At 54.2% G+C, this 57,244-nt stretch carries 56 protein-coding genes, 2 tRNA genes, 2 pseudogenes and 1 riboswitch (1 of these 61 cut by a window edge); of the genes and pseudogenes, 9 read left to right on the forward strand and 51 right to left on the reverse strand.

Translation table 11 applies throughout. The features are described 5' to 3' along the window. From C772_RS06365 to C772_RS06400, 8 genes are all read right to left on the reverse strand, one after another. On the reverse strand, positions 1–621 hold the start of the coding sequence (locus tag C772_RS06365; protein WP_008298390.1) for a lmo1851 family serine protease. The gene continues 870 nt to the left of window position 1, outside the view; 621 of the gene's 1,491 nt are visible here — the first part of the coding sequence; the start codon lies at positions 619–621; the stop codon falls past the left edge of the window. 93 nt (positions 622–714) lie between these two features. Beyond that, a complete protein-coding gene (gene deoD / locus C772_RS06370; RefSeq protein WP_035001687.1) occupies positions 715–1,419 on the reverse strand; it encodes a purine-nucleoside phosphorylase in 705 nt (234 codons plus the stop codon). A 100-nt stretch (positions 1,420–1,519) separates the two neighbouring features. Further along, positions 1,520–1,738 (reverse strand): YozE family protein, encoded by a 219-nt coding sequence (locus C772_RS06375; RefSeq protein WP_008298392.1) that lies wholly within the window; start codon positions 1,736–1,738, stop codon positions 1,520–1,522. Positions 1,739–1,784: 46 nt separating this feature from the next. Further along, positions 1,785–2,216 carry a peptide-methionine (R)-S-oxide reductase MsrB gene (msrB, locus tag C772_RS06380; RefSeq protein ID WP_008298393.1) on the reverse strand — a complete coding sequence of 144 codons (432 nt, stop codon included), beginning with the start codon at positions 2,214–2,216 and terminating at the stop codon, positions 1,785–1,787. A 4-nt stretch (positions 2,217–2,220) separates the two neighbouring features. Beyond that, a complete protein-coding gene (gene msrA, locus C772_RS06385; protein ID WP_008298394.1) occupies positions 2,221–2,745 on the reverse strand; it encodes a peptide-methionine (S)-S-oxide reductase MsrA in 525 nt (174 codons plus the stop codon). 10 nt (positions 2,746–2,755) lie between these two features. Continuing rightward, positions 2,756–3,331, reverse strand: a complete 576-nt coding sequence (locus tag C772_RS06390; RefSeq protein ID WP_008298395.1) for a YpmS family protein — start codon at positions 3,329–3,331, stop codon at positions 2,756–2,758. A gap of 14 nt (positions 3,332–3,345) precedes the next feature. After that, positions 3,346–4,152 carry an SGNH/GDSL hydrolase family protein gene (locus C772_RS06395; RefSeq protein ID WP_035001658.1) on the reverse strand — a complete coding sequence of 269 codons (807 nt, stop codon included), beginning with the start codon at positions 4,150–4,152 and terminating at the stop codon, positions 3,346–3,348. Positions 4,153–4,212: 60 nt separating this feature from the next. After that, entirely contained in the window at positions 4,213–5,052 is an 840-nt protein-coding gene (locus C772_RS06400) for a DegV family protein (RefSeq protein ID WP_008298397.1), read from the reverse strand. A 102-nt stretch (positions 5,053–5,154) separates the two neighbouring features. Here C772_RS06400 and trhA point away from each other — a divergent pair, with 102 nt between their 5' ends. Next, positions 5,155–5,784, forward strand: a complete 630-nt coding sequence (gene trhA, locus C772_RS06405; RefSeq protein WP_008298398.1) for a PAQR family membrane homeostasis protein TrhA — start codon at positions 5,155–5,157, stop codon at positions 5,782–5,784. Between the two features lie 41 nt (positions 5,785–5,825). On the opposite strand, the gene C772_RS06410 is transcribed toward trhA, so the two are convergent. The 10 genes from C772_RS06410 to C772_RS06455 form a co-directional block, all read right to left on the reverse strand. Continuing rightward, positions 5,826–6,581, reverse strand: coding sequence for a lysophospholipid acyltransferase family protein (locus tag C772_RS06410; protein ID WP_035001688.1), 756 nt, complete (start codon positions 6,579–6,581; stop codon positions 5,826–5,828). Positions 6,582–6,586: 5 nt separating this feature from the next. Then, positions 6,587–7,075, reverse strand: a complete 489-nt coding sequence (locus C772_RS06415) for a dihydrofolate reductase (RefSeq protein ID WP_008298400.1) — start codon at positions 7,073–7,075, stop codon at positions 6,587–6,589. Positions 7,076–7,093: 18 nt separating this feature from the next. Then, on the reverse strand, positions 7,094–8,038 hold the full coding sequence (locus C772_RS06420; protein WP_008298401.1) for a thymidylate synthase: 945 nt from the start codon (positions 8,036–8,038) through the stop codon (positions 7,094–7,096). Positions 8,039–8,200: 162 nt separating this feature from the next. Next, the gene (locus tag C772_RS06425; protein WP_008298408.1) at positions 8,201–8,785 is read right to left on the reverse strand and encodes a YpjP family protein; all 585 of its coding nucleotides are present in this window, start codon (positions 8,783–8,785) and stop codon (positions 8,201–8,203) included. A gap of 270 nt (positions 8,786–9,055) precedes the next feature. Further along, positions 9,056–9,322 carry a hypothetical protein gene (locus C772_RS06430; protein WP_008298409.1) on the reverse strand — a complete coding sequence of 89 codons (267 nt, stop codon included), beginning with the start codon at positions 9,320–9,322 and terminating at the stop codon, positions 9,056–9,058. A 137-nt stretch (positions 9,323–9,459) separates the two neighbouring features. Next, positions 9,460–9,900: a small multi-drug export protein gene (locus C772_RS06435; protein WP_326929636.1), complete on the reverse strand. Its 441-nt coding sequence runs from the start codon at positions 9,898–9,900 to the stop codon at positions 9,460–9,462. A 192-nt stretch (positions 9,901–10,092) separates the two neighbouring features. Next, positions 10,093–10,875: a class I SAM-dependent methyltransferase gene (locus tag C772_RS06440; RefSeq protein WP_008298411.1), complete on the reverse strand. Its 783-nt coding sequence runs from the start codon at positions 10,873–10,875 to the stop codon at positions 10,093–10,095. Continuing rightward, on the reverse strand, positions 10,872–11,306 hold the full coding sequence (locus tag C772_RS06445) for a BrxA/BrxB family bacilliredoxin (RefSeq protein ID WP_008298412.1): 435 nt from the start codon (positions 11,304–11,306) through the stop codon (positions 10,872–10,874). Before C772_RS06445 ends, C772_RS06440 begins: the two co-directional genes overlap by 4 nt. 3 nt (positions 11,307–11,309) lie before the next feature. After that, on the reverse strand, positions 11,310–12,446 hold the full coding sequence (locus C772_RS06450) for a conserved virulence factor C family protein (protein WP_008298413.1): 1,137 nt from the start codon (positions 12,444–12,446) through the stop codon (positions 11,310–11,312). A gap of 22 nt (positions 12,447–12,468) precedes the next feature. After that, positions 12,469–14,358, reverse strand: coding sequence for an ABC-F family ATP-binding cassette domain-containing protein (locus C772_RS06455; protein WP_008298414.1), 1,890 nt, complete (start codon positions 14,356–14,358; stop codon positions 12,469–12,471). A gap of 178 nt (positions 14,359–14,536) precedes the next feature. Between C772_RS06455 and C772_RS06460 the strand changes: the two genes are divergently transcribed. After that, positions 14,537–15,808, forward strand: coding sequence for an MFS transporter (locus C772_RS06460; protein WP_008298415.1), 1,272 nt, complete (start codon positions 14,537–14,539; stop codon positions 15,806–15,808). Between the two features lie 304 nt (positions 15,809–16,112). On the opposite strand, the pseudogene C772_RS16070 reads toward C772_RS06460, so the two are convergent. From C772_RS16070 to C772_RS06520, 12 genes and pseudogenes are all read right to left on the reverse strand, one after another. Next, positions 16,113–17,412, reverse strand: a pseudogene (locus C772_RS16070) (serine hydrolase domain-containing protein). 102 nt (positions 17,413–17,514) lie between these two features. Beyond that, positions 17,515–20,598 (reverse strand): AAA family ATPase, encoded by a 3,084-nt coding sequence (locus C772_RS06470; RefSeq protein WP_008298420.1) that lies wholly within the window; start codon positions 20,596–20,598, stop codon positions 17,515–17,517. Next, the gene (locus tag C772_RS06475; RefSeq protein ID WP_008298421.1) at positions 20,595–21,767 is read right to left on the reverse strand and encodes an exonuclease SbcCD subunit D; all 1,173 of its coding nucleotides are present in this window, start codon (positions 21,765–21,767) and stop codon (positions 20,595–20,597) included. The genes C772_RS06470 and C772_RS06475 overlap by 4 nt, the downstream gene beginning before the upstream one ends. 85 nt (positions 21,768–21,852) lie before the next feature. Then, complete coding sequence (locus C772_RS06480) at positions 21,853–22,311, reverse strand: OsmC family protein (RefSeq protein ID WP_008298424.1); 459 nt, start codon at positions 22,309–22,311, stop codon at positions 21,853–21,855. 298 nt (positions 22,312–22,609) lie between these two features. Next, on the reverse strand, positions 22,610–22,852 hold the full coding sequence (locus tag C772_RS06485; protein ID WP_008298425.1) for a hypothetical protein: 243 nt from the start codon (positions 22,850–22,852) through the stop codon (positions 22,610–22,612). Positions 22,853–23,028: 176 nt separating this feature from the next. Continuing rightward, complete coding sequence (locus C772_RS06490) at positions 23,029–23,289, reverse strand: hypothetical protein (protein ID WP_008298429.1); 261 nt, start codon at positions 23,287–23,289, stop codon at positions 23,029–23,031. A gap of 468 nt (positions 23,290–23,757) precedes the next feature. Continuing rightward, positions 23,758–24,114, reverse strand: a complete 357-nt coding sequence (locus C772_RS06495) for a DUF779 domain-containing protein (RefSeq protein ID WP_008298430.1) — start codon at positions 24,112–24,114, stop codon at positions 23,758–23,760. A gap of 19 nt (positions 24,115–24,133) precedes the next feature. Next, positions 24,134–25,675: an aldehyde dehydrogenase gene (gene adh, locus C772_RS06500; protein WP_008298432.1), complete on the reverse strand. Its 1,542-nt coding sequence runs from the start codon at positions 25,673–25,675 to the stop codon at positions 24,134–24,136. A 204-nt stretch (positions 25,676–25,879) separates the two neighbouring features. After that, on the reverse strand, positions 25,880–26,617 hold the full coding sequence (locus C772_RS06505; protein WP_008298434.1) for a hypothetical protein: 738 nt from the start codon (positions 26,615–26,617) through the stop codon (positions 25,880–25,882). Continuing rightward, positions 26,614–27,099 carry a GNAT family N-acetyltransferase gene (locus tag C772_RS06510; protein ID WP_008298436.1) on the reverse strand — a complete coding sequence of 162 codons (486 nt, stop codon included), beginning with the start codon at positions 27,097–27,099 and terminating at the stop codon, positions 26,614–26,616. Before C772_RS06510 ends, C772_RS06505 begins: the two co-directional genes overlap by 4 nt. Positions 27,100–27,382: 283 nt before the next feature. Next, positions 27,383–28,444: a 23S rRNA (adenine(2503)-C(2))-methyltransferase RlmN gene (rlmN, locus tag C772_RS06515; protein ID WP_008298438.1), complete on the reverse strand. Its 1,062-nt coding sequence runs from the start codon at positions 28,442–28,444 to the stop codon at positions 27,383–27,385. A 70-nt stretch (positions 28,445–28,514) separates the two neighbouring features. Then, entirely contained in the window at positions 28,515–29,156 is a 642-nt protein-coding gene (locus tag C772_RS06520; protein ID WP_008298440.1) for a GGDEF domain-containing protein, read from the reverse strand. A gap of 164 nt (positions 29,157–29,320) precedes the next feature. On the opposite strand from C772_RS06520, the gene C772_RS06525 reads away from it, so the two are divergent. After that, positions 29,321–31,063, forward strand: coding sequence for an ABC transporter ATP-binding protein (locus C772_RS06525; protein WP_008298441.1), 1,743 nt, complete (start codon positions 29,321–29,323; stop codon positions 31,061–31,063). Between the two features lie 330 nt (positions 31,064–31,393). On the opposite strand, the gene C772_RS06530 is transcribed toward C772_RS06525, so the two are convergent. The 6 genes from C772_RS06530 to C772_RS06555 all read right to left on the reverse strand — a co-directional run bounded on the left by C772_RS06530 (position 31,394) and on the right by C772_RS06555 (position 38,511). After that, a complete protein-coding gene (locus C772_RS06530; RefSeq protein WP_008298442.1) occupies positions 31,394–32,608 on the reverse strand; it encodes a NupC/NupG family nucleoside CNT transporter in 1,215 nt (404 codons plus the stop codon). Between the two features lie 260 nt (positions 32,609–32,868). Continuing rightward, positions 32,869–33,723 (reverse strand): YitT family protein, encoded by an 855-nt coding sequence (locus C772_RS06535; RefSeq protein WP_008298443.1) that lies wholly within the window; start codon positions 33,721–33,723, stop codon positions 32,869–32,871. Between the two features lie 152 nt (positions 33,724–33,875). After that, the gene (locus tag C772_RS06540) at positions 33,876–35,204 is read right to left on the reverse strand and encodes a nucleobase:cation symporter-2 family protein (RefSeq protein WP_008298444.1); all 1,329 of its coding nucleotides are present in this window, start codon (positions 35,202–35,204) and stop codon (positions 33,876–33,878) included. After that, positions 35,201–35,788 (reverse strand): xanthine phosphoribosyltransferase, encoded by a 588-nt coding sequence (locus C772_RS06545; protein ID WP_008298445.1) that lies wholly within the window; start codon positions 35,786–35,788, stop codon positions 35,201–35,203. Before C772_RS06545 ends, C772_RS06540 begins: the two co-directional genes overlap by 4 nt. Positions 35,789–35,924: 136 nt before the next feature. Then, positions 35,925–36,026, reverse strand: a riboswitch (purine riboswitch). A gap of 131 nt (positions 36,027–36,157) precedes the next feature. Next, entirely contained in the window at positions 36,158–37,375 is a 1,218-nt protein-coding gene (locus tag C772_RS06550) for an MFS transporter (protein WP_008298446.1), read from the reverse strand. A gap of 14 nt (positions 37,376–37,389) precedes the next feature. Beyond that, on the reverse strand, positions 37,390–38,511 hold the full coding sequence (locus tag C772_RS06555) for an NAD(P)/FAD-dependent oxidoreductase (RefSeq protein WP_008298448.1): 1,122 nt from the start codon (positions 38,509–38,511) through the stop codon (positions 37,390–37,392). A gap of 153 nt (positions 38,512–38,664) precedes the next feature. On the opposite strand from C772_RS06555, the gene C772_RS06560 reads away from it, so the two are divergent. Together C772_RS06560 and C772_RS06565 are read left to right on the forward strand one after the other, a co-directional pair. After that, positions 38,665–39,486: an EcsC family protein gene (locus C772_RS06560; protein WP_008298450.1), complete on the forward strand. Its 822-nt coding sequence runs from the start codon at positions 38,665–38,667 to the stop codon at positions 39,484–39,486. Between the two features lie 477 nt (positions 39,487–39,963). After that, positions 39,964–40,263: pseudogene (locus C772_RS06565) on the forward strand (IS1182 family transposase); the annotation flags it as partial. 299 nt (positions 40,264–40,562) lie between these two features. Here C772_RS06565 and C772_RS06570 read toward each other — a convergent pair. Then, positions 40,563–40,880, reverse strand: a complete 318-nt coding sequence (locus C772_RS06570; protein WP_008298453.1) for a thioredoxin family protein — start codon at positions 40,878–40,880, stop codon at positions 40,563–40,565. A 20-nt stretch (positions 40,881–40,900) separates the two neighbouring features. Continuing rightward, positions 40,901–42,358, reverse strand: coding sequence for a S1C family serine protease (locus tag C772_RS06575; RefSeq protein ID WP_008298455.1), 1,458 nt, complete (start codon positions 42,356–42,358; stop codon positions 40,901–40,903). A 180-nt stretch (positions 42,359–42,538) separates the two neighbouring features. Here C772_RS06575 and C772_RS06580 point away from each other — a divergent pair, with 180 nt between their 5' ends. Then, positions 42,539–43,315 carry an NRDE family protein gene (locus C772_RS06580; protein WP_008298457.1) on the forward strand — a complete coding sequence of 259 codons (777 nt, stop codon included), beginning with the start codon at positions 42,539–42,541 and terminating at the stop codon, positions 43,313–43,315. 52 nt (positions 43,316–43,367) lie between these two features. On the opposite strand, the gene C772_RS16925 is transcribed toward C772_RS06580, so the two are convergent. From C772_RS16925 to C772_RS06620, 9 genes are all read right to left on the reverse strand, one after another. Continuing rightward, the gene (locus tag C772_RS16925) at positions 43,368–43,490 is read right to left on the reverse strand and encodes a hypothetical protein (RefSeq protein ID WP_008298458.1); all 123 of its coding nucleotides are present in this window, start codon (positions 43,488–43,490) and stop codon (positions 43,368–43,370) included. A gap of 93 nt (positions 43,491–43,583) precedes the next feature. Next, the gene (locus C772_RS06585) at positions 43,584–44,348 is read right to left on the reverse strand and encodes a 3-hydroxybutyrate dehydrogenase (RefSeq protein WP_008298459.1); all 765 of its coding nucleotides are present in this window, start codon (positions 44,346–44,348) and stop codon (positions 43,584–43,586) included. 13 nt (positions 44,349–44,361) lie between these two features. After that, positions 44,362–45,003 (reverse strand): FusB/FusC family EF-G-binding protein, encoded by a 642-nt coding sequence (locus C772_RS06590; RefSeq protein ID WP_051059413.1) that lies wholly within the window; start codon positions 45,001–45,003, stop codon positions 44,362–44,364. 54 nt (positions 45,004–45,057) lie between these two features. Beyond that, positions 45,058–45,822 (reverse strand): SDR family NAD(P)-dependent oxidoreductase, encoded by a 765-nt coding sequence (locus C772_RS06595; protein WP_008298461.1) that lies wholly within the window; start codon positions 45,820–45,822, stop codon positions 45,058–45,060. A 5-nt stretch (positions 45,823–45,827) separates the two neighbouring features. Next, complete coding sequence (locus C772_RS06600; protein ID WP_035001661.1) at positions 45,828–46,763, reverse strand: 3-hydroxyacyl-CoA dehydrogenase family protein; 936 nt, start codon at positions 46,761–46,763, stop codon at positions 45,828–45,830. A gap of 69 nt (positions 46,764–46,832) precedes the next feature. Next, on the reverse strand, positions 46,833–48,152 hold the full coding sequence (locus C772_RS06605; protein WP_008298463.1) for a GntP family permease: 1,320 nt from the start codon (positions 48,150–48,152) through the stop codon (positions 46,833–46,835). 69 nt (positions 48,153–48,221) lie between these two features. Beyond that, a complete protein-coding gene (gene hisD, locus C772_RS06610; protein WP_008298464.1) occupies positions 48,222–49,505 on the reverse strand; it encodes a histidinol dehydrogenase in 1,284 nt (427 codons plus the stop codon). 125 nt (positions 49,506–49,630) lie between these two features. Then, positions 49,631–50,614, reverse strand: a complete 984-nt coding sequence (locus C772_RS06615; RefSeq protein ID WP_008298465.1) for a LacI family DNA-binding transcriptional regulator — start codon at positions 50,612–50,614, stop codon at positions 49,631–49,633. A gap of 205 nt (positions 50,615–50,819) precedes the next feature. Next, the gene (locus tag C772_RS06620) at positions 50,820–52,220 is read right to left on the reverse strand and encodes a M20/M25/M40 family metallo-hydrolase (protein WP_008298467.1); all 1,401 of its coding nucleotides are present in this window, start codon (positions 52,218–52,220) and stop codon (positions 50,820–50,822) included. 233 nt (positions 52,221–52,453) lie between these two features. On the opposite strand from C772_RS06620, the gene C772_RS06625 reads away from it, so the two are divergent. Beyond that, positions 52,454–52,541: transfer RNA gene (locus tag C772_RS06625), tRNA-Ser, on the forward strand. Positions 52,542–52,642: 101 nt separating this feature from the next. After that, complete coding sequence (locus C772_RS06630; RefSeq protein ID WP_008298468.1) at positions 52,643–53,344, forward strand: YetF domain-containing protein; 702 nt, start codon at positions 52,643–52,645, stop codon at positions 53,342–53,344. A gap of 18 nt (positions 53,345–53,362) precedes the next feature. Here the strand turns inward: C772_RS06630 and C772_RS06635 are convergent, their stop codons facing one another. After that, on the reverse strand, positions 53,363–53,821 hold the full coding sequence (locus C772_RS06635) for a hypothetical protein (protein WP_008298469.1): 459 nt from the start codon (positions 53,819–53,821) through the stop codon (positions 53,363–53,365). Between the two features lie 298 nt (positions 53,822–54,119). Continuing rightward, on the reverse strand, positions 54,120–55,505 hold the full coding sequence (nhaC, locus tag C772_RS06645; RefSeq protein ID WP_051059416.1) for a Na+/H+ antiporter NhaC: 1,386 nt from the start codon (positions 55,503–55,505) through the stop codon (positions 54,120–54,122). A gap of 336 nt (positions 55,506–55,841) precedes the next feature. Between nhaC and C772_RS06650 the strand changes: the two genes are divergently transcribed. Further along, a tRNA-Arg gene (locus C772_RS06650) sits at positions 55,842–55,915 on the forward strand. Between the two features lie 250 nt (positions 55,916–56,165). Here C772_RS06650 and C772_RS16335 read toward each other — a convergent pair. Beyond that, positions 56,166–56,339 (reverse strand): aspartyl-phosphate phosphatase Spo0E family protein, encoded by a 174-nt coding sequence (locus C772_RS16335; RefSeq protein WP_081607128.1) that lies wholly within the window; start codon positions 56,337–56,339, stop codon positions 56,166–56,168. A gap of 260 nt (positions 56,340–56,599) precedes the next feature. Then, entirely contained in the window at positions 56,600–57,157 is a 558-nt protein-coding gene (locus C772_RS06655) for a YhcN/YlaJ family sporulation lipoprotein (protein ID WP_008298472.1), read from the reverse strand. Positions 57,158–57,244 lie beyond the last annotated feature (87 nt).

Here is a 57,244-nt window from a genome sequence, read left to right on the forward strand (position 1 = left end):
AATCGGTTCTTCCAGTCCCGCACGCTCAATCTGGAGGGTGACGTCCGTTCCTTTCTCGCCGCGGATCAGCGTCACCGCCTCGGTCGAGGACTTGCCCTGGAGGCTCTCGCCGTCCACGGACAGGATCACGTCATCCGGCTGCAGATGCGCTTTTTCCGCAGGGGAATTCTTGATCGGCGAAACGATCATGATCTTGCCGTTCCGCTCCTGGATTTCCGCACCGATGCCCTCAAAGCTTGAGGAGATGCTTTCGTTCAGGTGCTGGGCTTCCGTCTGGTCCAGATAATCGGAATAAGGATCGCCCAATGCATCGACCATGCCGTTGATCGCGCCGTTCACGAGCTCTTCGTCTGTTACATCCTCAAAATACTGCTCTTTCACTGCGTCATATGCATCATAAAGCTTGTCGAACTCGCCCCGGTCGGATTTCGGCGAGACCACCTCGACCACTTTGTCCTCTCCGACCGTCAGTGCGAAGAATGTCACGCCTGCCGTCAGGAGGACGAGGCCGAACATGAGCATCAGAAGGAAAAACGGCTTGATGCGCAGGTAACGCCCCGCGGGTGCCTGCTGTTTTTCCTCCGGACTGTCACTGTTCCGGCTGTTATTGTTTTCATCCATGTTGTTTCACCACTTTCAACCGAAGGCCCGCTGCCGATGCGGCAGGCCGATATGCGGAAAAGACTGCCACCGTCCGATGGCAGTCAGTCCGGGTCATTCCTGGATGGCCGCATCGAGGGCGACTTCGATCATGTCGTTGAATGTCGTCTGCCGCTCCTCGGAGGATGTTGCTTCGCCAGTCAGGATATGGTCGCTCACCGTCAGGACGGAAAGCGCCTGGCGGCCGAACTTCGCAGCGAGCGTATAAAGTGCTGCCGATTCCATTTCCACTGCCAGCACGCCGTAGTCCGCATATTTTTTGTGATCGGAATCCTCACTGTAGAAGAGATCTTCCGTAAAGACATTGCCGACTTTCAGGTTCAGCCCTTTTTCACGGCCTGTTTCGTAAGCTTTCAGCAGGAGATCGAAATCTGCCGTCGGTGCATAATCCATTCCCTTAAAGGTGATCTCGTTAAATTTGGAGTTCGTGGACGCGCTTTGGGCGATGATGACGTCACGGACCTTTACGTCCTTCTGGATCGCGCCGCATGTGCCGACACGGATCAGCTTCTGTACATCATACTCCTGCATCAGTTCAGTGATGTAGATGGAGATTGACGGTATGCCCATCCCTGTACCCATTACGGAAACCCGCTTTCCTTTATAGGTTCCCGTATAGCCGAACATGTTCCGGACTTCATTGAACTGCACGACATCTTCCAGGAATGTTTCTGCAATGTACTTCGCACGGAGCGGATCGCCCGGCAGTAGGATTGTGTCGGCAATTTCGCCTTTTTTTGCATTAATGTGGATACTCATCTGACTAAACCCCGCTTTCACAAATTCTTTTCCATCATATCGTGTTTTGGGACCGCCCGCAATCACAACACCGGCGCCCGTCATAAACGGACGCCAGTTCTCAGTCGCTCTCCATGTATTCTTCCCACAATTCATCAAAAACACGCGATGGCATGTCCGGGTCCGCCCGCTCTTCAAGATAGCGGGACAGCGGGTCGAATCCGGTTTCCGTCTTCGGGAACTCATGGTCCAGAAAAGCCGCTTCCGCGAATAACGCACGCGGATCGCTTTTCTGGCCTCCCCTGTGGGACATGAGGTATTGATAGAATGTCCGCCTCACCGGAACACCGCCTTCCAAATAGGTTCATAAACTGCCGGATACAGGCTTACTCACCGAACAGCTTCAGATAATCACCGTAGCCTTCCTCTTCCAGCTTGTCCTTCGGCACGAATCGGAGGGCTGCGGAATTGATGCAGTAACGCAGCCCGCCCGCTTCTCTCGGGCCGTCAGGAAAGACGTGGCCGAGGTGGGAGTCTGCAGTTTTGCTCCGGACTTCCGTGCGGCGCATTCCATAGCTCGTATCAAAGTGTTCCGTGACTTCAGTGTCCTCGATCGGTTTCGTAAAGCTCGGCCACCCGCACCCCGCATCGTACTTGTCTTTTGATGAGAAGAGCGGCTTGCCCGAGACGATGTCGACATAAATCCCTTCATCGAAATGGGCATCGTATTCATTCTGGAACGGCGGCTCGGTGCCGTTTTCCTGGGTGACTTTATACTGCATCGGCGTCAGTTTCTGCTTCAGATCTTCTTTGTTCATCCTGTCACTCCTCCCACATGGTTTCCTGGAATGCTTTTCTTCCCGAACCCGCAAAATAGCGGTTGTAATGGGCCGGGTTCTTCATGTAGTAATCCTGGTGTTCTTCTTCTGCCGGATAAAATTCTTTGGCCGGGAGAATCCTGACTGCAATCGGTCCGTCAAACCGCCCCGAAGCCTCCAGCTCTTCCTTGGACTGCTCGGCGGCTGCCTTCTGTTCGTCATCGTGATAGAAGATCGCGGTCCTGTACGAATCCCCGCGGTCGAAAAACTGGCCGCCTGGATCGGTCGGATCGATCTGCCGCCAAAAAATCCCCAGCAGCTCACGATACGAAATGATGTCCGGGTCAAACGTGATTTCGACCGCCTCATAGTGGCCCGTCGTCTCCGAACAAACCTGCCTGTAGGTCGGATTCGGCACATGCCCGCCGGTGTAGCCCGACACGACCGATTCCACGCCCTCATATTTATGGAACGGCTTCACCATACACCAGAAGCAGCCCCCTGCAAATGTCGCTTTTTCGGTTGCCATGCGATGCCTCCTATTTCCGCGGGATAAGGATCTCGAGTTCAATTTCATCCTGCGGAAGATTGATTTCCTTCGCCCTCACCTGGATGCCCCCAGATACGGGCAGCCTGGAAAGGTCAATAAACAGTTCTTCCTCCTTCGGCCTGACGACCATCCAGGCCGGCAGACCGACCGTATCGCCAAGAAGCTTCAGGATCGTGGATGGCGGAATCGTCAGGTTGCCGACTTCCACCGATTTCTGCTTGAGTGACAGGTTGCCGTCTTCAAGCACTACCGGCTCAAAATGCATCATGACCGGCAATTGGACGGCAAACACCGTCAGCTCGGATACGAGGAGCACATCATCCTCAAATTCAAGCGTAACCGGAATCCGGTCGTTGTTGATCGCCTGACGGATATACGTATTGGCGATTCCCTCCAGGTCATCCCGGGTCGCCGTCACGGTCAGCCTGTCCACTTCACTGCCGGCCGGGGCGGCCTCAGGGAGCGGGGTCCCATCGACCGGCCGGCTGATCCAGAACACGAACACCAGGACGCCGGTTACGATCAGCGCTGCCAAAAGAAAAAACGCGATTTTCCACTTGTTCACCCGGCATCCACCTCTCAAAATTCCAATTCCCCACCGGATAGTCGGTTCAAACCGCAACGGGACAGGGATTCCATAATCCTGTCCGTCATACGGCTGTACCCCTTACTGTTCGGATGGAAAAAGTCAGTGTGATAGACAAGATCCCGGTTGGAGACGAACAGGTCGTCTACCGGGACAAAACACGCCCGCCCGTCCGCAACCGCCGCATCCTCGAGGACGGCGTTCCATTCTGAAAGGATCCCGTCAAATTCGCTTTCTTCATCGGTTACGACCGTCAGCGGGTTATACAGCCCGAGGATGATGAGCACCGCATCCGGATTGGCTCTCCGTACCTGGAAGAGCGAGGTCGAGAGCCGGTCCATGAACGGTTCAAGCTTCCCTTCAAACGCTTTCGCGTCCAGGTTAAACAAATCCTGCTTTACAACCTTCATCAGGTCGTTGCCGCCGATTGTCAGAGTCAGGATATCGGCTTCCGCAACGGCCTCGCGGACCCTGGGATCAGAAAGCTGCTGTTCGAGCTGATCGCTGCGGCGTCCCCTTTTTGCCAGGTTTTGGATTTCTACGTCTTTGACGCCTTTCCACTCCTCCATCCTAACCGCGAGACGCCCGACGTATCCTTCCCGTTTTCGTTCATCGCCGACTCCCTGGGTAAGGGAGTCACCGAGCCCGACCAGCACGACGGTTCTCGGTGCAAAGGTCGGCGGCACCTCGTATTCTCCGAAGCCGCTTTCTTCAATCTCTCCGAAACCGCCCGGCTCGCCCCTCTGGATGCATCCGGACAGGAAAAGGACCGCGGCAAGCATCCAAATCCATTTTTTCATCTCTCTATTCCCCTTTTCCAAACAAAAAACGGGGAACCTCCGGCTCCCCGCCTTCCATGCTCAATCCCAGTAATACATGAATCCGATTGCACCGGGACCAGTATGGGTACTGATGACGGGTGAGGTGAACATCAGCTTGACGTCATTGAAACCGTCTTCTTCGATCAATTGCTTGAGCGGGGCCGCCATTGCCAGGCCGTTAGCATGGGAGATGCCGACCGCCCGGAGCTTTTTGCCGACCGTCTGCTCCTTGAAATCTTTGAACAGCTGGCGGACGACCTGCTTATGGCTTCTGGCCTTCCCGACAGGCGTGTAGACACCGTCTTTCAGGGCTGCAATCGGCTTGATGTTCATCAGGGAACCGATCATTGCTTTCCCTTTTCCGATCCTGCCGCCCTTGACGAGGTTTTCAAGCGTATCCACCACCACATAAAGTGCAGTGTTTTTCCGGATGGTGTCAACACGTTCCAGGATTTCCCCGAAGTCTTTTCCTTCCTTCGCCATTTTGGCGGCTTCAAGCACCTGGAACGAAAGGCCGAAGGAGATAAACTCCGAATCAACGACTGTGACATCGGCATCGGACAGTTCGGCCGCGGTACGTGCCGATTCAACGGTGCCGCTCATGCCGCCGGTCATATGAATGGAGAGGATCTTCCCGCCATCCTTTCCGAGACGCTCATACAGTTCCTTGAATATGCCGACGGGAGGCTGTGAGCTTTTCGGCAGCTCCTCGCTTTTTTCCATCATGTCCAGGAACTTTTCCGCAGTCATGTCGACCTGATCGACATACGTCTTTCCGCCGATCTGGATGGAAAGCGGCACGACATGGATGCCGAGTTCGCGGACGGTCTCTTTGCTGATATCTGCTGTTGAGTCTGTTACGATATGGATAGTTGTCATCTTGTCGCCCCTTAGATTGCGCTGATTCGCTTGCTGGTATTGGTGGTAAGAGAAGAATAGAATCCGGCGGACGGCAAAGTCAAGGAAAGAGAGGTGGAGGCATTGGCCTTCGACTACAAGAATAAGAGGGAAGAATTGTGGAATGCCATCACGCACGGTCTGGGTTTCGTGCTGAGCATTCCGGCACTGATCTTCCTCATCCTGAAGGGCAGCGAGCACGGTTCGGCGCTCCACATTACCGCCTACACCATTTTCGGTGTCTCGATGCTCGTACTGTACCTCATGTCAACATTGCTTCATAGTATGCCGGCCAAATATAAGCGATTCTTTTCGATTCTCGACCATTCGTCCATTTATGTGCTGATTGCAGGAACGTACACCCCGCTGGTCCTGACCTCGCTCGGCGGGTCGCTCGGCTGGACCCTGTTCGGAATCGTATGGGGACTCGCGGTACTGGGCATCCTGTTCAAGGTATTTTTTATTCACCGGTACGAAGCAGTTTCCCTCATCTTCTACATTGCGATGGGCTGGCTGATCATCTTCGCGATCCGGCCTCTCCATGCGGTGATTGGCACCGAAGGGATCGCTTTGCTTGTCATCGGCGGGCTGCTGTATACCGTCGGCTCCATTTTTTATGCATGGCGCAAGATTCCCTACAACCATGCCATCTGGCATCTGTTTGTGATCGGCGGCAGCGCCGCGATGTATTTCTCCATCTTGCTTTATGCCTGATCGGCAGCCGGATTTCCGGCTGCTTTTTCATTTTGCCGGATTTACGCCGTCCTGCCTGGCTCCTGCTGCCGTTTCCGGGCGGCTCTCGCAGCTGTTGCTTCATGGATCCGTCCCTGAACAAGTCCGGTGATTTCAGTCGCGGAACGGTCAAGAATCTCCTGATGACTGACCGCTTCCAGGACATCGACCGTAACATGCGCCGGCCGGATCCTGTTGTTGTTCTGCTCCATGATTTCGGAGGTGCCGTGGATGGCGACCGGAACAATCGGTACGCCACCCTCCGTCGCAATGCGGACAAAACCGGTCTTAAAATCTCCAGGAATCCCACCGCGGCTCCTCGTCCCCTCCGGGAAGATAAGCATGGAATGCCCCGAGCGGAGCTTTCCCGCCATTTCACGTATGGAACGGACAGCGCTGCGCCTGTTCGAACGGTCAATGAACACACAATTCATTTCTTCCATCCAATCCCGGATGACCGGCAGCTTCCTGACTTCCTCTTTCGACATGAATCCGAACGGCTTGGGGAGATGCGCGATCAGGACAGGGATATCGAAGTTCCCTTCGTGGTTGCTGACGAACAGCACCGGCCCGTCCGGCAATGTTCCCCGGATTGTCATCCGGATCTCACTGTTTGTCCTCCGCAAAATGCCGGACGCCCACTTTCTCGGCTCCCTGCTGATTGTGTCGGCAAGATTTTGAGCAGAAGCATTTCCCTTCATCCGGCGGACCTGCCTGAGGGCAGGAATGGAAAATGGCAGGTAGCCGAACAGGTACCCATATGTCCGGATGGATCGCATGACGTTCAAAGCGTCTGCTTCCTTTCATATACCCGGTAGTCATATGCAATGCCGTCGTCGGACTGATGTTCCTCGGACCGGGAAACGAGGACCCAGTCTTCCCTGTATTCAGGGAAATACGTATCCCCCTCGAACGGCTGTTTCACGAGTGTGACATAGAGCCGGTCGGCCTGGTCCATCAGTTCATTGAACAGGCCTGCGCCTCCGATCACCATCACTTCCGGCGCGTATTCCCTTGCCCGGTTAACCGCGTCACCAACAGTGTTCACGACGACCGCCCCATCGGCCTGGTAGTCGGAATTGCGCGTGACGACGATATTCAGGCGCCCGGGGAGCGGACGGCCGATCGATTCGAACGTTTTGCGCCCCATGACCATCGCCTTGCCCATCGTCTGTTTTTTAAAATAAGCCAGGTCACCCGGCAGATGCCATGGCAGCTGATTGTCTTTTCCGATCACGAGATTCGGATCGTGTGCCACAATATAGGAAATCATCATTTATCCTCCTTTAGGTCAGACCGCGATCGGCGCTTTGATTTTCGGATGCGGATCGTATCCTTCCACGCGGATATCCGAAGTTTCCAGCTCGAAAATGGATTTGCCGTCAGCATCAATGGCAAGTGACGGCAACTGTCTGGGTTCGCGGGAAAGCTGCTCGTTCACCTGGTCGAAGTGGTTGGAGTAGATATGCGCATCACCGAGTGTATGGACGAACTCACCCAGCTGGAGGCCTGTCTCACGGGCGATCAGATGGGTCAGAAGCGCATAGGAAGCAATGTTGAATGGCACACCAAGGAAAACATCCGCACTCCGCTGGTAAAGCTGGCAGGAGAGCCTGCCGTCTGCAACATAGAACTGGAACAGGGTGTGGCATGGCGGCAGGGCCATGTCCTCCACCTCCGCCGGGTTCCAGGCGCTCACGATATGGCGCCGGGAATCGGGGGTGGTTTGGATGGACTCTATGACGTTCTTGAGCTGGTCGATCGTTCCGCCCCGGCCGTCCGGCCAGGAGCGCCACTGCCTTCCGTATACCGGCCCAAGGTCCCCGTAGGCTTCCGCGAACCGGTCATCGGACAGAATCTTTCCACGGAACTTGTCCATTTCATGATCAAGGACTTCTTTAAATGCCGGATCCTTTGCTGCCCTCCGGCCGAAATCAGCCATGTCAGGACCGCTGTATTCACCGCTTTTCACGAATTTCTCAAATGCCCAATCATCCCAAATGGGGTTTTTCTCTTCAATCAGTGTACGGACGTTCGTGTCCCCCTTGATAAACCAGAGGAGTTCCGAAACGATCAGGCGGAAAGCCGTTTTTTTCGTCGTCATGAGGGGGAACCCATCGCTCAGGTCGAACCGCATCTGATGGCCGAAAATGCTCCGTGTCCCGGTGCCCGTGCGGTCCCCTTTGTCTGTTCCGTTCTCCATGATCGTTCTGCAAAGCTGCAGGTATTGTTCCATTGTTCTAACCTCCCATGGCCCGTGTCCGGACCGTACTTAATGCAGGATTTATATGTAGGTCATCTTTCCCGGAAAAGCCTGTTTCCTCACATCTTATTGTACGGGAGAACGGGACGGGAATAAAGAAAAGACCCGACCGGGAATCAAGTCCCAATCGGATCTTTATGACAGCCATTTAGGGGGTGTGTTCTTTGACCAGAAGATATCGCCAAGCTCAATATGGCGGCTGTAGCCGTCTTCTGAGGTGTGGTAATGGAAGTTGAAATAGTAACCGTCAAGCGGACGCTTGTCCGTGCGCACGTGGAAGCGGATCAGGTCCTTCCCGCTTTCTGTGTCGAAAATGTGAAAGATTTTTTCAGAGTAACCGCCGGCAGGCTGCTCGCTGATGGAAAGTGAGCGGACCGCATCATCATCAATTGATGCAAGCGTCATCTCGATCGCTTCCTCGATTTTCGGGAAGATGACCTGGTCGAATTCATCGGAGATGGCCGGGCCGATTTTCGAACCGAACTTCTCGTATGACTGATTCCGCGCCGCTGCTTTTGCCTTTTCGGCAAACGGCTCTTCATCCGCTTCTGTGATTGTTGACGGCAGTTCGGCCGCAACAGCGGTCCCGGTACTGCCCGCGATTTCTTTCTGGCCCCGTTCATCCAGCAGCTGATCCCAGATTTCATGGCTCGGTGTGATAAAGCCGAATGTAACGAGCGCCACGGCAGCCATCAAAGACTTCTGAATCCACTTCTTCATGGTCATCCCCCTGTTTTTTCTAATAACCGGCAGCCTTAAGCAGCTGTTATGTATAGTGGTTTCCTTCTCGCTGTTTTCATTGTACAATAGACGAGGACTGAATATAAATAGTTCCCAAGCTCCAAAGGAGGTACAATGATGGACGCAAGCATCTGGATCGGAATCGGCTTCCTCGGGCTTCTTGCCTATCTGAGCTACTTCAACTTTACTCACTGATCAGCAATCAAATGCCCCCTTTCCGGGGAACAAGAAACTCCCTGAGCACATCGCTCAGGGAGTTTCTTCATGTTTCTCCTCGGTCTCCGCTGCTTTCCCGATCAGCCGGTTATAGGCCCCTTCTTCTTCCGACATTGCGGCGGACAGGATCTTATGCGTTGCAGACAGGTAAATGGCTGCGGCCTCAGAATTTCCGGACTCGGCCTCTTCGATTCCCTTCGGTATCTGTTCAAGAAGCAGTCTGATTTTTGCCCTCGTCCGCTCCCGTGCATCATGGATCTGATTCAGCCGTTCAAGTTCTTGTTCCAGGTGGTCACTCATATCGGATCTCTCCTTCGGGAGGGGGCGCCGTCTGTAATGGCTGCGGCAACTCTCCAAAATTAGATGATTCAATTATACAAAAACAAACCGGTTTACTGGCACTTGTAAGTTTTAATTTTCGTAGTATTCATCTTTACTCAGGAATTCTTGAACATATCTGTAAGGGGACCGTTGTCTACATTCGGCATGAAGTAGCTGATTCCTGCTCCGGCAGCGACTGCCATGACGAGTGTCCAGACACCTACACTGAACAGCATCCAGGCCGTAACTCTCTTCCGATCTGAACCGAACGACATGGCTGCAAGCGCAGACAGATGCGACCCTACAAAAAACGGACCGATGAGAGCTAGGCCCGGCAGACCGTACCTGTCAAACAGACGTTTTGCCCGTTTGCTGCGCTTTGATTCCGTTTCTCTCCCGGTCTTCGAAGCCCGCCACTTTTTAACTTTGTCTACGAACACCACAAGAAGAACGACTGTAATCGCATTGCCGACAAAAGCCGTGATGGCCACTGGCACGGGGGATAGCCCGCCAATGATGCCAAGCGGCACCACGGTGAAAGTCTCAAAAAACGGCACGGCAGCTGCAATGAAAATGATGAGATAAGGTAACAGATTCAGGCTCTCCTTTCTTTCGTTTGTTGTTATTGAATCGGCTGATCGGCTTCAACGATTCGGGAACGGCACCTCTCACTCCTTACTTATACATCACGGACCTGTCCCGTTACCAAAACTGCCGCACGGATTTCCGTGCGGCAGTTAAACCTATCATCATATTTCAATATAACCGTAATGGAACTTTGTGTTGGGACGCTCGACCCTCGTGAATCCGTGCCGATCGAAGAGTTTAGACCGGTAATGGGCTTTCAGCACGACCCGCCTGCGGGCGACCCGGGCGGCCTCCCGGAAAAAACGGTCATCCGGCATATCGTGGACACCGGCAGAGCGCAGCGGCGCGAATGCGGCAGCTTCCTCGATGGCTTCCTCGAACATCGGATCAAGGTACACGATATCGTAGCTGTCTGTCTTACAGCTTTTCAGAAAATCGGCCGCACGGATATTCCGCACATCGATCCGGCGCATGGCATCCAGCACTTGATCCGGCGAATCGCTGTAAGTTGCGAGGCCCTGCCCGACAATATAGGAGACAATCGGATCGGCTTCACAGGCGGTCACATGACCGGAGGGGCCTGTGACAAACGAGGCGACGGTGCAGTCGGATGCAAGGCCCATCGTACAATCGAGGAAAGCATCTCCGGGCCTCAGACCGCACACATCGGCCATGGCATCATTTCCTCCGCCCTGGAGCCGCTTGATGCGGATCGCGGCAAGTCCCGGGTGGAAGAATAATGGCTTCACGTCCGGGTCTGTGTGGTACTCATACCGTTCCTTGCCGGCAACAATAACCGGCCTTCCGAATTCTGAGATCAGCTTCCTGACAGAGCGTTTCTTACGCGGCACAAAGTCGGTGCCAAGTTCCCCGGCCACCTGCTCCGCAAGCCGGGCGCTCTCCGCGTCCGGGTGCTGGCCGGTTGTCACGACTGGCAGGTTCACTTCACCATCTGCCGGAGCACGCCGGAAATATGTGACTGGACCTGCTCCAGATCATGGTCCTCGATCTGTTCCCGAGGAATAAAGTACTTCAGCTCAGGCCCCTCAAGTACGGCAATGGATGGCGAACTCGGCGGCACTTCCTCAAAGTAGCCGCGCATTTTTTCCGTTGCTTCCCGGTCCTGGCCCGCGAATACCGTCACAAGATTGTCCGGTTTTTTGTCCAGTTCCTCGAGCGCTCCGGTCACCGCCGGACGCGCAAGCCCCGCTGCGCATCCGCAGACGGAGTTGATGACGACAAGTGATGTTCCTTCCGCCGACGCCATGAATGCGTCCACTTCCTCAGCTGTCGTCAGTTCTTGGAACCCCTGTTCTGTCAGTTCGCGGCGCATCGGTTCCGCCACCTGCTTCATGTATGCTTCATATGCTTCCATTGTTCATTCCCCTTTCGCCTTTGTTCTCATCTCTGTCATCTGTTTCCACATTGACCCCTTCGCTTCCTCCCCGCCTTCTATGCGGGCTGCAGCCATCTTCGCCTGGAGTTTGACCTCGAACTCCGGATCGTCTTCAAGTTCCTTCAGGGCAGGCAGTGCTTTTTCCGTACCGGTTTCATACAGGTACATGGCACCCCGCCAGCGGACGATCTTGCTTTTGTCCTTAAGCGTGCGGATGGCAAGGTCCTCGAATTCCGGGAAACCGAGGTCGCTCATCGCGTCGGCTGCCGTCCGGCGGACCGGTGCGCTCTTGTCCTCCATCGCCTTTTCGATATACGGGACAACTGCCGGATCTTCAATCATGCCGAGATAGACCACGGCCAGACGCCGGATCGACATCTTCTCATCCTTCAGTGCCTCCATCAGGAGCGGAACGTCCGTCATATCCGGGTCAGGCAGCTGGTCCAGGAGGCGGAAGCGCTCCTCCCAGCTTCCGGCTGCCTGATATTCCTCAAGCGTTACCTTGCGGCGGCCGAGGACCGGTGCTTCTTTTGTCTCGCTGCCGGCCTCCATGATGGCATCCAGGCGCTCCTGCGGGTAGGCAGCTTCGATTTCCTTGACGACTTCCTCACCAATTTCCTTTTTGTCGCCATACCGGATTCCGTAATCCGCCCATTTGCGCTGAAGGATATAGTTCTGGTCATCCCCCTCCATGAGCGCATTCATGGCGTCAACGAACCGCTGCCCCAGACCGAACCGTTCTTCACCGCGGTCGTCGAATACCTTCACCTGGAGCGGCACGCCCTTATACTGCTGGACGTGGATGTACACTTCGCCAAAGTGCTCGTCCGCTTCTGTTGCTTCGGTGCTTTCTTCTTCCTGTTCCTCACCGAACACTTCGCGCACACCGGCCAGGATCGGCTCCCAGTCGTACTTTCCGCTCCGCTCGATCGCGAGGAAATCCATAACGTGATAAATGCCTTTCACGCCTTCGATTCCAAAAATCTGCCGGATAAACTCCGGAGCTTCTTCCAGGCTGTCCGGTTTATAGTTGAATGCCTTGCCGAACGGCAGTTCCCGGTCGATGACCACTTTCATCGAGTTCGGACTGGGCGTCGGTTCGATTGTTACGATTTTCATGTTCCCATGCCTCCTGTGTGAATCATGCTTCGGCGATCTCTTCCAGATAGCTCCACCGTTCGATCAGGGCCTCATACTCCCGGTTGAGCTCATCCAGCCGGGCGGAAATTTCGCTTACTTTGCCGTAGTCGGCCCCGGCTTCGGCAAGCTCCTCTTCCGCTTCCATAATCGCCTGTTCAGCGGTCTCGATCTTGGCCCCGATCTTTTCCCATTCCTTCTTTTCCCCAAGTGTCATTTTCTTTTTCTTCGGCTTTTCGGCCTGATGTGCCGGTTTTTCTGCAACGGCCGGCGTTGCGGCAGCTTCTTTCTCCTGCCTGGCCGCCTTTTCAAGATAGTCGGTATAGAGGCCGAGTTCCTGTGTGACTTCACCCGATCCGTCCAAAATCCACAGCTTGCGGGAGGTGCGGTCCAGGAAAAAGCGGTCGTGGGAAATCGTGACGACGACACCCGGGAACGAGTCGATGAACGTCTCAAGGACCGACAGTGTTTCGAGGTCGAGGTCATTCGTCGGCTCGTCCAGGAGCAGGACGTTCGGCTGCTCAATCAACAGGCGAAGCAGATAAAGCCGTTTCCGTTCGCCGCCGGACAGCTTGCCGATCAGCGTTCCGTGGACATTGGACGGGAACAGGAACTGCTCGAGCATCTGTACGGCGGAATATCTGGTGCCGTCCTGCCTGCGGATGTCATTTGACGCCTCCGTGACATAGGAGATGATCCGCTGATTCGGATCCATTTCCGGCAGATGCTGGGTGAAGTGCGCGATCTTGACCGTCTCGCCCCGGATCAGTTCGCCGCTGTCCGGCTGGATGGATCCGGCAAGCAGGTTCATGAGCGTGGACTTGCCTGCCCCGTTCGGCCCGATGACCGCCACGCGGTCACCGCCCTGAAGAAGGAATGAAAAGTCCCTGATGATGTTCCTGCCGCCATACCCTTTGGTGATCCGCTCCCCCTCGAGCACTTTTTTACCGAGGCGGGAAGAGGCAAGCGACAGGTCAAGCGGATCCGGTCCGTCCTCTTTTTTCACTTTCTCGGACAGTTCCTCAAACCGGCCGATTCGTGCCTTCTGCTTGGTCGACCGGGCTTTTGCCCCGCGCCGGATCCACTTCAGCTCGTTCCGGTAGCGGTTCTTGTTTTTCTCGAATGTGGCTTCATCCTGCTCGATCCGGAGTGCCTTCGCCTCAAGGAAGTCCGAGTAGGTCCCCCTGTGGCTGTACAGTGTCCGGTCGGCAAGCTCGTAAATCTTGCCAGCGACAGAATCAAGAAAATAGCGGTCGTGTGTAATGAAAAGGATCGCACCGCCAACCTGTTTCAGGTAATCCTGCAGCCACTCGATGGATGCAACGTCAAGATGGTTGGTCGGCTCGTCCAAAAGCAGGAGGTCCGCCGGCTCGAGCAGCACCCTGGCAAGTGCCACGCGCTTGCGCTGCCCGCCTGATAGGCTGCCTGTTTTTGCTTCATAATCAGAGATTCCCAGTTTCGAAAGGATCGTCTTCGCCCGGGCGTTCAGGTCCCAGCCACCGTCGGAATCCATCCGGTTCTGCAATTTCGTGAACCGGTCCTGTGCCGCAGTGCTGTCCGGTTCGTTTCCTAGCGCGCGAAGCGCATCCTCGTACTCCCGGTTCAGCCGGATCAGCGGGGAATCCCCGCCGAACACGGACTGCAGCACGGTGAGCTCAGGGTCCGGACGAGGATCCTGCGGCAGGTGGGCGATCCGGTAGTCATTCGGATGGTCGAACGATGCCCTGTCCGCATCCAGCGCTCCGGCGATGATCGACAGAAGCGTCGACTTGCCGGTGCCGTTGATGCCGATCAGGCCGATCCGATCCCCTTCGTTGATGGTAAAGCTGATATCGTTGAACAGTGTCTTGTCCCCGACAGTCTTCGTCAGGTCCGACACGATGAGATGCCCCATGTTACCCACTTCCTATCCGGTATATAAACAATTCCATCATACTAAAAATAGAGGGCCGGAACCAATCCTGCTGTTTTCGTCTCTCTTTACAGGAAAAATTTTCAGAAACTTAACCTTTCCCGGAAGCGATATTGATACAATGGTAGCAAGTGCAGATTCATCTTGAGGGGGGAACGACTTGAAATTCCGGCTGACAAAAGAAGAGAAAAGCTGGGCGTTCTACGACTGGGCCAACTCCGCCTATTCCATCATCATCACCACTGCCGTCTTCCCGCTGTTCTATAAGGCCGCTGCGACCAATGCGGGAGTGAGCGCAACCGACTCGACCGCGTACCTTGGCTATACAATATCCATCTTTACCTTCATCCTGGCCATGCTTGCACCCGTGCTCGGAACGATCGCGGATTACCGGGGCATGAAGAAAAAGTTCTTCACGGGCTTCTTTATCCTGGGGACCGGTGCGACAGCAGCACTTGCCTTTATCCCTGCGGACAACTGGCTCATGCTGCTCGTCGTCTACACGTTTGCTGCCCTCGGCTCGACAGGGGCGAATGTGTTCTATGACTCGTTCCTTACCGACGTCTCCACCTCGGAACGCATGAACCGGGTTTCGGCATTTGGCTACGGGATCGGGTACATCGGAAGCACAATCCCGTTTATTATCTCGATCGCAATCATTCTGCTGTCACAGTCTGGGATCATTCCACTGTCCGTGACCAATGCGAGCCGGGCGGCATTTCTGATCACCGCCGCATGGTGGCTCCTCTTCTCGGTGCCGATGTTCAGGCATGTGCATCAGATCCACTTTATCGAACCCGACCCGAAACCGGTCGCCCAGGCATTCAAACGGCTCGGCAACACATTCCGTGAAATCAGGAAATACCGTGGACTGTTTTTGTTTCTGCTGGCCTACTTCTTCTACATCGACGGAGTCGGCACGATCATCTCCATGTCGACCGCGTACGGCTCGGACCTCGGCATTGATGCCAACAGCCTGCTGATCATCTTATTTATGACCCAGGTCATCGCCGCTCCGTTTGCGATACTTTACGGCCGGCTTGCCGATCGGTTCGGCACGAAGCAGATCCTGTACGTCGGCATCGCCGTCTACACCTTCGTCTGCATCTATGCGTACTCGATGGACTCCGTCACCGACTTCTGGGTACTCGCCATGCTCGTCGGCACTTCCCAGGGCGGCATCCAGGCGCTCAGCCGCTCCTACTTCGGACGGCTGGTCCCGAAAGAGAACTCCAACGAATTCTTCGGCTTCTACAACATCTTCGGGAAGTTCGCCTCAATCATGGGGCCGCTCCTCGTGGGTGTCACGGCCCAGATGACCGGCAACACGAATGCCGGCGTCTTCAGCCTCGTCGTGCTGTTCATCATCGGCGGAATCATTCTGTACTTTGTCCCGGACCCTTCCCGCTACGAGCCGGTACCGGAAAACTAAATAAGAATACGGACGATCCGGAGGCAGGGATGCTTCAGGATCGTCCGTTTTGTTGTGGTGATGCAACGATTTTAGTGTGAAAGTGTGATGTCAAAACGTGAATCGCCACCAATAGGTGTCCGAGTTACCACCAAGGGCCCCATGAGTTAACACTCCACCACCTTGAGTTACGACCCCGCATCCATGAATCACTACCTTTTACCTGAAAGCAAGGTTTTGATGGGTTACGTGAAATTCTATGAAGGTCGCGCATGATTAGTAGGTCCACATTGAAAATGGATGCGAAATCTTAAGGGAAGTGCAGTCATTTAATCCGATTATTGCTTGATTTCCAATATACCCGCAGCCCTGTGAAAGCCATGTCAACTTTTTCCCCGCTACCCACATCGAAACGAATAAGTTTACCGGTTCGGTCAATTTGAAATTGTCCTGGGTCTACCGGACGTAGATGGTCTGTGCGCCCGTCGGACCTCATCACCAGTCCTTTTTCACCCGCATCGATGCGGAAGCCGTCCGGATCTTCATCATTTAGGTAATGTCCGGTGAATGGCTTTAATTCATCCGATGATAGCGGAATTTCTGGAAGACGGACCATCGACTCCTCAGGAGAACGACCAAGCGCAGTATAGATTGCGCCTTTCATCAGCATTTCCGCCGACACGGCCGTCCGGTTCGTGAGGACGACAAACGTGACTTCTTGATCGGGAAGGAACCCAAATGAGGAAGAGACACCCGGCTGGCCACCTCCGTGGTGGATGAGGACGGTACCTCCGAAGTCCGGCGTGACCATCAGTCCATGGCCGTAGAACGTGTTTCCATCGACCACGGCCACATGTTCTTGCATCTCCGCTGTATCCATTTTGCCGATCACGGATTCTCGGAATGCGAGGTCGGTATACAAACTTCCGTAGGTGAGCAGATCATTCACCGTCGAGCGGATGCCGCCGCCGACTGCGTAGTTGCCGAGTGTTGGCCAGTCCACACGTACCAGATTCTCCATATATTGAACAGCGGTGTTCGTGTCCTCCCCCTGTTCGGGTGGCGCGAAAGATGTCCGCTTCATTCCCGCAGGACGGACAATGCGCTCCATGATGAATTCCCGGTAATCCACGCCTGACACCCGTTCAATCAAAGCGCCAAGCAACAAAAAAGCATCATTCGAATAACTGATCCGCTCGCCGGGTGCACCGATCGGTTTCAAGGCCAGATGCTCTAGATACCTGATGTGTTCATCAAAGCCTTCTATTTCTTCACGCCGACTCACCGGCGGCATGCCGGTTGTATGGGAGGAGATGCCGGATCTCTGCGCTTCTGATAACAGGAATTGAATCTGCTTCCGGCAGATATCTGACAATCGGGCTAGTAAGCGAGAGCTTTCCTTCCGCAGCCAGGATATGTACCGCAAGCGCCGTGAACGATTTGGTCACGGACGCCGTTCCGAATACCGTATCCGGGCTCACGTTGACTGCGCCTCCAGCTCTAATTGTGCCGAAACCATTCACATAAATCGCTTCCCCATTGTGTGCGACACCTATTGCCACTCCGGGAATATCTTCTTCAGCCCGGATCCTTTCTGCAAACCGTTCAAAAACCTTCCAATCCATGCCTTCTCCCCCTTCCCCATTCTTATTCGACTGATGCAATCGGTGTCCTTCCCAAAATAAAAGAAGCCTTCATCCGCACACAGTGCAGATGAAAGCTCCTCTTTACTTCAATACAAATTCGCTCGAGCTGTGGCCCGCCTTGGATTTGGTAACCTTGAGGACCGCCGGCATGGCGGATTTAAGCTCCTCGACATGCGAGATCACGCCGACGACGCGTCCGTTCCGCTGCAGTCCCACCAGCGCTTCGATCGCCTTCTGCAGCGACTCCGGATCGAGTGATCCGAACCCTTCGTCGATGAACATCGTGTCCACGCGGATGTTCCCGCCAAAGCCCTGGATGACATCCGCCATACCAAGGGCCAGGGAAAGTGACGCATTAAACTTCTCCCCGCCGGAAAGTGTCCGTACGTCCCTTGCCTGGCCCGTGTATGCATCATACACGTCAATGCCGAGGCCGCTCTGCCGCCCGCGTGCTTCCTGCCGGTCGCTCCGGAGCAGTTCGAACTGACCGTTTGACAGTTCCTTCAGCCGTTCGTTTGCCGCAAGCAAGATCCGCTCCAGGTATTCAATCTGAAGGTAACGCTCGAACGACAGTTTATCGGCGTTCTGTCCGCGGATGAGGTCATGGAGACCCGCCACCTTGCCGAGTTTTTTCTCCAGCGCTTCCGCTTCGGTTGCGGCTTCCCGCATGGAGGCAATGCCTTTATTGATGGTGTTCAGTGTGTTTCGGGAATGGATCAGCCGCTCCTGTGCCAGGTCACATGCAGTTTTCGCTTCTTGTGCCTGCAGGCGGAGAGCGTCCAGGTCCGCACGCTCACTGCCATTAAGAGCTGCAGCAAGTTCGCTTTCTCTGATTTTCACGGCATGAAGGTCGTTCTCAAACACACGGATCGCTTCTTCTGCCTCGTCTGCCAGATGATCGGGCATGAGCGCCGCACGATAGGCATCTTCAGAGCTGAAGGCTGATGCGGCAAGCTTTTCCCGGAAGGCAGCTTCCGTCTCCCGGAGCCGATTCTCCGCTTTTTCTTTTTGGCTGAGCGCGAACGAAAGTGCCTGTTCCGCTGCCTTCCGTTTGTCCGCCGCCTCTGTAGCGGCTGTTTCCAGCTTTTCCTTCAGGCGGTCATGCTTTTCAACCAGTTCGCGGAGCTCTGTCAGAGCCTGATCAAGTGACCGGACATCACCGTAGCCTTCCGGAATCGAACGCTCCAGGCCGCTGATCATCGCTTCAACAGAGGCGATGCGGCTTGTCGTGCCCGCCAGATCCTCTGTATGCCGTGTCAGTTTGGAAGCATTCTCTTCCGCCTGTTTTCGGAGGGTCTCCTCATCCTTCCGCAGTGAGGAAAGCCGGTTTCGGCGTGACTTGGCAGTAGAGATTTCACCACGCAGCCGTTCTGCTTGTTCTTTCCTGTTGGCCAGGATTCCGGCCGCATCCGCAACTTCCAGTCCCCGGCCTGCCATGCCTTCTGCAGATTGCTCCAATAAGCCGTTTTGAATCTTAAGGGCGCCTGCAGAGCTGATCGCATTTGACTGCGCATTAAGAAATGCCGATTCGGCCTCTTCGAGCTTCATGACATCCGGGCCGTCTGCAGAATCAGCCGGTAAAGGATGTTCCTTGCTGCCGCATACCGGGCAGGGCGCCCCGTCATGAAGGTGAGCAGCAAGTGATGCCGCCTGGCTGTCCCGGAGCTGTTGTTTCAGTTGCTGCAAAACGGATTCCGCCTCATCTTTAAGGCGCTCATGACGCTCTGCATCCTCCTGCGCTCTCCTGACCGTCTCCTGGAGACGGATATGTTCTTTTAGGAGCTCACTGTCCCGCTCGGCTGCCGTGAGCCGTTCGTAAAGTTCTTCAGTTCCGGCAAGGGCCTCTTCAAGAGATGCAATTTCTTGGCGAAGGGATTCCTGTCTGTCCCGGAACTTACCGGCATCCGAGCGGAGGGATTCCGTCTGTTCGAGCAGCCTTTTTTGATCGGCCCGGGCAGTGGCCAGGTCACGCAGTGCCTGTTCTCGCTCATGCAGGCGGGGCCGGGCCTCCTCGAGTCGCTCCGCTTCCCGTCGCTTGGCGTCGGTCAGGGGGTCTTGTTCCCTGGCCTGCAGCGCCCGGGCTGCGGCTTCTTTTTCTGATTCCTTCGCTGCGGCAAGCGCCAGTTCTGACTGCTTCACAGCCTCAGCAGCCTGTTGCTGCTCCCGCTTGGCATCCGTCCACTTTTCTTCGGCAGGACGGATCCTTGCCGCGAGGCGTGCAAGATTGACGGCTCGGCGCTTTTCCTCCATTTCAGGAAGGCGGCTATTCAGTGCGGCAAATTGCCGCTTTTTCTCTTCCCACTCTGCCAGCCTGCTGTTCAGCTCTTGTGCAGTCGACAGTCGACGGTTGGCTTCCGCGAGACCCGCCTCCAGCTGTTCCGCTTCTTTTTCCAGCCGGTCCGTCTCGTTCAGCCGGCGCTCCTGTTCACCGAACAGCCCCTCAATCACTTTGCCCGCGTTCGGGTGTTCATCGGAAAGGCTGGCGGCCAGTTCCTCACTGAGGTCCGGCAGCGTGTCCAGCAGATGCCGGGCCTGCCAGGAAATCCGGCCCGATGCTTTTTTCCAATCCGCTTCAACGGAGGATTTTCGTTCTTTCAGGACCGCTTCCATGTCTTTGTATTTCTTCGTGCGGAAAATCTTCCGGAAGATCTTTTCCTTGTTTTCCGTATCTGAAGTGAGCAGTTTCCGGAACTCACCCTGCGGCAGCATGACGATCTGGCTGAACTGGTCATGGCTGAAACCGATCAGCTCGGCCACCTTCGCGTTCACCTCTGTCGTCATCTGGCGGTCGGTGACGGGCTTTTCCGAATCCCCATCAACCTTGAACAGCTCGATCCGGTCACCGGTCGCGCTTTTGTTTCCGGCTTTTACATGGGGCATGCGGCGTATGATCCGATAGGTATCTCCGGCCGAGTCAAACCAGAGCTCGACTTCCGTATGTACCTGGTCGTCCGCAAAGTCGGAGCGGAGGCTCCGGTCTTCGCGCTCCTCACCGCTCGCCTTGCCGTACAGGGCATAGCAGATGGCATCAAATATTGAGGTTTTTCCGGAACCGGTCGGACCCGAGATGGCAAAAAGACCCCTGTCCCCCAGTTCCGTGAAGTCGATCGTTTCGCATTCCTTATAGGGGCCGAATGCCGTCATCTTCAGCTTCAGCGGTTTCATCGTCTTACCGCCTCCTTCACTGTCTCGCGCTCATCCGCCAGCAGCTCATCCAGCACGCTCCGGAACAGCTCTTCGGTCTCCTCATCAGGCGCACTGCCGGTGATTTCCTCGTGGAATGCCCGGAACATGGCGGCATCATCCATCTCTTCCGTCCGTCTGCCCGGCTTGTCCGTTCCATCAGGCCGGACAGGCATCACCCGGGAAACATGGAGGGCGTTCGGGAAGACGGAACGGATCCGCTCCATCGGATAAAGGACAGGCGCTTCATCAAGCAGACGGACGAATACATAGTCATCCGAATGCGGCATTTCAAGAATTTCGGCCAGCGTCCCCTCAACTGTTCTCATGTCACGCCGCGGGTTCAGCGGACGGTGTTCAGCAGTTATCTGCCCCTCGCCGTCGATTTCCACGCAAAGGAAGCCCTTGTTGTGGGTTTCCTCGGAAATCGAATACTTCAGAGGGGATCCGGAGTAGCGGACCGCCGGGCTTCCGACCGAATGGGCCCGGTGAAGGTGGCCGAGTGCCGTGTAATGGAACTTGCCGAAGCGCCCCGCATCCACGTATTCCGCCCCTCCGACAGACAGCGGGCGTTCGGATGTGCTTGTGTTCTCCTCAGGCTCTGCGCCGGGTGTCACGAATGCATGTCCGATCAGCACGTGGCGCGCTGCCTGATCAAGATTCCCGCAGCGGCGTTCCAGCAGGCAACGCATCGCCTCATCATGGTTCGTAACCGAATCGTCTTCATAAAGCGCACGAACGACCGACGGGTCGGCAAACGGCACACAGTGGAAATGAACTTCACCATGCTCGTCTTCCAGGATGACCGGAGCGGGATCCGGCTCCAGGATACCGGTCATATGAAACCCCTTTTCCTTCATAAAGCCGCTGCCGAAATGAAGACGGTTCGGACTGTCATGGTTGCCTGCAACCGCAATAACCGGAATTCCGAGCCCGAGCACAATTTCCGAAAGTACGTCATCAAGCAGGCGGACCGCATCCGTCGGCGGCACAGCCCGGTCGTACAGATCACCTGCGATGATGATGGCATCCGGCCGTTCTGTCCGTGCGGCTTCGGTCAGTTGCTCAAGGACATGGCGCTGATCCTCCGTCATATGTACCCCCTGGACGATCTTGCCCAGATGCCAGTCGGCCGTATGGAAGAATTTCATCTTTTTCCCACCTTTTCTTCCGAGTCTTTTCTATTCATATGATTATAGACCATCTCAGGCCTCTCGCACAGGACCGGTTTCCGGCTCAATTAGTTTCTTCGAAACGCAGGACTTCCGCCTCGAGGCCGACCTCGACATTCCCTCTGATGGCCCGGCTGATCATGCAGGACGTCTCCGCCTTTTCCGTAAGTCGCCTGGCAAGGGAAAGCTTCTTCTCGTCTGTCCCCGCAGTTAGCACAAGCTTTGGCTTGTGCACAATCTTCTTATAGGTAAAGACCCCGTTCGTCACATCCACGGTTGCCTCGGAATCCATCGTGAGCGCCTCCTTGTCGATGCCGGAACGCTCCAGCATGGCAGCAAGCGTGATGATATAGCAGGTCGCAGCAGCCCCCAGAAGCATCTCATCCGGATTCGTCCCGACGCCCGGTCCATCCATTTCCGGAGGGATGGAAATCTTCGTCTTCAGATTTCCTGACTCAATCTCACCCACATCGTTCCGAAGGCCCGGCCAATCCGCTTTCAGTTTAAAGATATGTTCTGCCATGGAATCACCTCTCTCTTATTCTTCATGGTAGAACAGATGTGCGTAAATTGGCAAGAACTATCAAACACAAAACATTCCCATGGTGTTCTAAGATTTTATGTTGTTCCTTGTCCTCTTCCTCCGAAGGCACCGATTCGCTCTTCGTGTTTTTCCGCCTGGCCTTCCAACTTTAAAACCCTCGCGAGCATGGAGAGATCATTCCCTACTTTTCCAGGCATCCTCTCCCTCCCACTCTTGAGATTCGAGCAACATAAAAGAGCGCCCGTGTGGACACTCTTATTTTCTGCTATGGCTGTTCTTAATCCCGCTTCGTCATAAACCTCTCATATGCAATAGACTCTTCATCAAGAGCAGCAGCTAATATTTTTTCTATAGCAACAAGGTATACAGCGGCGTATTCTGCATCGCCTGCATTTGCCTTTTCTATCCCCTTGGGCAAATCCTCAAGCAAGAGTTCTAGCTTTCGCCGTACTCGTACACGAGAGTCACCCAGGTAATTGTCCTCTATTAATTTTATGAACTGGTTTTCGTCATCACTCATAACTTTTGTACTCCTTAAGATACTATTGTCGACTAATAATAGGCTATCTGCTTCATTTCGGCAATTACTCCCTTTTTCCCTTTAGAAATATTAAATAATTAAATAAGCACCCAAAACGGGTGCTTTTCATGACCTTTTCCTTACATTATAGACATCTTATGGTCGCTTTCACTTAATCATTTCAACTTACGAAGGACCGTACCGTTATCATCCATGTGGATGACTTCAAAGGCGCCAGTGTGGACATAGTAGCTTTCGCCAACCCAGACAACGGGATCCGAAATAATCTCTCCGCTTGTCCTATATCGGAAAAGAAAATTCAGGACGGCTTCATTTTTCGTCTGAATCTCCAGGTAAATCCCGTTTCCAACAATGGTGCCTTGTGCAACTCGTTCCCAGTCCCCAAATGCAATTCTACGAAATTCTGTTTTATTCATCGGAGTGTCCCCCTTCCAATGTCATCATTTTACACCTTAAAGTGGGGTTTTTAATACATCTTTGTTTCGATTTGTCGAAGCTGCTCAATTGGTTTCGGGGAACAATGTTTTGAAAACAAAAGAGCGCCCGTTATGGACGCTCTTGCATACTCACTTGACCTTCAGCAATACAGTGCCTAAGTCATACATGTCGCTCCAGGCAACAGCATTTGAAATAACCTCCCCGCTAGTCTTGCGCCGAGAAAGAAATGATAAAACAGCTTTGTTGCTAGCCTCCTGGATGTTGTGTCTCATGCTTGAGGGCGTACCGACAGTTGGATGCTTCGATAACCGTCGGACAGGGTTTCCCGTATTGAGCACCGTCACAATCGGACAGTGCGCCTTACGCATACTGGTTTTCGAGCTGGCACAATGCATTCCCAATCCAAACACCAAACACCCGCCATCCATGAATGGCGGGTGTCACTTTTAAATACCGAGCGCTTCAGTCTCATCTTTCGTAAAGGCACGGGATCGCGAGAGGAATCTCTTCCCCTCCACCCCTTCCAGGGAGAACATGCCTCCCCGTCCGTCGACGACATCGATAATGACCTGGGTGTGCTTCCAGTAGTCATACTGGTTTTTATTCATATAGAACTTGGCACCGGCGATTTCGCCGAGGAGGACATCCTGGCTGCCGATCATCAGGTCGCCTTCGGGGTAGCACATCGGGGACGATCCGTCGCAGCAGCCGCCGGACTGGTGGAACATGACCGGTCCATGCTTTTCCTGCAGCTTCCGGATCAGCCCGATCGCTTCATCCGTTGCGGTGACGCGTTCGACCATTTGAAACCCTCCTTCCGGATCAGAAGAAGCCCTGTTTGTTCTCGTCGTAGCTGACGAGGAGGTTCTTCGTCTGCTGATAGTGCGAGAGCATCATCTGGTGTGTTTCGCGGCCGATGCCGGACATCTTGTATCCGCCGAATGCTGCGTGAGCCGGATAGACATGGTAGCAGTTCGTCCAGACACGGCCGGCCTGGATGCCTCGGCCCATCTTGTAGGCGGTGTTCGTGTCACGGGACCAGACAGCCGCGCCGAGGCCGTAGAGCGTGTCGTTCGCGATCTCAAGCGCTTCTTCGGCGTCCTTGAACGTTGTGACGGCCACGACCGGCCCGAAGATCTCTTCCTGGAAGATGCGCATCTTGTTATTGCCCTTGAAGACAGTCGGCTTGACGTAATAGCCTTCCGAGAGTTCTCCTTCAAGCTGGTTCTGCTCGCCGCCTGTCAGGCATTCTGCGCCTTCTTCCTTGCCGATCTTCAGGTAGGAGAGGATCTTCTCCAATTGCTCGTTGGATGCCTGTGCACCCATCATGACATCCGGATCCAGCGGGTTGCCGGTCTTGATCGCTTCGACACGCTTGATGGCGCGCTCGATGAACTTGTCATAGATGGATTCCTGAATCAGTGCACGTGATGGGCATGTGCACACTTCGCCCTGGTTGAGCGCGAACATGACGAACCCTTCGACCGCCTTGTCGAGGAAGGCATCGTCTTCTTCGAACACGTCTTCAAAGAAGATATTCGGCGACTTGCCGCCCAGCTCGAGCGTGACCGGAATCAGGTTCTGGGACGCATACTGCATGATCAGGCGGCCGGTTGTCGTCTCGCCCGTGAACGCGATCTTGCTGATGCGCGGATTGGACGCGAGCGGCTTGCCGGCTTCAAGGCCGAAGCCGTTGACGACGTTGATCACGCCTGCAGGAAGAAGGTCTTCGATCAGCTCGACCAGCACCATGATCGACGCAGGTGTCTGCTCGGCCGGCTTCAGGACGACACAGTTCCCTGCCGCAAGCGCCGGTGCGAGCTTCCAGACCGCCATGAGTATCGGGAAGTTCCACGGGATGATCTGTCCGACTACGCCGAGCGGCTCATGGAAATGATAGGCGACCGTGTTCTCGTCGATTTGGCTGATGCCGCCTTCCTGGGAACGCAGCGCGCCTGCAAAGTAGCGGAAATGGTCGATGGCAAGCGGGATATCGGCGTTCAGCGGTTCACGGACCGCTTTTCCGTTGTCCCATGTTTCCGCGACGGCCAGCATTTCAATATTTTCTTCCATGCGGTCCGCGATTTTCAGGAGGATCCTGGAGCGCTCCTGGACGGAAGTCTTGCCCCAGGCATCCTTGGCGGCATGCGCGGCGTCAAGCGCCTTCTCAATGTCCTCTTCCGTGGAACGTGCCACTTTCGTGAACACCTGGCCCGTCACCGGGGTGATGTTGTCGAAGTACTCACCTTTGGCAGGGGGGACCCACTGCCCTCCGATATAGTTGTCGTACTTCTCCCGGAAGTTGACTTTCGCACCTTCCGTGTTCGGCTTCGCATAAACCCGGGACTTGATCACTTCTACCATTTGTTCATTCCTCCCATTCTTGTATGCGCTTTCTTCTTGCTATTATCTATATTGTCAGAAAGCACAGAACTTTTCAACCTCTATTTCTTCTTTGGTGGAAATCAGGTTGCCGCGCACCAAGAAATAGAACCGCAGCCCTTATATACATATGAGCGGCGGTCCTGTTTATGACAGAATCTATTATAGTCGAAATCTTCAGTTCAATCAGATTTCTATTTCGAAGTATTCAGTCAGAGGGAGTTCCCTTCCCCCTTCATGCCAGTTGTTGTATTTCCTGAACACCGCATGGGCGCTGCCGTTCTCCCGTTCCACCAGCTCACTGACCGCGAGAAAGCTGCGCCAGTAATCAAACATGATCGAAGGCAGCGTCCCCTCATAGGATGCCGCACCGAAGTCATCAAGCGGATGTTTTCCGTAACGATCCTTCAGTGCATGGTAAAGGGCCCGCTCGGTTGCTGTTACTTTATTGAAGTAGGCTTCTCCGAGCAGATGCCGGCGCGGCAGGTAAAAGCACATGCCTTCCTCAAACCAGATGGCATCCGTGCGCTCGTCCTCAAAATCGTCGGGGAACAGGTCGAGGTGATGGGTCAGTTCATGGGCGAGGATATCCAGCAGCTGCGCTTCGCCGACCGATTCATAAAACGATCTCACTTCCGGAAGGTCCTCTCCGTCCATCTGTTCAAACATGATCCGCTTCCATTCCTCCTGATCCGGGCACATAAAGATCAGGTTCTCTCTTGTATAGGCAGGTATCGGGACATTTCCGAACACATCCCGCGCAAGTTCCCCGCTCGTCCACACTACGGCCTTCGGAACTTCCGTAAGGCCGAACGCATTGCGGAGAAACGCTTCGTAGGAACCGAGCCGCATCGTGAGCCGTTTGGCTGTTGTTTCGTAAGCAGCCCCTTTTCCAGGAGTTTCGAAAGCGAAAACTGATTTCATTCTTTCCCGTCCCCCTTATCCAGACGCAGTTTCATGCCTTCATGGGTCGGCCTGAATCCGAGGCTTTCATAAAACCGGATGGCATCCGGACGGCTCTTGTCTGTGGTCAGCTGGACGAGCCGGCACCCTTTTTCTTCGGCAAGCCCGATGGCGTGCCGGATCATTTCCCTGCCGATTCCCCTGCCCCTCATGGCTGAAGAGGTCCTGACACCTTCGATCATCGCCCGCCAGCTACCCCTGTACGTGATGGAAGGGAGAAACGTGAGCTGCAGGACTCCCGCCAACTTACCGTCCGCTTCCGCCACGATCAGTTCGTTGTTTGGGTCCTCATCAATTGCACGGAACGCCTCTTCGTAAGAGCGCTCAAGCGGCAAGTCAGGATTTTCCCTTGTCCGTCCCAGACTGTCGTCCGCCAGCATGCCGACGATCCCCTCGAGGTCGGCACGGGCGGCAGGACGGAATATCAGGTTTTCATTTTTCATTGGAAGCCCCCCTTTTCGTCAACGATACCGGAACACGGGCAAGAACAAAAGCGCAGGCGCCCGTTCAGCAACGTACAAACTGGAGCTCTTCGCAATGAGATAAAGGAAACACGGCGAGGGACGAGCCGATGTTAACTTATCGCAATGGAGAAGGGTGAAGTTTGCCAGTTGCTGGGCGCTGAAGCCGGACGTGGCCGACACGGGAATAATCAGTATCCGTAGAGTGACGTTTTTATAATTTCCAAGTAAAAAAGCACGGAAAATGAATTCCGTGCCGGTGCCGTCAGGAGACGTCTTTTTTGATTTGCTTGCTGCGGAGCTGTCCGCAGGCGGCATCAATGTCGGTTCCCTGCTCAAGACGGACACCGCATTGGATCCCCTTGGCCTTAAGCGTCTTTTCAAAGGCTGCGATCGCCTCCGGGGTGCTCCGGCTGTAGCGGTCATGCTCTTCAACCGGATTGTACGGAATCAGGTTGACATAGCTGAGGTGCTTTTTGTTCTGCAGAAGTTTGGCAAGCTGCTGAGCTTCCTCTACATGGTCGTTTACGTCACTAAGAAGGATGTATTCGAAGGTGATGCGACGGTTTTTCTTCGACAGGAAGTAGTCGATGGCATCCATGACCTGCTCCAGAGGGAATGCTTTGTTGATCTTCATGATTTTCGTCCGGAGCTCATTGTTCGGTGCATGGATCGAAAGCGCCAGGTTGACCTGAAGATCCTCGTCGGCAAACTTGCGGATGCCCTTCACGAGGCCGCTTGTCGAGACGGTGATATGGCGTGCTCCGATGCCAAGTCCGTTGCCGTCGTTGACGACACGGAGGAAGTTCATCAGGTTATCGTAGTTGTCGAACGGCTCCCCGATGCCCATGACGACGATGTTGGAAACCCGCTCGCCTCCGCCGAGTGCGTCAAGATGCTCCTGGACGTTCATGATCTGCTCGACGATTTCACCCGCCTGCAGGTCACGGCTCTTGCGCAGCAGTCCGCTTGCGCAGAAGCTGCAGCCGATGTTGCAGCCGACCTGGGTGGTGACACAGACCGACTGTCCGTAGCTGAAATGCATGAGAACGGTTTCAATCAGGTTGCCGTCCGCCAGGCGGAACAGGAACTTGACGGTGCCGTCCTGGGATTCCTGCTTGACGGCGATGTCCATTGTCCGGATGGTGAATGCCCCGTCGAGAATCTCCCGGCATTCCTTGTTGACGTTTTTCATTTCATCGAACGACTTGACCCGTTTCTTGTACAGCCAGTCCCATACTTGGGCCGCACGGAATTTTTGCTGGCCGTGTTCCGCCATCCATTGCTGAAGCTGTTCGAAGGTCAATCCGTAAATCGATTGTTTCATTGTTTATTCTGCCTCATTCCGTTGAAATTCTTTTTTTATCCTATACGATGCGGGAAGATCCGACAAGTATTCAGACTTGACTCTTCCTGCCCGTTTTGTTGACATACATGGCATGGTCCGCCGCGTCCACGAGGGACTCCAAATCCTCGCCTTCTGAAGAGGCGACTGCAATGCCGAACGACACGCCGATCGACCGGCCTCCGGCATATCCGAGAGTGTTCATCCGGGCCGAGATTTCCTCGGCGGCATACATCTTGAACTCGTCATCCGCTTCCCGGAAAATGGCCAGGAACTCGTCTCCGCCCCATCTTGCGATAATTCCCCGGTTGCCGACGAAATCGGAAAGGGTCTCGGCAAAATCGCGGAGCACGGCGTCGCCGGCTTCATGTCCGTAGGTATCATTAATCTCCTTAAAATCATCCAGATCGAACAGGACAACTCCGTATCGGGGATGGCCGGAAAGCCGGAGCTTCCTGACATAATCAATCAGAAAGCGGCGGTTGTAGGCGCCGGTGAGCGGATCCCGTCTCGAAAGATAGTCCGCGCGGTCGTACTGATAGCCACCCGCATAGGCGATGGCAAGAAACACAGCCGTCAATAAAAAGAAAGAACCGTCAAACGGCACGTCCAAATAGACATGATAGTAGAAATAACGCATGATGTTGAACAGCACAACAATTCCGGCTGCGATGAGCCGTCCCTTCCAGCGCATGTCCATCCCCCCGATCCATCCTGCACAATGCTTATCAGTATACCATAAAAAAGGAAAATCCTCTGAAGGCGGAAAAGACTGAATGTGCTTTTTCCTCCTGAGCGTATGGAACTTTGCAGCCGATCGTTCCGTATAGAAAACAATTGATTGAAAGGAGCCTTTCTATGGCACCCATAAACTCAGAAAAACAGGATGGGCTAAAGCCGTTCATGCGACTGATCCGCTCAACCGGCATCCCGAAAGCTGCTTTCGGTTCCGGCATCGCCGGTTTTCTGATCACAACCCTTGTCGGGCTCGTTATCCCGCTTCTCACAAAAGAGCTGGTGGACGGGTTTTCCCTTGAATCTCTAAGCCCCGTTCTGATCGCAGCCATTATTGCCGCATTCCTCATCCAGACCGTCATTGATGGGGTATCGACCTATCTCCTCAGCTACACCGGGCAGAAACTGGTGGCGGACCTGCGCGGGAAAATGTGGCGCAAGCTCCTGCGGCTTCCGGTTTCACATTTTGATGGCGAGGCGAGCGGCGGAACGGTCAGCCGTGTCGTCAACGATACCGGCATCGTAAAAGAGCTTATTTCGAACCATGTGCCGCAGTTTATCAGCGGCCTGATTTCCATCGTCGGCGCCGTTGTTTTGCTGCTGATCCTCGACTGGCAGATGACGCTCGTCATGCTGATCTCGATTCCGGTCACCATGGCACTCATGATTCCCCTCGGCCGGCGGATGGCCAAGATCTCCCGCGGGATGCAGGACGAAACTGCCGCATTCAGCGGAAGCATCCAGCAGACAATCAGTGAAATCCGCCTGATGAAAGCATCGAATGCCGAGGAAGATGAAGAGAAAAAAGGAATGGCAGGGATTCTCCGGCTGTTCGACTTCGGACTTAGGGAAGCCCGGATCAACGCGGTCATCGGTCCGCTGATGGGTCTGATCATGTGGGCGGTCATTGCATTCATCATCGTTTACGGTGGCGTGCGCGTCGCGGACGGATCCATGTCCACCGGCACACTGGTCGCCTTCCTTCTCTATCTGTTCCAGATTGTTTTCCCGGTTACGACATTCGCCATGTTCTTTACCCAGCTGCAAAAAGCCAAGGGCGCCACAGAGCGGATCATCCAGATCCTTAGCCTGGACCCGGAGCCGGGACAGCAGGGGAATAGGGTGGATGTCTCGGGGCTTCCGATCACAGTGGAAAACGTCAGCTTTTCCTACTTGTCCGGAGAACCTGTCCTGAACGGCATTTCCTTCCGGGCAAATCCCGGCGAAATGATTGCATTCGCCGGACCGAGCGGAGGCGGGAAATCCACAATGTTCGCGCTGCTTGAACGATTCTACGAACCGGACAGCGGAACCATCCGTGTCGGGGATACACCGATCACCGCCCTGTCCCTCGAGAGTTGGCGGAGCCAGATCGGCTATGTCCCGCAGGAAAGCGCAATGATGTCAGGGACGATCAGGGATAATCTGCTCTACGGAATTGAACAGGATCACATTCCAGAAGAGAAAATCTGGCTGGCTGCAGACATGGCGTTCGCCTCTGAATTCATCAGGGGCTTCCCTGATGGATTAAACACGGAAATTGGAGAACGTGGCATCCGCCTATCCGGCGGGCAGCGTCAGAGAATCGCCATTGCCCGGGCATTTCTGAGGGATCCGAAAATCTTAATGATGGACGAAGCTACGGCAAGCCTTGACAGCCACTCTGAAGGGATCGTCCAGGAAGCCCTCCAGCGCCTCATGGCCGGGCGGACTACATTTGCCATCGCCCACCGTCTGTCCACGATTGTCGACGCGGACCGGATCGTTTTCATTGAAGGAGGCCAAGTGACCGGGATTGGTACTCACCGGGAATTATTCGATTCCCACCCGGTTTACAGGGAATATGCCGAGCAGCAATTGATTTAGGATCACTCTTCTTGACTTGATTCCTAAATCTGTTATCATTATTAATTGTGATGCTTCAACTTGAACGGAATCGGTTTGAACTGGCGTCCATTCGCATGATGCGGAGGACACTCATTCACGCTGGCGCGGCTATAGGGCCGCAAGGACGCAATAGCAGGTAGGGATTGCGTTGCTTGGGTTAGCATGTGAGTGGATTCATACCGCGGCAAAGAACCCCCAGAGCAAAACGGGGGAGAAAAACGGAAAACGATTGGCTTCAACTGAACATTGCCTACTAAAAAAGGGATGCTCCGCTTAGCGGATGCATCCCTTTTCCAATTTCTATACAGCTTACATGAACATGCCGGCGATCGATGCGCTGAGCAGCGATGCGAGCATCCCTGCTGCAACGGCACGCATACCCATGCGCGCGATGTCCGGGCGGCGTTCAGGCGCCATGCCGCCGAGTCCGCCCAGAAGGATTGCCAGCGAGCTCAGGTTGGCGAATCCGCAAAGCGCGAAGCTGACAACCATGACGGTCTTATCAGAAAGCTCGGCAATCTGAGGTGCAAACGACGCATAAGCGACGAATTCGTTCAACACAAGCTTTTGTCCGATAAAGCTTCCTGCCTGTACGGCTTCCTGCCAAGGAACACCGATGGCGAACGCAAGCGGCGAGAACACATAGCCGAGGATGCTCTGGATCGTCAGATCTTCAGCACCGAACCAGGATCCGATTCCGCCCAGAAGTCCGTTCAGAAGGGCGATGAGTGCGATGAATGCAAGAAGCATAGCGCCGACATTCAGCGCGAGGCTCATCCCGTCCCCTGCCCCTTTCGCAGCAGCATCGATGACGTTGGTCGCGCCGGTATCTTTCTCCATGACGAATTCATCGTCTTTCGGCTTTTCTTTTTCAGGCATAATGATTTTCGCCATGATCAGGCCGGCCGGTGCAGCCATGAAGCTTGCCGCGATCAGGTATTCAAGCGGAACGCCCAGAAGCGCGTATCCCGCGAGTGTGGAACCGGCTACGGAAGCAAGGCCCCCGGTCATGACCGCGAAGAGTTCCGAGTTGGTCATGTTTTTCAGGAAAGGCCGGACAACGAGCGGCGCTTCCGTCTGGCCGACGAATATATTCGCCGCAGCCGAAGTGGACTCCGTCTTGCTCGTCCCGAGCAGTTTCGAAAGTCCGCCACCGAGCAATTTGATGATCCACTGCATGATGCCGAGGTAGTAAAGCACCGAAATCAGAGAAGAGAAGAAGATGATGATCGTCAGTACCTGGAAGGCGAAGATGACACCCAACTCTCCGTTGCCGTCAGCGAGCGGCCCGAACAGGAACGAAATCCCTTCCCCGGCATAGCCGATCACGTTGTTGACAGCTTCGGTCACATTCAACAGCGCTTTTCTGCCGATCTCCGACTTAAGGACGATAAATGCAAATAGAAGCTGAAGTGCCAGCCCGCCGATGATCGTCCGCGGGTTGATCGACTTTTTCCCGGTGGACAGCAGAAAAGCGATTCCGAGAACGACCGCCATTCCCAACAAGCCCCACAAAATATTCATGGCTATTCCCCTATCATTTCAGATCCGGCCATCCCGGGTTGGAAGGCGGACCGATTATTGTTGTCTGACCTCAGACATTTTCGTTATTAAAGGTATCAAATAGGCCATACGATTGTAAATGCTTAATGTCCTACTAATTCATATACGCAATTGTGCAAACCATCGGAAAGTATGACAACTTCAACATTCCCTTCTGCCGGCGTCCATAAACAGGAAAAGCCGGCAGGCCGGTTCCCTTGCGGAAAGCGGGCCTGCCGGCTTTACTCGTAAATCCGTTCCTTTGAAAAACCGTGGCCGAGAATTTCGGAGGCGTTCACGAAAATGACAAAAGATGCGGGTTCTTTTTCATTCAGCATCTTTTTCAGATAGACCGCTTCTGACTGTTCTGCCACACAGAGAATCATCGTCCGCTCCCTGTTGGAATGGCCGCCGGTCACCCGCAACTTCGTAAGTCCCCTGTCGATTTCCTCCCGGATGATCGTCCTCACTTCCTCTTCCCTCTCGGTGATGATCAGAACCAGTTTCTGGGGAGAAGTCCGGAGCTGAACAAAGTCGATGACTTTGCTTGTCACATAGATGGACATCAGGGCAAACAGCGCCAGTTCGAAGTCAAAGACAAGCGCAGATGTGAGTACGACAGCTCCGTCAACGATGAGCTGGGCAAAGCCGCTGGAAATTCCGGTGAACTTCCTCAGGATCTGCGCGACCAGGGCCGTCCCACCTGTCGAACCGTTTCCCCTATACACGATCCCCAGACCGACTCCGAGGATGATCCCGCCGTATATGGATGATAGAAGTGGGTCTTGCACCCCAAGATTAAGCCCTCCTGTCAACCAGATTGTGAATGGGACAAATAAGGTACCGACAAGCGATTTCATGCTGAAATCTTTCCCGGCAAGAATCACCGCCAGAACAAACAGCGGAATGTTCAGCAGCCACTGGACGTAGGCAGGATTGAAGCCATAGAGTTCATATGTGATGGTACTGATTCCGGATACGCCTCCCGCCGCCAGCCTGGCCGGCAGCAGGAACAGATTATAGCTCAGTCCCACCAGTGCCGACCCGATAAGGATCAGCAGATAATCATTGGATACTGCTTTCATGGATTGCTTCATATTAAATCCCCCCTGTTGCACCTCAACTATTTTACCAGTCAGGCTTTGTATGGAAGTTCTGAATTTCTTTAGCAGACTGACGAGATAACAGAATGTAATGGACTCCATCCAAAAGAAACCGCACTGCCGATAAACAGTGCGGTTTTTCTGTATTATGAAACTTCTTGAGCGCTTTCCTTCAGGACAGCCGGATCTTTCTTTGCTGCCGGTACAGAAGCCTTTGCGGGTAACATATTGAAGACAATGTTCAGCACAATGGCGGTGAAGCTTCCTGCAACAATTCCGTTGCTTGTCAGGATCTGCACGCCCTGCGGCAGCGCGCTGAACAGATCCGGAACAACAGAGACGCCCAGTCCAAGCCCGACAGAGCATGCCACGATCAGCGCATTTTCCTGTGACTCGCCCATGCACTTGCTCAGCATTTTGATGCCCTGTGTGGCAACCATGCCGAACATGGCAAGCATTGCTCCGCCAAGTACCGATGTCGGGATGATGGTCGTGATTGCCGCGACTTTCGGAAGGAAGCCGAGCGCAACCAGCATAACCCCGGTGATCACGATCACACGGCGTGTCTTGACTCCGGTCATCTGCACCAATCCGACGTTCTGTGAAAAGGCCGTGTATGGGAAAGCGTTGAAGAATCCGCCGAGCATGACAGCGAGCCCTTCAGCCCGATATCCCCGGGACAGGTCTTTCCTTGTAAGCTTTTTGCCCGTGATGTCGCTCAGTGCGTAATAGACGCCGGTCGACTCTACAAGCGAGACAATGTTGACGAGGCACATCGTGATCACTGCAGGCCACACGATCGACGGAGTGCCAAGCTGGAATGGCTCGAGCATATGGAACATGGAAGCTTCCCTGACGTTGTCGAAGCTGACCATGCCCATCGAAGCCGCCATGAGTGTGCCGGCCACCAGTCCGAGAAGGATCGAAATCGCCCTGATAAAGCCCGTGGCGAATTTATAAATCAGGATGATGATCAGGAGAGTGGCAAATGCGAGTGTCACGTTTGTCGCAGATCCGAAATCAGCCGAACCTTGGCCGCCGGCCATATTATTGATGGCCACCGGAATCAGTGTAAGGCCGATGATCGTGACGACTGTGCCGGTCACGATCGGCGGGAAGAATTTCCTCAGCATGCTGAAGAACGGACTGATCAGCACGATGAACAGGCCGGAAAGGATAATTGAGCCGTAAAGCGCCGAAAGGCCATATTCCCCGCTGATGGCGATCATTGGCCCGACAGCCGTAAACGTACAGCCGAGCACGATCGGCAATCCAATGCCGAAGAATCGGTTGGAGGCAAGCTGCATCAGTGTCGCCACCCCGCTCAGGCAGATATCGACCGCCACGAGGTAGGTCAGCTGTTCGGCACTGAGCCCGATGGCCCCGCCCACGATCAGCGGAACAAGGACTGCGCCCGCATACATGGCAAGAAGATGCTGGATCCCAAGCGTCGTTTCACGTATGCCTTGCTTCATCGGACCTCAGCCTCCTCTCGGAATGACACTTTTCCGTCTGCAAGTGAATCGATGATGGCAAGCGATTCGACCCGGATTCCCTGATCCCGGAGCAAGATTCCGCCCTGCTGGAAGCCTTTTTCGATCACGATCCCCACTCCGGCAACCGACGCACCGGAATGCCTTGCAATATCCAGAAGGCCAAGTGCCGCCTGGCCATTTGCAAGAAAGTCATCAATGATGAGGAGGGTATCTTCTGCGGTCACATAATCACCAGAAACCGAGATTGTATTCACAGTCTGTTTGGTGAATGACTTGACCTCCGCGCTGATCAGACCTTCCGTGAGCGTGAGGGAAGCCCGTTTTCTTGCGAAGATGACCGGAACTCCCATCGTCAGCCCCGCCATGACTGAAGGCGCGATGCCCGACGACTCAATCGTCAGGATTTTGGTGATTCCGTCGTTTTCAAACCGGCGGGCAAATTCTTTTCCGATTGCCTGCATGAGCCTGGGGTCGACCTGGTGGTTCAGGAAAGAGTCCACTTTCAGAACATCTTCCGAGAGCACACGGCCTTCCGAACTGATTTTGTCTTGAAGCTGTTTCAAAATGATTCCTCCCGTTTTTTACCACGGCGCTCAATGGCACGAAATAAAAAACCGGCGGCAATGCCCTATAGAGGGGCATCACCGCCGGCTTTATCATTCCGGTGGAAAAGAAACAAGACGGGGCTTCCCCCCATCTCTGATTTCCGTTGCCTCTCATAGTCGGCCCGTTTACGGCGGGCCGGTAGAAACTTGCAGGCCATATCCCTGCGATTATATGAGCGTCTGATATTGAATGGGCTTAGTATATCACGGCAACAGAAGTTTTCAAGTCAGACATTAATATACGGAATTCACCGAAAACAGGAAGCGTTTTCGGTACTCCGGCATCCGGTAACTCCCCTAAATCCGAACGTTCGTCTTTTTTCTCTATCAAGCAGGTGCAGCCCGGCGTTCATCCGGCAAATACAGGGAGACCAGCCCGAGGATCGGCAGGAGGCTGATGACGACCATCGTCGTATAGACGCCCGCCAGGTCCATGAATGCCCCGATTGCGACGGAACCGATCGCCCCCATTCCAAAGGCGAATCCCACGGTCAGGCCGGCCATTGTGCCGATTTTTCCAGGAACGAGCTCCTGTGCATAAACGACAGAGACCGAAAAACTCGACATCAGGACAAATCCGATGATCCCGAGCACCGGCGCGACAAGCCAGATCGGCAGATGAGGCAAGGCAGCAGCAAGCGGGATCGGGATCAGTGCGGAGGCCGCGATGACCCGCTTCCGGCCATAGCGGTCCGCGAACGGCCCGCCGAAAAACGTTCCCGCAGCCCCCAGCGCAAGGAACATGAAGATAAAGTACTGTGCCTGACGGACGGTAAGATCATATTCACCGGTCAGATGAAACACGTAATACCCCTGCATGTTCACTACATAAAACGACCGGACAAAAATGACGATCAGCAAAAGCGTGAGTCCGGCTTTTACCTTGCCCGGAGTGAGCCCTGAAATACCGGCGATCTGTCGTTTCCTGCCCTTGGCCGCTGCGTCTTCTTCCCTGAGACGATTGCTGGTCCATCGTGCGACCCGGCTCAGAATCAAAATCCCGGCCGCGGCAAGGATGAGAAACCATGCGGCCCCCGCCTGCCCGAGCGGAATCAGGATCAGTGCAGTGATGACCGGGGCAAGGGCCTGTCCGCTGTTGCCGCCGACCTGAAAGATCGATTGTGACATACCGCGCTTTGCCCCGCCGGCCAGAAATGCAACGCGGGATCCTTCCGGATGGAAGATGGCCGATCCGAGACCAAGGAACATCGCCGCGACAAGCAGCATCCAGTACTCGGGCGAGAATGCGAGCAACAGAATTCCTATAAATGCAAGCGCCATGGCCGCCGGAAGCATCCACGGGCGCGGTTTTTTATCACTGATGATGCCGACCACCGGCTGCATGACCGATGACAGCATCTGCAGCACGAACGTGATCAGGCCCAGCTGAAGGTAACTGTAGCCGTTTTCCGCCTGCAGGATCGGATACATCGCCGGCACAACAGCGGAAATGGCATCGTTCAGAAGATGGCACCCGCCGATGGCGAACATGACCGGATAGACGGGATCCGGGGCCCGTTTCAGTGAAGCAGCTGTAGCCGCCATAACTTCTCTCCCCCTTACTCCCCTGCAATCGCCTTGTCGGGACTGTATAGAGACGGATCAATGTCAAGCGGCTCCCCTATAGCCATCTTCGCAAGCTGGACGCCGAGATAAGGCCCTACGGTCAGCCCGGAAGAGCCGAGCCCGTTCGCGAAATACAGTCCGCTGATACCGCCGAGCAGGCCGGCAACAGGCAGGTTGTCTGCCGTAAACGGCCGGTAGCCCACATTCACTTCATCGAACACCGCTTCCTCCAGAGCAGGAGCTGTGACAAAAGCTTTGTCGAGCATCTCATGGATGGCCCCGGCGGTCGGAGTCATCTCGAAATCGTGTTCGTCCTCGTGGGTCGTTCCGACAATGACCTTTCCTCCATCTGCCGGCACGATATAATGGCGGCGCGGCGGCATGATGACCGGCCATTCTCCAGTAGGCTCTTCCCCGAGCCTAAGGTGGAGGATCTGCGCTTTCTGGGCGTGGACTTCAAGCTGGAGGCCGAGCGGTGCGACCGCCTCCGCAGCCCAAGCGCCCCCTGTCACCATCACAGTATCCGCATGAATCAGTTCTCCGCCGACAATAGCCCCGTTCACTTTTCCGCCTTCCGCAGAAACAATTGCGGATCCGCGGACGAATGTTGCATCGTGCTTTTGGGCCGCGGACAGCATCGCGTCGCGAAGCTGGCCGCCGTTTACCCTTGCAGCCCCGCTGATCCAGACCGATGCAAACCCCTCACCGAGCATCGGGACAAGTTCCCGTGTTTCCTCTTCACTGAGCCTGCGGATTTCCCCGATTTCAGGAGCCTCCACTTTTCGGGTAATTGCCCTTTCTTCCGCAAGATCCAGCACTGCAGGATCCGTATGTACGCTCACCGCACCGACACGCCGATAGCCGGTTTCCGTCTCACCATCCTGCTCAAGGGAACGGATGAGATCCGGATAAAAGGCCGCTCCCCCTTTGGCAAGTGCATACCACGCCTTGTTTCTGCGCTGTGACAGCCATGGGCAGATGATGCCTGCGGCGGCCCCCGTCGCCTGCCCCGGCTCCCCGCGGTCAATCACTGTTACCGCATGTCCTGACTTCGAAAGATGGTAGGCGGCGGAAGCGCCAAGGATCCCGCCGCCGATAATGATTGTATGATTCATTGGCTGACACCCGATTTCTGTTAGGATTCCTCTTCTATTGTATCTGAACAGCAGGCACTGGCAAGCCGTTCCAACTTTATCCGGCGCTTCCGATGAAACATTTCGGGTATATGAGACGTATACAGAACAGATAAAACGTACCGGGAGGCGCTTATGGAATCAAGACAATGGCTGGAACAGGAACTGGAACAGATCCGCAGATGGGAAAAGGACCAGGGGAAAGTGAGGATCTGGGACCGGATCGGCCGGATCCCCTTTGCCTTGCTGGACAAGGTGACCCCGGAGTTCATCCAAAACAAGGTGGGCAAGGCACTGGACGAGCTCGGCAAGTTTGTCCAGACGGGCGGAGGTTACCTGAGCTCGGAAAAAGCTGTCGCCAACTACTTTCACAACCAGCAGGTCCGCACCATCGCCGATGCCAGGCGGATGCCGGTCTCCGCGATGGACGAGGCCGCAGACCGCGTTTCCGGCACCAGGACAAACGTCGCGACCGTACAGGGGGCATCCACGGGGTTTGGCGGCATCTTCACTCTGTCACTTGATATACCGGTCCTGCTCGGTCTGCAGCTGAAGACCCTCCAGGATATTGCCATGTGCTACGGATTCGATCCCGCTGACCCCAAGGAGCGGCTCTTTATCGTCAAGGTGATGCAATATGTCACTTCCGATAACCACGGCAGGGACTCCATCATAAAACAGATGGACCATCTGGACGGCGGAAGTGAGGAAGCCCGTCGCGAAGTCGTTTCCGAGCTGAAGGGATGGCGGGAAGTCGTGCTTTCTTTCCGTGACCGCTGGGGAATGAAGAAAATGTTCCAGCTGATTCCTGTGGCGGGTCTCGTCTTTGGCGCCATCACCAACCGGAACACGATTTCCGAACTTGCCGAAGCCGGAACCATTCTGTACCGAAAACGCCGCATCCGGGAACGGCTTGCAACACTGGATCTTCAAACGGAGGCATCGATCAACCAATAGCCTTTCCATAAATGCGAGACATGAAAACACGCCTGCCGGCCCGGCAGGCGTCAGACTGCAGACAAAGCGAGTCGAATACTCCTTTGTCTGCATTTTTTTCTATTCCTGAAAATCCTCCGGATTTCCGCTGAGCGCCCTTGTCGCTCAACGCTATCGCTTTTGAGCACAGTCGCCGTTCTGCGTGACGGCGTCCGCTAGTCCGCGGGCGTTGCCTTAGCCGGCGCCAGCACGAAGACTGGCGTTTGTGCGCATCGCGTAGCGGAAGATCTTCTGCGAGCATAAGCGTAGCGTTGCGGAGCATTGCGTAACACTTTTGGGCACAAAAGCGTAGCGTTGTGCCACATCCTGCGGGGTCTTCGGCCAACGCTTTTCCCGCAGGCGTCTCGGGCCCTCTGCTTCAATCCGCCATAAGGCTTATTGAGGCAAACGGTACCTGTTTATATATCGAATTAACAGACTACAAAACGGGTAATGGATATGCTGTCAAAATCGGATGGTACCAATCGTGATCAACTGGAAATGGTCTCGCTTGATAAGATGGTCCCGGAGGACCACCTGGTCAGGAAACTCGAGAAAACCATCGACTTTTCGTTCATTTACAATCTCGTAGAGAATTTGTATTCAGACCGTGGCCGTCCTAGTATCGATCCGGTGGTTGTCCTCATCAAGCTTCCATTTCTCCAATACACCTTTGGCATCTTTTCGATGCGCCGCACGATCGAAGTGGTCAATACGAACCTGGCTTACCGCTGGTTCCTGGGCTTCGCATTCTATGATTAGGTGCCTCATTTTTGTCATTCGCGTGGAAATGCCGCGAGTTTTGCCCCTTAAATTCCCTTGGCAATACATGGTCAACAGAGAAATCTGGATGCCCGTCAATAAGAAGCAGGAGGGCCAAACCTAAAGCCAGCTATTCTAGACGCAACGAGATTACATAATCTCCCGGAGTCTGCACATTCCCGCAGAGAGAGATTACAAGTTTTCTTGCCGGGTCTATACATTCCTCGGTGTCAGCTATTTGGTTATCGGCGCGGATAGTAAAAACGCCTGCCGGCCGGCAGGCGTTTTCTGATCGTTCAGGAGGCAAGTCCGTCCAGGAAGGACTCGACCTCTTCTTTTGTCTTGCGATCCTTGCTGACGAAGCGGCCCGTCTCCTCACCTTCGCTGAAAGCAACGAAGCTCGGGATGCCGTAGACATCCAGTTCACCGCACAAGTCAATAAACTTGTCGCGGTCCACGGAGACGAAGGTATACTCGGGATAGTCCGCCTCGATCATCGGCAAGAACGGATCGATAAAGTGGCAGTCCGGGCACCAGCCGGCAGTGAACATGAACACCACGCGCTCTTCCTGCTTCAATTCATTAAACTGCTCAATTGATTTTAACTCTTCCATCAAAATCTCCCCCTCTTGCTTTACTCGGCGACTGTGACATCGGACACCTGGAAAAAGCCATTGCTGTCGATGATGACCTTATAGTCCCGGTTTACATTGTTCTCGGTGACCGTACCGTCAGCCGCGGTCGTCTTTTCTGTTTCAGACGAATGCACGATAGCATGATCATCATAGATTTCCACCGATGTGACGTCCTGGCCGAGCAGTTCATACTTGATGCCGCTGCCGGCCAGCTCATTCGCCTCTTTTGTCAGTTTATCATAGGCAGGGCTTCCGGGTTCGACAAGATCCGCAAGCCAGAAGAAATCACCGGCATCCTTCATGAGTGTCTGGAAGTGCCCGACTCGAAGGATGAAGTTTTCAAGTGCGATTTCGTTGAAAGTCTCGCCTTCCCAGCCGCCTTCAAACTGATCATCTTCAGGCGATGCGGCCCCGCCTTCAAACTCATCGTACGTACCGAAGACGCCTGCAACCTGTTCCGGAGACATCGGGCTTGCCGCCCACTGATCAAGTAGTCCGGTCATGCTGTAGAGCGGAATGGCAAAGCCTACGAGGCTGTTGTCCTGCATCACGAGGGAGTTGATGCCGACCACCTTTCCTGTCTTGGCATCGATCAGCGGGCCGCCGCTGTTTCCGCGTTCGATCCGTGCATTGATTTGATAAATATTTTCATAGATGAACCCCAATTCAAGATTCTGGTCATGGGCGGTCAGTGTACCGGTCGTCACCGTGTTGGACAGGCCATGCGGACTGCCGATTGCGATGACTTCGGCACCAATCGGCGTAACGCCGGTTTCCACCTGGAACGGTTCGATGTTGGCATAGTCATCGACCTTGATCAATGCAACGTCGGAGCGGTCCGAAATGCCGACCACACGGCCCTGTGATTCTTTCCCGTCACTGTTCCGGACAGTGACATCCGTGTAACCGCTCACGACGTGGGCATTTGTCGCAATCAGGCCGCCGCTTTTATAGAGGAAACCCGAGCCGATGTTTTCATCGGTAAGGATCGTGAATACCTTTGGCAGCGAATCTTTGATAATCTGCTGGGCGTCCCGTTCCTGTCCGGCGATCTTCTCCGGCAGGATGATCGCTTCCTGGGCGACCGCATTGTCCTCCTGGATTGCGCGCTCCACCGTTCCCTCCCGGACAACCGGCTCTTCGGATTCCTCACCAGTGGATTCCTCATCGGCTTCCTCTGCCTCTTCCGGCTGCTCCTCTTCTTCGATCAGGTCTGCCTCATCCGACTCCGGCAAGATTTCTTCCTCCGGAGCGACCGGCTCCTCTGCCGCTTCTTCGTCACCCCAGAATTGGAGCGCAGCGAATGTTCCCCCCGTCAGGATGAACAGCGCAGCAACCGTGCCGGCGAGCAGTCCCTTTCTTTTCTTCTTCCGCTTGCCGCGTGTCAGCCGTTCGCCGCATTCCGGGCAAGTCCCTTCAAATCGATCCGATTGATGTCCGCAGTTCGGGCATTTCATTTGTTTGTTCACTCCGTCCGCTGATGGATATGTAACGTCTATATGACCTTATAATACGACATTTAACCCTCATTCTATCATGCCTTAAGAGGGACCGGCACACGAAAATAGATTCAATTTCATTTCTCGCCCCTGTTCCCGCTGTCGGGTATACTGGGAACTGAAAAAGGGGTGTTGTTCATGTGCCTGGTATTGTTTAACCACGGCGAGCACCCGGTCTATCCGCTGATTGTGGCGGCCAACCGGGATGAGTTTTATGACCGGCCGGCTGCACCGGCCCATGTGTGGGAACAACCGGCGGGGCTTGTCGCCGGCAAGGATCTGACCGGCGGAGGAACCTGGCTCGGACTGACGCATTCAGGGCGGTTTGCAGCCCTGACCAATGTCCGGAAGCCGGATGTGCCTCCCCCACCGGGTGCCCGTTCCAGAGGCGGCATTGTCACAGACCTTCTTGATGATTCAGTGTCGATGGAAAAGACGCTGGAACGCCTTTCTGAAACGGCGGAACAATATGATCTGTACAATGTCATTGCCGGGACACCGGACCGTCTGATGTATGAGACGAATCAGGCTCAGGGAAGTTTCACGGAAATCCCGCCCGGCACGCATGGCCTCAGCAACGCCATGCTGAATACCCCATGGCCAAAGGTCGAGCATGGGGTGGATCGGCTTTCCAGGATTGCGGATGACGTCTGTCCGATCGATCCGGATGTGCTCTTTGAAATCCTCAGCGAGGCTGAGCCGTTCCCGGATCACCGCCTTCCGGAAACAGGCGTCGGACCGGACCTCGAACGTTCCCTTTCCCCGCTGTTTATCCGCATGAGCGGCTACGGTACCCGCTGCCAGACGGTCATCCTCATCGACCGTGATGGCCGCGCGACATTTATCGAGCGCAGTTTTGCGGACGGGAATTTCATGAACGAAGAACGCTTTACCTTCCAGATTCGCCCTCAGTGAGGATGAAAGCAGGAGAAAACCGGCTGGCTCCGTTAGGGGCCTGCCGGTTTTCTCACATCATGAATTCCAGAAGGATGGCAATTGCGATGACCGCAAGTGCGATCCAGAATGCCGCCCATTGCGGCTTGTCCGTATCGTAAGGGTACGGACGGCTATCCGGATAATGCTTGGCCAATGCGGATCCCCCCTGTCTGCCCGACATGATCGTCTGAATTTATGATTCCCCAGACGGCTCCGGCCGAAACAGCCTCACAGAAAGGTTTTCCCTTTATTGTGCCGTGTAGCCGCCGTCCAGAACAACGGCCTGGCCGGTCATCCCTTTGGCGTCCTCGCCTGCAATGTATTTTGAGAGTGAGACAATCTCGCTGATTTCAATCAGCCGCTTTTGTGGGATGAGCGGATAAAGCACTTCTCCGAGCACTTCTTCTACCGAGACGCCCCTCGTTTTTGCAAGATCGCCCATCTGATTTCTGACAAGCTCTGTATCGATATAGCCCGGGCAGATCGCATTGACGGTGATTCCATCCTGGGCCGTTTCAAGCGCGGCTACCTTGGTCAGGCCGATTACGCCATGCTTTGCGGAATTATAGGCCGCCTTGCCAGCAAAGCCGATCAGGCCGTTGATGGAAGCCATATTGATGATGCGGCCCCACCCCTGTTTTCTCATATGAGGCAGGACATGCTTCGTCGCCATGAACGGGCCAACAAGCATAATGTCGATCAGCTGGCGATATTTTTCCGTCGGGAACTCCTCAAGGTCCGCGACATGCTGCATTCCGGCGTTGTTGATCAGGATATCGATTTTGCCGAAACGTTCAACTGTAAAGTCGATTGCGCGTTTGACGTCATCCTCTATTGTAACATCACACACAATGCCCTCGGCGCCTTCCCCAAGTGTTGCCGCCGCCTGTCTGACGCCTTCTTCGTTCATATCGGAAAGGACCACGTTCGCGCCTGCTCCGTAGAATCCTTTCGCGATTTCGAATCCGATTCCCCGTGCAGCCCCTGTTATCAGCAGTACTTTTCCTTCCATATCTGTCTCCCCTTTACGATTTTGTGACTGTCCTGATAAATTCATCGAACCGTTTCCGGTCGTCCAGCCTCCTGTTGCAGGCCATGCTGTCTGTGCAGATATAATTGCCCCGTTTTGTGTACGTTTCGCCTCCGGCATGGCGGGTCTCGGTAAGAAAGAGCCCGGTTTCGCCGATTCCATTGCAGATCGAGCAGACCCCTTTTTTGCCGGAAGGGCGGAATTGTCCGTAAAGGCCCGTGAATCCCTGCCCTTTTTCAAATACGATATATTTTCGGTTCGAGCCCGGGTCATTCCAGCCGAGGTATGTGAGTTCTTTGCGGACTTCGGCTGCGAATTTCGGCATGCGCAGGTTCTTCACTTTCGGGAACAGCCTCTTCAAGTCCCCGTCGGTCACTTCAGCCATCGGCCTGACAAACGGCAGCAACTGTTCCCTGAACCTGTCGTAGTCTTCACGTTCCCTGATGGAACCGATCTGCCGGATCACATCCGACAACGCACCAGACAGATCCGTCGCGGTATGTTCGGCACGCTCGATGGCCATCTGGCTGACCGCGGCAAGCACGCCTTCATCATTCGCGTTCATATTGCCATTCAGGACATTCCGGGCCTGCCGGAGTATTAAATGAAATTCGCTGCTTGTGATGGTTTCATGCAAGGCCATACACCCCTTTCTATGGAAAGTGTACACATCCTTCGCCCTTTTGTCCGGTCAGATGGCCGTCCAGCCTCCATCCACTTTGATCGTGTCGCCGGTCACAAAGGAGGACATGGATGAAGCCAGGAACAGCACGGCCCCGTTGACGTCTTCCGGTTTCGACGGATGGCCGAATAGAATCCGTCTCCGGATTTCTTCCATAAATGCGGGATCTTCCATCATGCCGCTTGTCATCTCCGTTTCCACGAAGGTTGGGGCGACAGCATTGACATTGATTTTGTGAGGGGCCCATTCGACCGCGAGGGCTTTTGTCAGCTGGACAAGCCCGCCTTTGCTTGAGCAGTAGGCAGCCCGGTTGTAATAGCCGACAAACGCCATCTGTGAGGCGATATTGATGATCTTCCCTCCGCCCTTCCGCTGCATATGCCTGCCTGCAGACTGGCACATGAAGAATGCGGTTTTCAGATTGAGGTCCAGTACCGTGTCCCAGTCTTTCTCCGTCACTTCAAAGGCCGGTTTCGCAATGTTGATGCCCGCGTTGTTGACGAGCACATCAATGGAGCCATATCGTTCGGCCGTCATATCCGCCACCCGCCGGGTCTCTTTGATGTCCGAGAGATCCGCCTGTATGGCACTGCTGCCGGGACTTTTGACCAGCAGCTCTTTCCTTGTTGATTCCAGGGCATCCAGATTCCTGCCGACGATGGTGACATTCGCCCCAAGAACCGCAAACGCAAGGGCGATGGATCGGCCGATTCCCTTGCTGCCCCCGGTGATCAGCACCGACTTGCCCTCTAAGTCTCCAAAGTGATTGTTCATTTCCCTCATCCTTTCTGTTCATCATCCTTCAGGAAGCGGATCAGCATGGTTTCCCGTTCAGCGCTGACTTCATCACTGCGGGTGCCGCCCCAATCGTAGAACCCTTCGCCGGACTTCACGCCGAGCTTTCCGGAACCGACCAGTGAGTCGAGTGTTTCTCCCGAAGCCTGCAGCGTGCTCAAATCCCTGAACAGATAATCCGAGATGGACTTGAACACATCCAGCCCGCCGAAATCAGCCGACATGAGCGGACCCGTCACAGGAAGACGTCTGCCGATGCTGTAGGTCACGGCAGCGTCAATATCTTCTTTGTCGGCCACACCCGCATCAAGCAATGCCTGCGCTTCCCTGAACAGTGCATATTGCAGACGGTTCCCGATGAACCCCTGAATCTCCTGCTTCACGACGATCGGTTTCTTCTCCATCGCATGCAGCAGATCCATGGCACGGTCCCTTGTGCTGTCGGAAGTTTGCTTGCCGCCCACCACTTCAACCAGAGGGATCAGATGTGCGGGGTTCCAGAAGTGGGTCACGACAAACCGCTCCGGATGACGCAGTCCGCAAGCCAGGTCGGAAGGCTGAAGGCCGGAGGTGTTGCTCGCGAGGACGGTATCCGGGGCAATCATTTCTTCCAGGCGGGCGTAAAACGACTGTTTGAGCCCAAGATTTTCAGGGATGGCCTCAATGACGAATGTCGCGCCGTCCACCGCCGCTGCCAGCTGATCTGTTATGATGATCCGTTCCCGGATGGCAGAAGATTCTTCCATGCTGAACAGTCCGTTTTCAGCCATTGTCCGGAGTTTCTGCCCAATTCCCTGTTCGGCCCTCCTGATGTCTTCCTCATTCGTTGCGTACATCTTAACGTCAATTCCCCGCCATGCCGCATTCAGAGCAATGGAATGTCCCATTGTACCGCTCCCGATCACTGTTAACTTTTCCATATTCCCATCCCTTTCCATTTATCGTTTAGAAAATAAAACCCGGCAGCAAAGGATGCTGCCGGGAGGAAATCAGATTCCCAGTCCGAGCGAGAACAAGATAACGGCGAGGATCGAGCCGAGAATCGGCACGATGACCGTCATGGCACCCATTGCCGGATAAGCATCCTTGTGGGTCTCCCCTGCAATCGAGCGGATCGTCGTTACGGTATAGCCGCCGTGCGGCAGTGAGTCAAGAGACCCGGAGGAAAGCGCGACCGTCCGGTGAAGAGCTTCCGCATTGACGCCCATGTCCAGATAGTGCGGTCCAAGCAGCGGCAGCGCGATGGCCTGCCCGCCCGAAGAGGAACCGGTCAGTCCGGCAATGATGCCGACTGCGACTGCACCTCCGATCAGCGGGCTGCCGGGAATGTTGGTAATCCCATCAACAACCGTGGCAAATGCAGGAGTCTGCTTGACCACTCCACCGAAACCGACAACTGCGGCTGTGTTCGCGATGGCAACGACTGCACCGACAGTCCCTTCCGAAACAGCCTTCCCGAAGTTCCTGAAATACCTGCGGTTCAGAAGATATGTGGCAATGACACCGCCCGATAGTGCAACAATCAGAGCAGAGGTCCCAAGTGAATCATGGAATCCGAAGGACACGATCAAAACGACCAGCAGCGGAATCAGGCTGAGAAGCGGATGAGGAAGTTCCTCTCGTTCCTCGCGATGATCCGACTCCCTTTCGATGAAATGCTCGCCGTTGGAAACGGCCTTGCGGATCATCTTACGGAGCCACCAATAACCGAAGACCATCATGAAGACGGCGACAATCAGGCTGACCTCCCATCCTGCAAGCGGCGTCGTGCCAAGAAACTCAATCGGAATCCAGTTCTGGATTTCCGGGGAGCCCGCCGATGTCATCGTGAACGTTGTGGAACCGAAAGCAAGTGCAGCCGGAATAAACCTGCGTGGCAGATCTGCTTCTTTAAACAGGCTGACCGCCATCGGGTATACCGAGAAGGCAACAACGAAGAGGCTGACGCCTCCATATGTGAGGACCGCACAGGCAGCGACGACCGCAAGAACCGCCTGTTTCATCCCAAGCTTGTCTACGATCCATTTGGATACCGCATCAGCGGCACCGCTGTCCTCCATTACCTTACCGAAAATCGCACCTGCCAGGAACATCAGGTACCATGACATGATGAATCCGGAAAACCCTTCCATATACCCAGTCAGGTAGTTGGCTGCCCCTTTCTCCGCAAGCTGCGGGAAGAGAGGCAGGCCGTTCATCAGAGCTACGAATAATGCCGCGAGCGGCGCTACGATCAAAAGGTTCATCCCGCGCATCGTCAACCAAATGAGCAGAACCAGACCCCCGATCATACCTATCATTCCGAGCATGAACAAATCCCCCTAATTATGTACTCCGGCCGCCGGGACTGATGACCCGGGGCCGGATAAAATGTGATGTTAGTTTTTCTTCTGGTCGCCGTACCTGCGGACCCTGAGGAGAGCCTGCTCGGCATGTCCGGCAAAGTTTTCAAGCTGGCAGAGACGTGCCGCATATTCGCCGATATAGGCGCTCGCTTCTGGCTTTACTTTCTGATAAGTGACCGTCTTGATGAATTTGCCGACCCATAGACCACCGGTATATCGCGCTGCGCCTTTGGTCGGGAGGGTGTGATTCGTTCCGATCACCTTGTCTCCATAAGCTACGTTGGTCTCAGGACCGAGGAACAGGCAGCCGTAGTTGGTCATGTTTTCGAGGAAGTAATCAGGATTCTCAGTGAGGATTTCGACGTGCTCGTAAGCCATTTCATCCGCCACTTCCCGTGCTTCTTCGATCGAATCAACGACAATCACCTGGCCATAATCGTCCCAGGAAACACGTGCCACATCAGCTGTCGGCAATACTTCCAGCTGGCGCTCGATCTCTTCCAGCGTCTCATATGCAAGCTTTTCGCTTGTCGTCACGAGTGCACCAGGAGAAGTCGGACCGTGCTCACCCTGTCCCAGGAGGTCGGTCGCAATGATTTCCGCATCAGATGTTTCATCGGCAACGACCAGGGTTTCAGTCGGGCCGGCGAACAGGTCGATGCCGACTCGGCCGTACAGTTGACGCTTCGCTTCTGCGACGAATGCATTACCCGGTCCTACGATCATATCGACCGATTCGATGGTTTCTGTGCCGATCGCCATGGCGCCCATCGCCTGGATGCCGCCGAGAAGGTAGATTTCGTCTGCGCCGGCAAGGTGCATCGCAGCAACCGTCGCTTCAGGAATTTCTCCGTTGATCGGAGGTGTGCATGCAATCACACGCTTTACCCCTGCCACTTTGGCTGTGAGTACGCTCATATGTGCCGAAGCAACCATCGGGTAACGGCCGCCCGGGATGTAGCATCCAACGCTGTTGACCGGAATGTTTTTATGGCCGAGGATGACACCCGGAATATTCTCGACTTCCACATCGCTCAGCGAAGCCAGCTGCGCCTCAGCGAATTCACGGATATTCTTTTGAGCAAACTTGATGTCTTCGATCACTTGTTCAGGTACACGGCCGACAATCTCAGAGATCTCTTCTTCGCTCAGGCGGAACGATTCCGGCTCCCACTTATCGAATCGAGCGGACATTTCGCGTACTGCCGCATCGCCTTTTTCTTCAATATCGGAAAGTGCCGCAGCTACCGTTTCTGAAACTTTTGCGTCACTTTGTTTAACTTCTTCAGAGGATTTGCCTTGCTTGATGAATTTCATGTGGTCAGACCCCTTTCAAAATATGGAGAATATATGAATACGTATGCACAGCTTTTTGAATACGTATGCAAAAACGCTTACAAAAGGAACATTACTTAAAATGTTCACAACAGTCAAGACCATTTTTACGTAGTGCCCCGCAAAATCATCTCGCCCGGCAGATAATGCACCTCTCCGTCCTCAAGGCTCCGCACCGGATCGAGAAGCAGTTCAATTGAAAGTGCCACCATCCGGTCCACCGGATGCACATATGTAGACAGATTGTAAGGGGACCAGGAAGACATTTCGATATCATCAAATCCGACAAGCTTCACCTGTTCCGGAACACGGATCCCCCGATCACGGAACGCATCATAAATCCCGTAGGCCATAAGATCAGTCACTGCAAACACCGCATCCGTAAGCCGGCCGGACTCAATCAGCTCGGCACCATTCCGGTACCCTGCGGCATAGGTGAAATCACCCGGCAATACTTGGCACCCAAATCCATGCTTCTTCAGTTCTTCAGTAAACCCTTTCAGGCGCTCGATATGAGTGGAGGCTCCCTCGCGCCCCCCTACGTATGTAAAAGATTCACATCCCCGTCCGATCAGCAGCCGGGCGATTTCCCTGGCAGCCTCTTCATTTTCGCAGCTGACAGAATGGAGGCCGGAACCCGGAACCACCCGGTTGAACAGCACGGCCGGTATCCGGAAACGCTTGAGCATCTCAGCGGTTTGGAAAGATGCAGTCGCGTCCATGATGACCACCCCGGCAACGTGATACGACAGCAACGCATCTATATCTTGCATTTGCAGTTCGACATCATCCGTATCAATCAGGAGGACGCTATACCCCTTCTTTTTCAGTTCTGCGGTGAACTTCTTCACAGCATGCGGATAATAAGGGTTGGATACCCCTTTCATGACCAGGCCGACCAGGCTGGATCTTCTTGTGATCAGGCTCCGGGCATACTCATTCGGCCGATAACCGAGCTGGTCAGCTGCTTCGAGAACTTTTTTCCTGGTCTCCTTCGACACACTCGCGCCTTTTGTGAACACGCGAGATACCGACGATTGTGATACCCCCGCCAATTTTGCGACTTCGTGGGCAGTTACTTGGTTCTCCACCGTATTCCCCTCCTCTTATTTCCGGATTATACAGCGAAGGGAAAAAGAAAAAAAGCTGTCATTGTCAGGAAGCCGGATAACCTGATATCCAAGTTGGAGCACAGATTTGCAACTTAGCGCTGCATACGCCAAAAAGCCGCCATCCCGATTTCCGGGATGACGGCCCTAAAATACTTGCACAAAGACGGGTTTCAGATGCCAAGACTCAGCGGATGGACTGTTCGAAAAACGCTTCTTTTGGCACATGGGCTTCCGAGCGCTTCTTTTCTTTAGGGTTCTGGTTATCGAAGCGGGCCCGGTCGTATACCGCAGCAGCCACGATTTCGGCAACATCCAAGAGCTTCTCCTTGCTGATCTTGTCAAGCGTATCCTGCGGCGTGTGGTACCACGGCTCAAGCGGGCTGTGGATAAAGAGTGCTGCAGGGATGCCGGCCTGGTGGAACGGCACGTGGTCGCTCGAGCCGCTTCTTCCGCGGGTTGTCGGCTCGCCATTCAGCTTTTCGCTCGCTTTTTGCGTCAGCTCCGTCACAAGGTTTGGTTCCCCGTCAACGGACGCTACAATCAGGTCACCGGCATCGCGGCTGCCGACCATATCCAGGTTGAAGTTTGCAATAATCCGGTCTTTTTCCTCATCAGGAAGTGCATTGACATAGTGGTGTGAACCGATCAGGCCAAGCTCTTCAGCTCCGAATGAAGCAAAACGGATCTCCGTGTCGGATGGCAGGTTTTTCATGGCACGTGCGAGTTCCAGTGTCACCGCTGTACCGGAAGCATTGTCGTTTGCACCTGGTGCACCCGGCACCGAGTCCATATGGGAACCGATCACGATCACTTCGCCCGTGTCCTTTTTCTTGTTTGTCGGATGCTTGGTGGCGATGACGTTATGGGAAGTATGTTCCCCGGTTTCCGCCCCTTCCACGATAATCCGGGCCTCTGCAGAGGCGTTTGCTTCCAGAAGCTCCAAAAGCGCCTGGCCCTGTTCCTGTGAAAGGGACACTGCAGGGATATAACGGTCGTCATGCCCGCCAAGCGTACCGTTCAGCGCACCCGGTCCGTTGTTATAAATAATGACACCTGCAGCTCCTGCTTCCGAGGCATTGATGACCTTCTCCGCGAAACTGAATTCTCCCCGCTGGACAACCGCGATCTTCCCTTCTGCATCGACGCGGTCAAAATCAGCCGGTGAGCCGATTCCTGCATGAACAAGTCCCGCAGTCACATCACCGGAAACTCCGTATGTGAAGTTACCCGGGCTTAGGTCCCCTTCAAGTCCCGGAACATTCAACTCTATACGGGTGGGCTCCGTGTAGCCAGTATATGTGAACGGCTGGACTTCCACATCATAACCGTACGATTCGAACTCATCTTTCAGATAGTCCACTGCCCGGTTTTCCACTTCCGTTCCGGCGACTCGCGGCGCTTCCGAAAGTGTGGCGATGTGATTGTAGATCCGGTCCACGTCGATCTTGCGGATGGCTTTCTGGTCAAACTGATCAAGCGCTTCCTGGTAACCTGTTGCGACCGGCTGTGCAATGACCGCTGTCGGCATTGCTGCGCCGGCAGCCAGCATTGCGGCGAGTGAAAATGCAATTGTCTTCTTTTTCATTTAACAGCCTCCCGTTTCATTATTCAGACATCTTAATCATAACAGTCTCACCTCCCCTTGAAATCCGAATAAAGTGATGGTTCAATTGGCTTGAATTCAGCCTATCTCTTCATCCCCTGATGGGACAGAAAGACCAGTCATGCATGACTTAACACCCTGCGGAAAAAAATATGTACTGAAGGGTTGCGCGCTTTTTTGGGGGATGCTATAATTTCTTTTGTCATCAAAAACATGGAGATGTACCCAAGAGGCTGAAGGGGACTGACTCGAAATCAGTTAGGGCGTTCACGCGCCGCGGGGGTTCAAATCCTCTCATCTCCGCTAGCGGCACCGGCTTTCCAATTGGAAAGCCGGTGCTTTTTTGTATAGTCTGATTCGGATTCCGCACCCTATACTGATCATTATTTTGGGAGTGGTATGATTTGGACGGGATCAACGAGTACCTGATCACCATTTTGCGTTCGCTGTTCGCATTTTTTGCCCTTCTTCTCATCACCCGGATCATGGGTAAAAAACAGATGAGCCAGCTGACATATTTTAATTACATCGCCGGTATCACCATCGGCTCGATCACAGCTGATTTGGCTGTAAGGCCCGTCGGCAATGACGCCATTCACGATCTGCTCGCACTTATCGTATGGGGCGGTGCGGTCGTCCTTTTGGGAATTGCAGGGCTGAAGTCCAAGAAAACACGTCTGCTGGTCGACGGCGAACCCTCTATCCTCATCCGCAAAGGAATCGTCCAGGAAGATGTGCTCACACAACTCAGGCTGAATTTGGACGATCTGAGCATGTTGCTGCGGCGGGAAAAAGCATTTTCCATTTCAGGTGTGGAATATGCCATTCTCGAACCGACCGGCCAGCTGAGTGTCATGATGAAGCCCGGGCAGCTTCCCGTGACCAAGGAAGATCTGCAGATTCCCGGTAAGACCTACAGGAACCTTCCGACCACTGTTATCCTTGACGGCCAGATGGCCAGCCATGAGATGAACGAGCTCGGACTGTCGCCTGATTGGCTGATCGGCGAACTGAGAAAGCAAAAGATCACTGCTGTTTCCGAGGTTTTTTATGCCGAATATCTGCCGGACGGGACATTGTCTGTCCAAAAGAAAAGGGAGCGCTGATTGCGCCCCTTGCTTTTTTCAAGACTTGTCTTCCGTTCTTTTCTTTCCTTCTTCCGTATAGGCAAATGACCGGGTCATTTTCTTGATGTCCGACACTTTCCGGTACCTTAATGCAGACCAGTCATCATCAATGGCCACCTGGCGGACCGGTTCATATCCGAAATCGGCGGGAATCTGCGCGACCGTTTCCCTGCTGCAGTCAGACTGATAAGCTTTGGATGACTTTTTCGGATAGCAAAGCCAAAACAGCGCGTCATCACTGAGCAGACCGGAGGATTTTTCTACAGCATCCCGGATGGCCTGGTTGGTCGTACCGAAAATCTGGATAAACGCGTAGGAGTCTTCGGCAGGTTCCGTATCGACCCGAGCCCCGATCGCCTCCATCACTTCACTGTACGATTCCGGCGCCCCGAGGATGAGAACCGGCGCGCCGCCGTCTTTGTACTGCAGTTTCTTCAGGATCTTTTCCGCTTCCACGAGATTGCTCCTTTACATGAGGAATTATTTCTTTTCCTTATCGTATCAGAACACCTTGCAATCAGCATCAGATTGCTGGCGGTTTCGTCATTCGTCTGGTGAGTTCGTCATTTAATTCAATGATTTCGTCATTCAAATCAATTGACCGGACGAATAATGAGAATATGATGCCGAATGCTGAAATGATGTTCATGAATGACGAAAATGGATCCGCAAACAGCGAAACCAGCCCCACAAGCAATTCGCACCGGACAAACAACCTAAAAAAGAAGCCCTCCGCAGGGCTTCTTTTCCGAATTTAGACGTGCTGCAGTTCTGTCTTCACTTCTGCCGGTTCTTTCTGTCCGCCGGTTCCGCCGCCTCCATCATCAATTTTGGCAATCGTAAATCCGGTGAACGCGTAAATGATTGAAATGATCGGGCACAACAGGTTCAGCAGGGCATACGGGCCATATTCAACAACACCGACACCGAGTGTCCCTAGGATAAACACTCCGCATGTGTTCCATGGGATAAAGACCGATGTGAGCGTCCCTCCGTCTTCAAGCGCGCGTGAAAGGTTTTTCGAGGCAAGTCCCATCTTCCGGTAAGTGTTTGCGAACATCCGTGATGGCACGACGATCGAGATGTATTGTTCCGCACAGGACGCATTTGTGATAAAAGCTGCTCCGATCGTGGATGCGATTAGCGAACCCGTGTTGCGGATCAGTTTCAGCAGCTGGTTCATGATGGACCTGAGCATCCCGGAGTACTCCAGGATCCCGCCGAATGTCATCGCCACGATGGTCATACTGACCGTATACATCATGGAGTCCAGGCCGCCGCCATTAAACAGGTCGTCGACTAGGGCATTCCCGGTTTCGATGGCGTAGCCTTCCTGCAAGGCGGTGAGAGCCGCCGTTACAGTATCCCCCTGTACGATAACCTGTGAAAAGAAACCGAGAATCGCCCCGACGATGAGAGCCGGAACGGCCGGAACCTTCATCGCGACCATCCCGATGACAATGACCGGGACAAGCAACAGCCATGGCGAGATCAGGAAACTTTCCTGCATGACGGAAGAAGTGTTCGCAATCTGATCGGCATCAATGGCTCCGCTTACATTCTGGCCCAGGAACGCATAGACTCCAAGCGCAATGACGAGTGCCGGAATGGTCGTCCACAGCATATGTTTGATGTGGTCGAACAGATCGGTATTTGTCAGCCCTGAAGCCAGGTTGGTCGTATCCGAGAGCGGGGATAGCTTATCGCCAAAGTAAGCACCCGAAATGACCGCTCCGGCAACCATCCCCGGTGATATTCCCATCGCCATCCCGATGCCCATGCCGGCCACGCCAATCGTTCCCATCGTTGACCAGGAGCTGCCGATCGACAAAGAGACGATGGCGCAGATCAGGCAGATGGCAACCAGGAAATACGATGGATTGAGAAGCTTAAGGCCATAGAAGATCATGGAAGCGACGATTCCGCCGCCCATCCAAGAGCCGATGATCAATCCGACAAGGATAATGATGACGACCGCCGGAAGCGCCAGGCGAATCCCCTTGTACATCATTTCCTCAATATCCTGCCATTTAAATCCTGCCTTTAATGCGACTAGTCCTGCCGTCACCGTGCCGATGATCAACGGGATATGTGGACCCTGCTTAAGCTCCACCACTGTATAGAGCATAATCCCGATCATGACGATCAAAGGAAGCAGAGCCCAGAAAAGAGTAAACTCCCGTTGCCCGTTGCCGTGATTTCGCTTTTGATCGACAGACTTCATAATGCAGTTCCCCCTTAAAGCATAAATGTAAGCGCTGTATCGATAATAGTCTAAATATTTTTGCCGGTAAAGGCAAAATTAATATGGAATAGCCAGGATCTTTTGCATTCTTAGATTCTTGCCAAGGCTGATCCATCTGCCGGAGCACGATAGGAATATGGTTGCCTTTCGCCTCTTTTCCGGGCCTTTGATGAAAATTTACCCTTTTGCATGTCTGGCGTTTCGTGTATAATAAGAGACGTCGTGATTCATGTCCTGGTAGCTCAGCAGGATAGAGCAACAGCCTCCTAAGCTGTAGGTCGGGAGTTCGAATCTCCCCTGGGACGCTAGAATAAAAAACCCCGTCGTAGTCTGCGTTAAGCCAAACGCTGACTACGACGGGTTTTTGTTTTTGGCATCGTGTTTGCAGCGGCCCCGGACTGACGCCGTCATGATGAACAGTATTTCTTATCCGAGGCCCCGCAGCGGAAAGCCGCAGGCTATCAAAAAAACTGCAGACAAAGGAGGAGTGCGTCCACTTTGTCCACAGTTTGAGTCGCCGATCCTTCTGTGGATCGGTTCCGTTTTATCCATGTCTCAGGAAAAATGCTGGTCGTATTTCTGGTACCGGTTCAGCAAGTCGTCCAGCATCTGGCTGCATTCGACGGTTTTCGGATGAGTCAGTCCATGTTGACGAGCTTTCCAGTACATTAGCATTCTCCTGCAGAAAATCCGGTTTTTCAAAATCTTCTTCGACATATACATGTCCATTTTGCCTCCGCATTTGTATGATTATGATGGTTTAAAGCAGCCTGTTCATCATACAACGCGAATCTTGCAACGTTTGTCGAAAAACAGCAGGTTTGTGAAATTCGTTAAATGTTCACATTTGCCTAGTCTAAACAACCAGGATTTTTCGAAAAAACAAAGCCGAAACGGGTCATTTGACCTGTTTCGGCTTTATTCCAATATTCAGGACCGGAACTAGAGGACACGGCAGCCGGCAAATTGACCCAAAACCCGGCATCCCATCAGCTCGCTTCCGGGAAGGTTCTATCGACCAAATCGTTAAATTCTTCAAAGAATCCTTCTACAGGATCTCCCTGTTCAATCCGGTTCCCATAATCCTCGAACTGCTTGGTAAAGTCCGGATCGGCCGATACGTAGACATTTTCCACGTCCGGCTTGGATGCCTTTACTTCATCACTGATCTTCGTCTTTAACTCATCGGTTTCTTCCGTGCCTTCAGCAAGATTGACGGCGACATAGGCATTTCGATCAGTCATCAGAACAGTTGCACCTTCCACTCCTTCTACAGTGGATACGCGGTCCGCCGTTTTCTGATCGCGTTCAAGGTTGTTTGCGTCCCCTTCTCCGCTGTTGTTGCCGTTTTGTCCGCCGTTATTTTCGTTGTCATCCATCGCGCCGTTGTCCGGGTTGCTGCCGTTTTGATCAGAATTTGTGTCGGTGCCAATATCGTTCTCCTCGTGACCATTCGATGTCGACGACGGATCTTCATTATTTCCTCCGCAGGCAGCAAGACCGAGTACGAGTGTGAGGGAAGCAAATCCCAATAGAAACTTGTTCATGGTTTTCCTCCTTTCCTTTCTTCCTATGATGGCTTTTCCGCTTCGGATTATGTAACGGAATTGATTTACCGACCGATCTAAATAAAA

This window comes from Bhargavaea cecembensis DSE10 (genome assembly GCF_000348905.1).
GTDB classification, from domain to species: Bacteria; Bacillota; Bacilli; order Bacillales_A; family Planococcaceae; genus Bhargavaea; species Bhargavaea cecembensis.

What these genes read in the sequence shown, in the direction of transcription:
- deoD (WP_035001687.1), bottom strand. Translation starts at nt 1,419, where the DNA reads ATGAGTATCCACATTAATGCAAAAAAAGGCGAAATTGCCGACACAATC.
- msrB (WP_008298393.1), bottom strand. Translation starts at nt 2,216, where the DNA reads ATGAACAAAGAAGATCTGAAGCAGAAACTGACGCCGATGCAGTATAAA.
- msrA (WP_008298394.1), bottom strand. Translation starts at nt 2,745, where the DNA reads ATGGCAACCGAAAAAGCGACATTTGCAGGGGGCTGCTTCTGGTGTATG.
- C772_RS06395 (WP_035001658.1), bottom strand. Translation starts at nt 4,152, where the DNA reads ATGAAAAAATGGATTTGGATGCTTGCCGCGGTCCTTTTCCTGTCCGGA.
- C772_RS06400 (WP_008298397.1), bottom strand. Translation starts at nt 5,052, where the DNA reads ATGACAACTATCCATATCGTAACAGACTCAACAGCAGATATCAGCAAA.
- C772_RS06410 (WP_035001688.1), bottom strand. Translation starts at nt 6,581, where the DNA reads ATGCGATCCATCCGGACATATGGGTACCTGTTCGGCTACCTGCCATTT.
- C772_RS06415 (WP_008298400.1), bottom strand. Translation starts at nt 7,075, where the DNA reads ATGATTTCCTATATTGTGGCACACGATCCGAATCTCGTGATCGGAAAA.
- C772_RS06420 (WP_008298401.1), bottom strand. Translation starts at nt 8,038, where the DNA reads ATGGAACAATACCTGCAGCTTTGCAGAACGATCATGGAGAACGGAACA.
- C772_RS06425 (WP_008298408.1), bottom strand. Translation starts at nt 8,785, where the DNA reads ATGAAGAAGTGGATTCAGAAGTCTTTGATGGCTGCCGTGGCGCTCGTT.
- C772_RS06430 (WP_008298409.1), bottom strand. Translation starts at nt 9,322, where the DNA reads ATGAGTGACCACCTGGAACAAGAACTTGAACGGCTGAATCAGATCCAT.
- C772_RS06445 (WP_008298412.1), bottom strand. Translation starts at nt 11,306, where the DNA reads ATGGAAGCATATGAAGCATACATGAAGCAGGTGGCGGAACCGATGCGC.
- C772_RS06450 (WP_008298413.1), bottom strand. Translation starts at nt 12,446, where the DNA reads ATGAAAATCGTAACAATCGAACCGACGCCCAGTCCGAACTCGATGAAA.
- C772_RS06455 (WP_008298414.1), bottom strand. Translation starts at nt 14,358, where the DNA reads ATGGGGCATCTCATCGTGTCGGACCTGACGAAGACTGTCGGGGACAAG.
- C772_RS06470 (WP_008298420.1), bottom strand. Translation starts at nt 20,598, where the DNA reads ATGAAACCGCTGAAGCTGAAGATGACGGCATTCGGCCCCTATAAGGAA.
- C772_RS06475 (WP_008298421.1), bottom strand. Translation starts at nt 21,767, where the DNA reads ATGAAATTCTTCCATACGGCCGACTGGCATCTGGGCAAGATCGTCCAG.
- C772_RS06480 (WP_008298424.1), bottom strand. Translation starts at nt 22,311, where the DNA reads ATGGCAGAACATATCTTTAAACTGAAAGCGGATTGGCCGGGCCTTCGG.
- C772_RS06485 (WP_008298425.1), bottom strand. Translation starts at nt 22,852, where the DNA reads ATGAGTGATGACGAAAACCAGTTCATAAAATTAATAGAGGACAATTAC.
- C772_RS06490 (WP_008298429.1), bottom strand. Translation starts at nt 23,289, where the DNA reads ATGAATAAAACAGAATTTCGTAGAATTGCATTTGGGGACTGGGAACGA.
- C772_RS06495 (WP_008298430.1), bottom strand. Translation starts at nt 24,114, where the DNA reads ATGGTCGAACGCGTCACCGCAACGGATGAAGCGATCGGGCTGATCCGG.
- adh (WP_008298432.1), bottom strand. Translation starts at nt 25,675, where the DNA reads ATGGTAGAAGTGATCAAGTCCCGGGTTTATGCGAAGCCGAACACGGAA.
- C772_RS06505 (WP_008298434.1), bottom strand. Translation starts at nt 26,617, where the DNA reads ATGAAATCAGTTTTCGCTTTCGAAACTCCTGGAAAAGGGGCTGCTTAC.
- C772_RS06510 (WP_008298436.1), bottom strand. Translation starts at nt 27,099, where the DNA reads ATGAAAAATGAAAACCTGATATTCCGTCCTGCCGCCCGTGCCGACCTC.
- rlmN (WP_008298438.1), bottom strand. Translation starts at nt 28,444, where the DNA reads ATGAAACAATCGATTTACGGATTGACCTTCGAACAGCTTCAGCAATGG.
- C772_RS06520 (WP_008298440.1), bottom strand. Translation starts at nt 29,156, where the DNA reads ATGCGCTGGAAGGGACGGCTCATCGCAGCCGGAATTGTTGTGCTGTTC.
- C772_RS06525 (WP_008298441.1), top strand. Translation starts at nt 29,321, where the DNA reads ATGGCACCCATAAACTCAGAAAAACAGGATGGGCTAAAGCCGTTCATG.
- C772_RS06530 (WP_008298442.1), bottom strand. Translation starts at nt 32,608, where the DNA reads ATGAATATTTTGTGGGGCTTGTTGGGAATGGCGGTCGTTCTCGGAATC.
- C772_RS06535 (WP_008298443.1), bottom strand. Translation starts at nt 33,723, where the DNA reads ATGAAGCAATCCATGAAAGCAGTATCCAATGATTATCTGCTGATCCTT.
- C772_RS06540 (WP_008298444.1), bottom strand. Translation starts at nt 35,204, where the DNA reads ATGAAGCAAGGCATACGTGAAACGACGCTTGGGATCCAGCATCTTCTT.
- C772_RS06550 (WP_008298446.1), bottom strand. Translation starts at nt 37,375, where the DNA reads ATGGCGGCTACAGCTGCTTCACTGAAACGGGCCCCGGATCCCGTCTAT.
- C772_RS06555 (WP_008298448.1), bottom strand. Translation starts at nt 38,511, where the DNA reads ATGAATCATACAATCATTATCGGCGGCGGGATCCTTGGCGCTTCCGCC.
- C772_RS06560 (WP_008298450.1), top strand. Translation starts at nt 38,665, where the DNA reads ATGGAATCAAGACAATGGCTGGAACAGGAACTGGAACAGATCCGCAGA.
- C772_RS06570 (WP_008298453.1), bottom strand. Translation starts at nt 40,880, where the DNA reads ATGGAAGAGTTAAAATCAATTGAGCAGTTTAATGAATTGAAGCAGGAA.
- C772_RS06575 (WP_008298455.1), bottom strand. Translation starts at nt 42,358, where the DNA reads ATGAAATGCCCGAACTGCGGACATCAATCGGATCGATTTGAAGGGACT.
- C772_RS06580 (WP_008298457.1), top strand. Translation starts at nt 42,539, where the DNA reads ATGTGCCTGGTATTGTTTAACCACGGCGAGCACCCGGTCTATCCGCTG.
- C772_RS06585 (WP_008298459.1), bottom strand. Translation starts at nt 44,348, where the DNA reads ATGGAAGGAAAAGTACTGCTGATAACAGGGGCTGCACGGGGAATCGGA.
- C772_RS06595 (WP_008298461.1), bottom strand. Translation starts at nt 45,822, where the DNA reads ATGAACAATCACTTTGGAGACTTAGAGGGCAAGTCGGTGCTGATCACC.
- C772_RS06600 (WP_035001661.1), bottom strand. Translation starts at nt 46,763, where the DNA reads ATGGAAAAGTTAACAGTGATCGGGAGCGGTACAATGGGACATTCCATT.
- C772_RS06605 (WP_008298463.1), bottom strand. Translation starts at nt 48,152, where the DNA reads ATGCTCGGAATGATAGGTATGATCGGGGGTCTGGTTCTGCTCATTTGG.
- hisD (WP_008298464.1), bottom strand. Translation starts at nt 49,505, where the DNA reads ATGAAATTCATCAAGCAAGGCAAATCCTCTGAAGAAGTTAAACAAAGT.
- C772_RS06620 (WP_008298467.1), bottom strand. Translation starts at nt 52,220, where the DNA reads ATGAAAAAGAAGACAATTGCATTTTCACTCGCCGCAATGCTGGCTGCC.
- nhaC (WP_051059416.1), bottom strand. Translation starts at nt 55,505, where the DNA reads ATGATCGGGATTATGCTCTATACAGTGGTGGAGCTTAAGCAGGGTCCA.
- C772_RS16335 (WP_081607128.1), bottom strand. Translation starts at nt 56,339, where the DNA reads ATGGACATGTATATGTCGAAGAAGATTTTGAAAAACCGGATTTTCTGC.
- C772_RS06655 (WP_008298472.1), bottom strand. Translation starts at nt 57,157, where the DNA reads ATGAACAAGTTTCTATTGGGATTTGCTTCCCTCACACTCGTACTCGGT.